This window comes from Kitasatospora sp. NPDC089797 (assembly GCF_040684795.1).
Lineage (GTDB): Bacteria > Actinomycetota > Actinomycetes > Streptomycetales > Streptomycetaceae > Kitasatospora.
The window spans coordinates 17069-74264 of the sequence record NZ_JBFBGS010000022.1 but is presented as its reverse complement, the minus strand read 5'-3'; the positions used below and the strand labels follow the sequence as shown (position 1 = coordinate 74264).

Below are 57196 nucleotides of genomic sequence, written 5' to 3'. Positions count from 1 at the left end.
GCCGGGCCCGTACCGCGGGCTGGTCGCTGCTGGCCGTGGTGCTGCTGGTCGTGCTCACCGGCATCGCCCTCGGCACCGGCCAGGTGAGCATCTCCGCCTGGGACGCACTGCGCGCCCTGTTCGGCCAGGGCTCGCCCGGCGACGTCCTGGTGGTGCAGCAGTTCCGGGCGCCGCGCGTGGTGTCCGCACTGATCGCGGGCGCCGGGCTGGCGATGGCCGGGTCGATGCTGCAGCGGCTGTTCCGCAACCCGCTGGCCGCCCCCGACACCATCGGCATCACCGGTGGCGCGTCCTTCGGCGCGGTGCTGATGCTCGCCACCGGCGCCACGCAGCAGCTGATCCCGCTGGCCGCGGTCGGCGGCGGACTGCTCGCCGCGCTGCTGCTCGGCGGCTTCGCGTGGCGCTCCAGGATGGCCGTCACCCGGCTGGTGCTGGTCGGGCTGGCGGTCCAGCAGGGCCTCGCCGCCGCCGTGAACCTGATGATCGTACGATTCCCGGCCGAGCTGGCCTCCTCCGCGATGCAGTGGACCACCGGCTCGCTGTACGGGCGCAACTGGACCGAGGTGTGGATCGGCGGCACCGCCATCGCGCTGACCGCCGGGGCCGTGGTGCTCTGCCAGCGGCGGGTCGCCGTCCTCGACCTCGGCGACGACTCCGCCGGGGGCCTCGGCCTCAACCCCGCCCGGGACCGGCTCTGGCTGCTGCTGCTCACCATCACCCTCGCCTCGCTGGCCGCCGCCCTCACCGGGCCGGTCGCCTTCGTCGCGCTCGCCGTCCCGCACCTGGTCAGGCTGCTCGCCGGGCCGCCCACCCCCGGCACCCTCGGCCTCACCGCGCTCACCGGCGCCGTGCTGCTGCTCTCCGCCGACCTCCTCGTGCTGCACGTGATCCCCGTCCACGGCCTGCCGGTCGGTGCCGTCACCGCCACCCTCGGCGCGCCCTGGCTCCTGGTGCTGATGATCCGCCAGGGCCGGCTTCCCCAGAGGAGCAGCTGATGACCCCCCGTACCGCCGAGAACCGGCTCGCCGCCCACGGCCTCGGGCTGCGCTACGGAGACCGCGCCATCGTCGACGCGCTCGACCTCGAACTGCCGGGCGGCGCCGTCACCGCGATCGTCGGACCGAACGCCTGCGGCAAGTCGACGCTGCTGCGCGGCCTCGTCCGGCTGCTCGACCCGGCCGCCGGCACCGTCACCCTGGACGGCTCCGACATCCACCGGATGCCCGCCCGCGCCCTGGCCAAGCGGATGGGCCTGCTGCCGCAGCAGCCCGTCACGCCCGAGGCGGTCACCGTCGAGGCGCTGGTGCGGCTCGGCCGCTACCCGCACCAGCGGATGCTCAGCCCGTGGTCCAAGGCCGACCAGGCGGCGGTCGAGGAGGCGCTGGAGCGCACCGGCACCGCCGAGTTGCGCGACCGGCAGGTCGACCGGCTCTCCGGCGGACAGCGCCAGCGGGTCTGGATCGCGCTCGCGCTCGCCCAGGAGACCGAACTGCTGCTGCTCGACGAGCCGACCACCTTCCTCGACCTGCGGCACCAGCTCGACGTGCTGGACCTGGTCGCCGACCTGCACGCGGAGGCCGGGCGCACCGTGGTCATGGTGCTCCACGACCTCGGGCAGGCCGCGCGCTACGCCGACCACCTGGTGGTGCTCAAGGACGGGCGGCTCGCCGCGGCCGGTCCGCCCGGCGAGGTGCTCACGGCCGAGCTGGTGGAGGCCGTGTTCGGCGTGCCGTGCCGGGTGGTGCCGGACCCGGAGACCGGGACGCCACTGGTCGTGCCGCGGGCCCGGGTCCGCGGCCGGGCCGCCGCCGCGTCGTCCCCCACCACCTCCGCGTCCTCCTCCGGCGCCGATGCAGACACCGACACTGCCACCGCCGCCGTCTGACCCCCCTTTCCCCCCTCCCCCGTTCGACCCGATCCAAGGAACTCCGATGAACCGCCGACTCCCCGTCGCCGTCCTCGCCGCCACGCTGTCCGCCACGCTCCTCGCCGCCTGCGGCAGCAACGGGGACGGCGGCAAGTCCGGCGGCGACTCCGCCTCCTCCATCGCCTCGGCGGGCACCGCCGCCGGTTTCCCGCGCAGCGTCAAGCACGCCGCCGGGACGGCCCAGATCAAGTCCCAGCCCAAGCGGGTCGTGGTGCTGGACAGCGGTGAGCTGGACGACGTCACGCTGCTCGGCATCACCCCGGTCGGCGCGGTGTCCCCGCACATGAAGACCGAGGGCGGCTTCCCGAACTACCTCAAGGACAAGATCAAGGACACCAAGGACGTCGGCCCGATGAACGAGCCGAACCTGGAGCTGATCGCCTCCCTCAAGCCCGACCTGATCCTCTCCTCCAAGGTCCGGCACGCCAAGGTGTACGACCAGCTGAACGCCATCGCCCCGACCGTGCTGGCCGAGACCACGGGCTTCCCGTGGAAGGAGAACCTGGCGCTGTACGCCCAGGCGCTCGGCAAGGAGGACGAGGCGAAGAAGGCGCTGGCCGACTACGAGGACCGGGCGCACAAGCTGGGCGAGGAGATCAAGGCGAAGTACAACGGGACGATGCCGACCGCCTCGGTGGTCCGCTTCGTGGCCGGCCCGACCCGGCTGTACGCCAAGGCCTCCTACAGCGGCGTGGTGCTCAAGGACGTCGGTCTGACCCGCCCGGCCGCGCAGGACGTGGACAAGAACATCATCGAGGTCAGCGCCGAGCAGATCAGCCAGGCCGACGCCGACCTGGTCTTCGTCACCACCGCCGACGACCCGACCAAGACCAAGGAGAGCGAGGTCCAGCAGACCCCGGTCTGGCAGGGCCTGAACGCCGTGAAGAACAACAAGGTGTTCACCGTCCCGGACGAGACCTGGATGTCCGGCATCGGCGTCCAGGCCGCGGACGCGATGCTCGTCGACATCGCGAAGGCGGCGGGTGTGGACGCGCCGAAGTAGCCGTCGCCCCACGAACAGCCGACGGCGAACAGATGTCAGACATCAGCTGACAGATGTCAGCCGACAGACAACAGATAACAGATAACAGATAACAGATGACGAACTCTGAACTCTGTCACCTGTTCGCCGTCCTTCGTCCGTCACCACGCCCCCGAGGACACTCCCATGCGGCTCTACCTGCTCGCCCTCAACACCACCGACTCGGTCACCCGTGGCTTCCTGCCCGCCGCCGCCCGGCTCGGACTCGACGTCACGGTCCTCACCGACCACGTCGATGACCATCAACGCGCTTACGCCAAAGCCGGGTTGGCGTGCGAGGTGGTGGAGTGCGACGTCCAGGACTTCCGCGAGGTGATCGGGCTGATATCCCAGCACCACACCCCCGAAGCGGTGTTCAGCAACAGCGACCACCTGCAGACCCAGACCGCCCTGGTCGCCGAGTACTTCGGCCTGGCCGGCAAGGACTGGAAGGCCGCGCTGCGGGCCAAGAACAAGGGCGAACTGCGCCGCCACCTCGCCGAGTCCGGCCTGGACCGGGTGTGGTCCGCCGAACTCGCGCCCGGCCAGGACCCGGCCACCCTCGACCCGCCGTTCCCGTGCATCGTGAAGCCCCGCGAGGGCGTCGCCAGCGAGGACGTCACCCTGGTCGCCGACCCCACCGAACTCGCCCAGCGGGTCAAGGAGATCCAGCACCGCCGCCCCGCCGCCACCCTCGTGGTCGAGGAGTTCCTGGCCGGCGAGCTGTGCACCCTGGAGACCCTCGGCGACGGCCGGACCAGGCACGTCCTCGGCGGCTTCCGGACCCGGCTCTCCCCGCCGCCGGACTTCATCGAGGAGGTGCTGACCTTCACCCCGGCGCACCCCCGGTCGGTCGTCGACCAGGTCACCGCCCAGCTCGACACGCTCGGTGTCGGACTCGGCGCCTGCCACACCGAGTTCGTCCTCCAGCCGGACGGCCGCGCCCGCATCATCGAGGTCAACTACCGCGCCATCGGCGACCAGTGCGACCTGATGCTCACCGAGATCCTCGGCCTCCCCTACTTCGAACTGGTGCTGCGCACCCACCTCGGCGAGAGGCTGCCCGCCGAGCTCGGGGCACGCACCGACCGGCGGGCCCGTCACGAGCGCGTCTGCGCCGACCGGGCCGGCACCCTGACCGCCGCTCCCGAGCCGCACTTCGAGCGACGGGCCGACGGCGTCACGCTCTCCTACCTCCCGGTGCGCGAACTCGGCGCCCACCACGAGATCTACCGCACCAACCGCGACTACCTGGGCATCGTCTGGGCGGTCGGGCCGGACCAGGACGCGGTGGACGCCGCCGTGGCGGAGTACCTCGCCGCCCATCACTGGGAGATCACCTCATGACCCCGGCCGGAACAGCCCAGCCCGACACAGCCCGGCCCGACACAGCCCGGCCCGACACAGCGCAGCCCGACATAACCCGGGCCGACACGGCCCGGACCGACCCCACCCCGGCCGCGACGGCCCAAGCCGACCTGCCCCCCGCCGAGCAGCTCACCCTGCGCGTGCTGTCCGCCCTGCTGCGCGAGGACGTCCTCGGCCTCCGCACCGACGGCGTCCTCGAACAGCGCCCCGACGGCCCCTGGCTGAGCAGCGGCACGCTCGCCCTGCCCGTCGCCCCCGAAGGCTTCCAGGGCGACCACGCCGCCCGGCTGCCGGAGCTGGAACTGGACGGCGTCCGCCTCACCGACCTGGCCACCCTGCTGGCCCAACTGGCGGAGCGCGCCGACCCGCTCGACCGCCCCGGCCACCTGGCCTTCGCCGAGGAGTGCCGGCAGACCCTGGCCACCATGGAGTTGCACGACCGGATCCGGCCCGGGGTGCAGTCAGCACTCGCCGAGCACTACGGCAAGGACGTGGCCGACTGGACCGGCCCGCGCGCCGCGCTCGGCTTCGAGGCCCTCGCCGCCTTCCTGGACCACCCCGTCTACCCGACCGCCCGCGGCCGCTCCGGCCTGACCGGAACCCAACTGCGTTCCTTCGCACCGGAGTTCCACCCCACCTTCGAGCTGCGCTGGCTCGCCGTTCCGGCCGACCGGCTGACCGTCCACGGCACCGGACCGCTGCCCGCCTGGTGGCCGAGCGCCGAACAGCTCGGCGTGCCGGGCGAGTTCCTGACCGTCCCGGTCCACCCGCTCACCGCGGACGAGGACTTCGCCCGGATCGCGCCGGGCTCGGTGCTCGCCCCCGAGCCCTACCTCGCCGTGCTGCCGACGCTGTCCATGCGCACCGTCGCCGTCGCCGCGGACCCGTCCTGCCACCTCAAACTGCCACTCGCCACCGCCACCCTGGGCCTGCGCAACCGGCGCACCATCAAGCCCGTCACCCTGGTCAACGGCGCGGCCGGGCAGCGTCTGGTGGAGGCCGTGGCCGCCCGCGAGCCACGCTTCGCCGGGCGGATCCTGCACGCCGACGAGCAGCGCTACGCCCACGCCGACCACGAACTGCTGGCCGTCCTGCTGCGCCGCTACCCGGACGGCCTGGACGACGCGGTCACCGTGCCGCTGGCCGCCCTGCTCGCGGAGGCGCCCGACGGACGGCTGGTGATCGACCACCTCGCCGACCGCTTCCACCACGGTTCCGTGCCCGCGCTGTACGAGGACCTGCTGCGGCTGCTGATCGACTGGCAGACCACCCTGTTCGGCCACGGCATCGCCCTGGAATCGCACCAGCAGAACACCTCACTCGTCCTCGACGGCACCGGCCTGCGGCTGCTCTACAAGGACAACGACGGCCCGCGCCTCAACACCGCCCGGACCGGCTCCTCTCCGATCGACGAACTGGCAGCACTCACCCGGGAGTTCCGCGACCCGCGAATCCTCGGCGAGCAGGACCGCGCGCTCACCGACCTGTTCACCACGATCACCGGCCACCTGTGCACCGCCTCGCTCGCCTTCGGCCTGGCCGCGCACGGCCGGGTGCCGCTGGAGCGGAGCCTGGAGCTGCTGCGCACCGTCCTCACCGAGGCGGTGGACCGCCTCGGCCCGGCCGGGCAGCCGCTCCGCACCGACCTGCTGGACGCCGAACGGCTGCCGGTCAAGGCCATGGTGAGCGCCGGCACCCTGCTCAGCAAGGAGCGCAGCGGCGCCGCCGACATCAACAAGCACTACACCGACGGTCCCAACTACCTTCTACTGAAGGACCGTTCATGACGACCGCCGAGTCGCTTCCCCGGCCCGCCGACCACACCGGACTGGACCGGCGCCAGGTGCACGCGGTGGCGGCCTGCTACTTCGTCGCCTCCTTCGCCGCCCTCGGCCTGCCGCCCTACCTCACCGAGATCCTCCCCGGCCTCGGCGACCGCAGCGGGCACTGGGCCGGCCTGCTCTACATCGTGCCGACCGTCTTCACCGCCCTCGGCGCACCGCTGTGGGGCCGGCTGGCCGACCGCTTCGGCCAGAAGCGGCTGCTGCTGCGCGCCCAACTCGGCCTCACCGTCTCCTTCCTGCTCGCCGGAGCCGCCGACAGCCTGCCCGCGTTCACCCTCGCTCTGGTGCTCCAGGGCTTCCTCGGCGGCACCTTCTCCGCCACCAACGGCTACCTCGCGGCGGCCCTGGACGGCTCCCAGCTATCCAGGGCGCTGACCCTGATGCAGGGCAGTGCCCGGGCCGCGCTGGTCGCGGCACCGATCCTGGTCGGCGCGCTGTCGCCGTGGATCGACCCGCACCGGCAGTACCTGGTGATGGCGGTGCTGCCGCTGACCGCCGCGGTCCTGCTCAACTTCCTTCCCGAGCCGGACCGTCCGGCCGCCGCCCGCGCGGACCGCACCACTGTCCAGGCCGACCCGCCGAGTTCGCTCAGGCTGCTCTACACCTTCGAGTTCGCCTTCGTCTTCGCCACCATCATCTCCTTCCCGTACCTCATCACCCTGGTCCAGCAACGGCTGCCGGGCGTCAACGGCACGGTCGCCGGGCTGCTGTTCGCCCTGCCGCACCTGGTCTACCTGGTCGGCGCCGGGCGGGTGCACAGCGCCGTCGAGCGGCGCCCCCGGACCGGTCTGGCCCTGGGCTTCGCCCTGGTCGCCCTCGGCCTGGCCGGGCACGCCCCGGCCCACTCACTGCTCACCTTCGCCCTCACCCGGGCGGTGCTCGGGCTCGGCATGACCTTCGGCCTGGTCTGCCTCGCCGTCCTCGCCGCCGACGCCGCCCGCGGCCGCGCGCCGGGCCGGATGTTCGGCACCCGCGAGACCGTCTCCAAGTGCGGCGCCGTCGCCGCCGGACTCGCCGCCGCGCTCGCCAACAGCAGCAGCGGACCGGCCGCCCCCGTCGTCACCGGCACCGTCGCCGCACTGGCCGCCGCCCTGCTCGCCCTCCTGACCCGTAGGAGTCCCCGATGACCGCCCGGCCCACCGTCCTCCCGGCCGCCCAGTCGCCCCGCGGCGCCGACGGAACGCCCGCCAGCAGAATGCCCGCCACCGGAACGTCCGCCACCGGAACGGCCACCGCCGAAGCGCCCGCGGCCGACCTGCGCGCGGCCGAACTTCCCACCGCCGAGCACGCGGTGGCCCACACCCTGCTCAACTGCCTGCTGCGCGAGGTGTCCGCCCCCGAGCACCAGACCGCCGTCGACGACGGCCACCTGCTCCTGCGCCTGCCGCGCCGCGGCGCCCTGCTGCGGGTCGCCCTGCGCCGCACCTCGCTGCTCGGCGCGCACCGCTTCACCGGCCCGGTCTACGAGGAGACCCCGGACGGCTGGCGCGAGTTGGGCTGGCGGGAGCTGGCCGGACACGCCCAGGACGAACTGGAGCTGCGCACCGGCACGGTCAACGAGGAGTTCCTCGACCAGGTGGCGTCCAGCCACCAGGGCGTCGGCGCGGGCCTGACCGGGCGCCCGGCCGCCGGGCCGGACCGCTACCTGGCGTCCGAGCAGGCCCTGCTGTTCGGGCACCGCTTCCACCCGGCCCCCAAGTCCCGTTCCGCGGCCCGCGGCGACTGGCACCACTACGCGCCGGAGTCCCGGGCGGCCTTCCCGCTGCGCCACCTGGCCGTCCGCGCCGACCTGCTGGCCGAGGAGTCGGTGGACGCGGACGCGAGCGCCGTACTGGACGGCCTCGGTGAGGTACCGGCGGGCCACCGACTGCTCCCCGTCCACCCCTGGCAGTACCAACTCATCGGCGACCACCCGCTGTTGCGCGCCGCCCTGGCCCGCGGCGACGTCCTGGACCTCGGCCCGCGCGGCGAGCGCTTCGCCGCCACCGCCTCGGTGCGCACCCTGTACGGCGCCGACGCCTTCCTCAAGTTCAGCCTCAACGTCCGCATCACCAACTGCCTGCGCAAGAACGCCGCTTACGAGCTCACCGGCGCCGTCCAGCTGACCCGGCTGCTCGCCCCCGCGCTCGGCGACCTCGCCCGGCGCTTCCCGGACGCCGTGATGCTGCGCGAGCCCGCCTTCCGCACCCTCGCCCTGCCCGGCGACGACGGCACCCCCGACCGGGCGCTCTACGAGGGCTTCGGCCTGATCCTGCGCGAGGGCTTCGGCGGCCTGCTGTGCCCCGGCGTCACCCCGCTGCTCGCCGCCGCCGTCGCGGACGAGCACCCGACCAGCTCGGCGCACATCTCCCGCCTGCTGGGCGGGGGTTCGGACGGCGCGGCCGCCCTCGACTGGTGGCGCGACTACCTGCGGCTGCTCCTCCCGCCGGTGCTGGCGGCCTACTTCGACCACGGCGTGGTGCTGGAACCGCACCTGCAGAACGTGCTGATCGGCGTCGACGCCGACGGCCGCCCGGCGCAGGTGCTGTTCCGCGACCTGGAGGGCACCAAGCTCGTCCCCGAGCAGAACGGTGCCATCCTGGCCGCCCTGCCGCCCGAGGTGGCCGGCCCGATGACGTACGACGCCGAGCGCGGCTGGGACCGGGTCGTCTACTGCCTGCTGGTCAACCACGTGGCCGAACTGCTCGCCGCCCTCGCCGACCTCCACCCCGGGCTGGAGGGCGCACTCTGGCAGGCCGTCCGGGACGCCCTGGAGGAGTACGCCGCCGCGCACGGCCGCCCGCCCCGCCTGCGGGCCCTGCTGGCCGGCGTCCCGCTGCCCGCCAAGGCCAACCTGCTGACCCGCTGGGAGCGCAAGGCCGACCGCGACGCCGGGTACGTCCGCCTGCCCTCCCCGCTGGCCGGCTCGGTGCTCGCCGAGGCCGCCCGCATGACCACCCACCTTCCCGCCGGGAGCACCGCCCGATGAACAGCAGCCCGATGCACGACGGTCCGATGAACGACGGCTCGACGACGGACGGCCCGACGGCCGACGGCGTGGTCGGCAGTGCCGTCCGGCGGCACGTCGCCGCCCTCGCCCCCGAGCAACTGCCGGCGTTCGTCTACGACCTGGCGGCGCTGCGCGAGCACGCCGCCGCCGTCCGGGCCGCACTGCCCGAGCGGGTCGAGCTGTACTACGCCGCCAAGGCCAACCCGGAGGCACCACTGCTGACCGCGCTGCGCGACGCCGTCGACGGCTACGAGGTCTCCAGCGGCGGGGAGTTGGCGCATGTCCGGGCCGCCGTCCCGGACGCGCCGCTGGCCTTCGGCGGGCCGGGCAAGACCCCGGCCGAGATCGCCGCCGCGGTGGACGCCGGGGTGCACCGCTGGCACGTCGAGAGCGAGCAGGAGCTGCACCGGCTCGCCGCCGTCCTGGCGGAGCGGCCGGCGACGACCGTGGAGGTCCTGCTGCGGGTCAACCTCCCGGTGGTCACCGACGCCCTGGACGCGGTACCGCTGGCGATGGGCGGGCGGCCGACCCCGTTCGGACTCGATCCCGAGCAGGCCGAGGAGTGCGTTCGGCTGCTCACCGACGGCGGACCGCTGGGGCGCCGACTGCGCCTGCGCGGCGTGCACGCCCACCTGGCCAGCGGACTGGCCGCGGTGGAGCAGTTGTCGGTCGCCGAGCAGATCGTCGCCTGGTCGGCCGACCTGGCCGAGCGGCACGGCTTCCCGCTCACCGAGGTCAACGTCGGCGGCGGGATGGCGGTGGACTACGACGACCCGGCGCAGCGCTTCGACTGGACGGCCTTCGGCAAGGGCCTGGCCGGACTCCTCGACGCCCACCCCGGACTGACCCTGCGGATCGAGCCCGGGCGGGCGCTGACCGCCTACTGCGGCTGGTACGCGACCGAGGTGCTGGACGTGAAGCGCAGCCACGGCGAGGACTTCGCGGTGGTCCGGGGCGGCACCCACCACCTGCGCACCCCCGCCACCCGTGGGCATTCCCAGCCCTTCACCGTGCTCCCGGTGGACGCCTGGCCGCACCCCTGGCCGCGCCCCGCCGTCACCACCGGCCGGGCCACCCTGGCCGGGCAGCTGTGCACGCCCAAGGACGTACTGGCCAGAGCGGCGCACGACGCGTCCGGGCTGCGGACGGCGGACCGGGTGCTGTTCGCGATGGCGGGCGCCTACGCGTGGAACATCTCGCACCACGAGTTCCTGATGCACCCCCGCCCCGGGTTCCACTACCTGGGCGACTGACGGCAAACGGCCGGAGGACGACGGGCGGCAGCAGCCGCGAACAGATGACAGCTGACAGATTTCGAAATCTGTCAGCTGTTATCTGTTATCTGTTTGCTGTTATCTGTTCGCTGTCGGCTGTCAGCTGTTCGCCGTCACCCGCCCACGGCCGGTCGTCCGGCCGCCGCCCCACCACCCCACCGGCCCCACCGCCCCACCGCCGACCGGCAAGCGTTCGCGCCCCGGCCACCCGTCCGCCGACACCCCCGCCACCCACTCGTGGGACAGTAGTAACCGGCGAAGGGAGCGCGAACGTGCTGATGGACAAGGTGGCCGAGATACTCGCCGAGGCGTCGGCCGAGGCGGTGGAGCCGCGTTTCCGCGCGCTGAGCGCCGGCGAGGTGATGGAGAAGGCACCCGGCGAGATCGTGACGATCGCCGACCGCGAGGCGGAGGCGATCATCGCCCGCCGTCTGCACGAGCTGCTGCCCGTCCCGGTGGTCGGCGAGGAGGCCGTGGCCGCCGATCCGGCGCTGGCCCGGGCCATCCACGACGAGCCCGCCGTCTGGCTGGTCGACCCGGTGGACGGCACGTCCAACTTCGTCGCGGGCCGCCCCGACTACGCCGTGATGTGCTCGCTGGTCCGCGGTGGCCTGACCGTCGCCTCCTGGATCTGGCAGCCCGCCGCCGCGACCGGCTACCGCGCGGAGCTGGGCGCCGGCGCCTGGCGCGACGGCGAACGCCTCACCCGCACGCCCGCGCCCGCCGACGCCGGAAAGCTGACCGGCATCCTGAAGAGCCGCTTCCTCGCCCCGGCCCAACGCCGCCGGATGGAGGCCGACTGCGCGGCCTTCGGCACGATCGACCCCGGCCGGAGCGCCGCCGGGATCGAGTACCCGGAGGTCGTCGAGGGCCGGGTCGACTTCATCTTCTACTGGCGCACCCTCCCCTGGGACCACGCCCCGGGCTCGCTCCTGCTCACCGAGGCCGGCGGCGTCGCGGCCCGCCTGGACGGCAGCCCGTACCGCCCGGAGGCCCCGGGCTGCGAGGACGGCCTGCTGGTCGCCGCCGACCCCGACACCTGGGAGCTCACCCGCGGCATCCTGCTGCCCGCCTGAGCACCCGGCCCGAACCCCGGACCCGAACCCCAGCCCCGTACGCCCCACCACCCTTACACCCGTACGCGCGTAGGCCCGTACACCCGAGCGCCGACCCCCGGCCGGCGCCACCCGCCCGTTCCAGGCGCTACCCCGCCCGCTCCCCGGCGACCTTGCGCCCCGCCCCGACCACCTCCCGCAGCAGCGCTCCCACTTCCCCCACCGTGGTGTGCGGGTTCAGCAGCGTGAGTTTCAGCCGCACCCGCCCCGGCCCCTGCCCCGGCAGTTCGGTGCGCCCGACCACCGCCCGCCCGCTGCGCAGCAGCAGGCGGCGCAGCTGTCCGTTCAGCTCGTCCAGGGCCGCCTCATCGGTCAGCCCGGGCGGCCGGTAGCGGAACAGCAGCGCGGTGAGGACCGGTTCGGCGTGCAGGTCGAGCGCGGGTTCGGCGCGGACGGCGGCCGCGGCCGCCAGGGCCAGGTCGTGGCAGGCGTCGACGAGTCGGCCGAGCCCCTCGCGCCCGAGGGTGCGCAGGGTGACGGCGAGTTTGAAGGCGTCGGCCCGCCGGGTGGTGCGCAGGGAGCGCCCGAGCAGGCTGGGGTATCCGGCCTGCTCGTCGTCGACCGGGTTGAGGTACTCGGCCCGACGGGCCAGCGAGACGTAGGTCTCCGCCCGCCGGACCAGGAACACTCCGGCGGCGGCCGGTTGCCAGCCGAGCTTGTGCCAGTCGAGCGAGACCGAGTCGGCGCGGGCGATGCCGTCGAGCAGCGGGGCGAGCCGGTCGGAGAGCAGCGCACCGCCGCCGTACGCGGCGTCGACGTGCAGCCAGGCGCCGTGGCGTCCGGCCAGCTCGGCGGCGGCGTCCAGCGGATCGATCGCGCCGGTGTCGGTGGTGCCGGCGGTGGCGACGACGGCGATCGGGGTCCGGCCGGCCCAGCCGGCCTCGGCCAGCACCCGTTCCAACTCGGCCGGGCGCATCCGGAGTTCGCGGTCGACCGGGACGGTGAGGACGGCCCGCTCGCCGAGGCCGAGCAGGGCGGCCGCGCGCTGGACGGAGAAGTGCGCGGCCTCGGAGGCCACGATGCAGGGCCGGACTCCGGCCGGGATGCCGTCCAACTCGACGATGCCGTCGAGTTTCTGGTCCCGGGCCAGCATCAGTCCCATCAGGTTGGACTCGGTGCCGCCGGAGGTGAACACCCCGGCGGCGCGGGCCGGGGCGTAGCCGACCAGTGCGGCGAGTTCGGCGAGCAGCGCGGTCTCCAGGGCCGTCGCGGCGGGCGCCTGGTCCCAGGAGTCCTGCGAGGGGTTGAGCACGCTGACCGCGAGGTCGGCGGCGGCCGCGACGGCGAGCGGCGGGCAGTGCAGGTGGCCGGCGCAGGCCGGGTCGGCCGGGTCGGCGGCGCCGTAGGCGAGCAGTTCGGTGAGCCGGCCCAGGGCGCCGCGGCCGCCGGCGGCGGTCAGGCCGTCCGCGACCAGCGCGGCGACCTCGGCCGGGCTGCCCGCGGGCAGCGGTCCGGAGCGCAGTGCGGTGCCGGTGTCCAGGGCGTCGAGGACGGTGGCCAGCAGCGGAGCGAGCGCGCCGGGCCCGCCCGCACCCCCGGCGAGGGCGTCCAACGCGCCTCCGCCGCCGCCCAGTTCGGGCACGCCCCCGGAGTGGGCCGTCACACCCCACCCCGGACGTCCGCGGCCGACGCCGCTGCGGGCGGTTCCGCCGAAGCCACCGCGATCGCCTCCGCCAGCCGTTCCAGCACCGCCGCGATCTGCTCGTCGGTGATGGTGAGCGGCGGCAGCAGCCGCAGCACCGCGTCGTGCCGCCCGCCGAGTTCGACGATCAGTCCGCGCGCCAGGCACGCCTCCCGGACCCGCACGGCGAGCGCCGGAGCGGCGGGGCGGGCCCCGCAGGCGTCGGGCCCGGCGGTCGGGTCGACCAGCTCGACGCCGATCATCAGCCCGCGACCGCGCACGTCGCCGATCGCCGGGAGTTCGGCGGCGAGTTCGCGCAGCCGGGCGGTGATCCGCGCGCCGGCGACGGCCGCCCGCTCGGCCAGGCCGTGCGCGGCGACGTACCGCAGGGTCGCGGCGCCGGCGGCCATGGCGAGGGTGTTGCCGCGGAAGGTGCCGGTGTGGGCGCCGGGCCGCCAACCGTCGTAGTCCTCGCGGTAGACGACCACCGCGAGCGGCAGGCTGCCGCCGATGGCCTTGGACAGCACCATGGCGTCCGGGACGATGCCGCTGTGCTCGACGGCCCACATCGCGCCGGTGCGCCCGACCCCGGTCTGCACCTCGTCCACGATCAGCGGGATGCCGCGCTCGGCGGTGATCCGGCGCATCGCGCGCAGCCAGCCGTCGGGCGCGGGCACCACCCCTCCCTCGCCCTGGACGGCCTCGAGGATCATCGCGGCGGGCGGCACCACCCCGCCCGAGGGGTCGTCCAGCAGCCGTTCCACGAACGTCACCCCGAGTTCGGCGCCCGCCTCGCCGCCGACCCCGAACGGGCAGCGGTAGTCGAACGGGTAGGGCAGCCGGACCACCTCGCCGCCGCCGGGCAGCGGCTCCTTGACGGCGACGTTGCCGGTGAGCGCGAGGGCGCCGGCGGTCATGCCGTGGTAGGCGCCGGTGAAGGCGAGCGCCCCGGCGCGCCCGGTGGCGGTCTGCATCAGTTTGAGCGCGGCCTCGACGGCGTCCGTCCCGGCCGGGCCGCAGAAGTGCACCCGGGCGCGGGCCGCGAACTCGGCGGGCAGGCTGTCGAACAGCGCGCTGGTGAAGTCGTCCTTCTCGGCGGTGGCGAGGTCGAGCAGGTGCAGCGGGGCGCCGCTGTCGAGGGTGCGGCGGATCGCCTCCAGGACGACGGGGTGGTTGTGCCCGAGCGCGAGCGTCCCGGCGCCGGAGAGGCAGTCCAGGTAGCGGCGCCCGTCGGCCCCTTCGACCGTCATGCCGTGGGCCCGGACCGGGACGATCGGGAAGGAGCGGGCGTACGTCCGGGCGGCGGACTCGCGGACGCGCTGGCGGCGGAGCACGGCCTCACCGGGGGACGGCGCCCCGGCGGCGGTGGCCCCGAAGGCGGCCTGGGCGGGTACGGCGGCGAGCGACAAGGCAACCCCCAGAAGAAGTTAGGTAAGCCTAACCTTATCGGTCGCGACCTGGCGGAATGCCTCGGGGGCACCCAGAACCACCCGAGCGGGTGAACCTCTCCCCGAACCTCCCCCGCGACCGCCCGCACCGCCCCCGGGCAGCCCAACGAGCGACGCGCCGGAAAGTCACGGGCGAGCCGGGCCGGGACGTCACGGGCCGGGACGCCACGGGCCGGCCGCCGCGAGCAGACGGCGCGCCGCCCGCACGGACCGGCGCACCCCCGGCCGGGGTGTCACCGCCCCTTCCACCGGTAGCAGAGCTCCGGCCGCCCGACGCTCCCGTACTGCGGCTCGCGCACCGCCCGTCCGGTGTCCACCAGGTGCTCGAGGTACCGCCGCGCGGTGATCCGGGACACCCCGGCCGCGGCGCCGGCGGCGGCCGCCGACAGCCCGGTGGCGGCCTCCCGCAGCACCGTGGCGACGGTGTCCAGGGTGGGCGCGCTCAGCCCCTTGGGCAGCGAACTGCGCTCGGGGGTGCGGAGCAGGGCGAACGCCTGGTCGACCTCGTCCTGACCGGTGGCCTCTCCGGTGCGCCCGAGGCTGTCGCGGTAGCGGGCGTAGCGCTCCAGCCGGTCGTGCAGGGCGGCCGCGCTGAACGGTTTCAGCAGGTACTGCACCACGCCCGCCGAGACCGCCTGCCGGACCATCGCGAGGTCGCGGGCCGAGGTGACCGCGATGACGTCCGTGCCGTGCCCGGCCGCGCGCAGCGTGCGGCACAGCTGGAGGCCGTGGCCGTCCGGCAGGTAGAGGTCGAGCAGGGTGAGGTCGACGGGCGTTCCGGCGGTGCGCGCCCGCTCCAGGAAGCGCAGCGCGTCGGCGCAGCTGTGGACGGTGCCGACGGCCCGGAAGCCGGGCTCGCGCTCCACGTACAGGGTGTGCGCGGCAGCGGCCACCGGGTCGTCCTCCACGACCAGGACGGAGATCAGGCTCCGGCCGTCCTCCGCCGCCGTCACGCCGGTGCCGCCGTCTGCTCCCGGGCCGCCCGACCGGCCAGCGGCAGTCGAACGGTGAGCACCGCCCCGCGCTCGCGGCCGACCTCGACGGTGCCGCCGTTGCGCCGGGCGGCCTGGGCGACCAGCGCCAGGCCGAGACCGTGCCCGTGGCCGTCCTGCTTGGTGCTCCAGCCGCGCCGGAACACGTCCTCGACGGCGGCCGGGTCGATGCCCGCCCCGGTGTCGGCGACCCGCAGCAGCAGCCAGCCGTCCTCCTCGGCGCCGTCACCATCGACGCCGACGGAACCACCGGAACCACCGTCACCACTGGAACCAGCAGCACCACCGTCACCAGCAGCACCAGCGGCACCGCCGCCACCGCACGGGGCGCCGTCGTCGATCCGCGCGGTGACGGTCACCTCCGGCGGGCCCGGGTGCTGCGCGGCCCCGGCGATCGCGGCGTCCACCGCGTTGTCGATCAGGTTGCCGAGAACGGTGATCAGGTCCCGGGCGGAGAGCCCGGGCGGCAGCACCCCGTCGTCGATCCGGCTATCCTCGGTGAGGGTCAACTCCACGCCGCGCTCGGCCGCTTGGGCCGCCTTGCCGAGCAGCAGCGCGGCCAGCACCGGTTCGCCGACCGCCGCGACCACCCGGTCGGTGAGCTGCTGGGCGAGCTCGAGTTCGGCGGTGGCGAACTCCACCGCCTGTTCGTGGCAGCCGAGTTCGATCAGCGAGACGACCGCGTGCAGCCGGTTGGCGGCTTCGTGGGCCTGCGCCCCGAGCGCCTCGGTGAAGCCGCGGACGGAGTCCAACTCTCCGCTGAGCGACTGCAGTTCGGTGTGGTCCCGGAGGGTCACCACCCGCCCCAGACCGGTGCCGATGGTGGAGGTGTTGAGCACCACGACCCGCTCGGCGGTCAGGTGCACCTCGTCCCGCACCGGCTCCTCGGCGAGCACCGCCGCCACCAGGGCCTCCGGCAGCCCCAGGTCCGCCACCGGCAGTCCGTCCAACTCGCCTTCCAGTCCGAGCAGTTCGCGGGCCGCATCGTTGCATAGCACGACCCGGTGCGCGCGGTCGAGCAGGATCAGCCCCTCGCGCACCGAGCGCAGGGTCGCCTGGTGGTACTCGTAGAGGTGACTGAGCTCGGCCGGGCCCATGCCGTGGGTGTGCCGCCGCAGCCGGGAGTTGGCGAGGTAGGTGCCCGCACCGCCGAGTGCGAGCGCGGCCACCGCGACCCCGACCAGGGCGAGCAACGGTCCGCTCAGCTGCGCGGAGATCGACTCCAGTGTCAGCCCCACGCTGACCAGCGCGACCACCTGGTGCCGGTCGTCCAACACCGGGGTGACCACCCGCACGGACGGGCCGAGCGTGCCGGTGTAGGTCTCGCTGCGGGTCTGGCCGGCCAGCGCCCAGTCGATGTGCCCGAGGTAGCGCTTGCCGATCTGCTCGGGCAGCGGGTGGGTCCAGCGCACCCCGTCGGTGTCCATGACGGTGATGAAGGAGACGCCGGTGTCCTGGCGCACCTGCTCGACGTACGGCTGGAGCGCCGCGGTCGGGTCGGGCCCGGCCACGGCGGACGCCACGGCCGGCGAGTCGGCGACGGCGTGGGCGACCATGGTGACCTCGCGGCGGGCCGCGTCCTCGGTGCGCCCGGCGGTGAACAGGTACGCGAGCACCGCGCCGCCCGCGACCACGGCGGCGACGATGACCACCTGGACGACGAACAGCTGCCCGGCCAGGCTGCGGACCAGCCGGCGTGACAGGGGGAACCATCGGCGACGCGAGCGGGTGGGGGCGGTGCTCACGGACATGCCTGCCAGTGTGCACCACGGCTCCGGACGGCCCGACGGTCGATCCGCCCGCATCCGCCCGGGGCCGCACGCATCCGCCCGGAGACGCCCGGGGACGCCCGGGGCCACCCCGGAAGGCGACCGGGCCGGCGACCGAGCCGGCCCGGTCGCGCCGACCGTGAACTCTATGAACGCAAACGTGACCTCCGTCACGCCCGACCCCCATAGTCGGAGCGGCCCACCACCCGGGGCCGCCAGGACTGCAGGGCGAAGGAGCCGCAGATGTCGACCACCGAGACCGCCACGGCGGGGGGACCCAGACGCAAGGACCGGACCCACTACCTCTACCTCGCCGTGATCGTCGCGGTCATCGCGGGCGTGGTGGTCGGACTGGCCGCCCCCGGGTTCGCCGTGGAGCTGAAGCCGGTCGGCACCGGGTTCGTCAACCTGATCAAGATGATGATCAGCCCGGTGATCTTCTGCACCATCGTGCTGGGCATCGGCTCGGTCACCAAGGCCGCGAAGGTCGGCAAGGTCGGCGGCCTCGCCATCGGCTACTTCCTCGCCATGTCGACCGTCGCCCTGGCCATCGGCATGGTGGTCGGCAACCTGCTGGAGCCCGGCGACGGCCTGCACCTGACCGCCGCGCTCGCCAAGGCCGGCCACGCCCAGGCGGCCGCCGGCGGCGCCCAGTCGACCACCGACTTCCTGCTCGGGATGATCCCCGACACCCTGTTCTCGGCCCTCACCCAGGGCAAGGTGCTGCAGACCCTGCTGATCGCCCTGCTGGCCGGCTTCGCCCTCCAGGCGATGGGATCGGCGGGCGCCCCGGTGCTGCGCGGGATCGAGCACCTGCAGCGGCTGGTCTTCCGGATCATGTCGATGATCATGTGGGTCGCGCCGATCGGCGCCTTCGGGGCGATGGCGGCGGTGGTCGGGGCGACGGGTACGGCCGCGCTGAAGAGCCTCGCCGTGATCATGGTCGGTTTCTACCTGACCTGCGCATTGTTCGTCGTCGTGGTGCTCGGCGCGCTGCTCCGCCTGGTCGCCGGGGTCAATGTGTTCGCGCTGCTCAAGTACCTCGGGCGCGAGTTCCTGCTGATCCTCTCGACCTCCTCCTCCGAGAGCGCGCTGCCCCGCCTGATCGCCAAGATGGAGCACCTGGGCGTCAGCCGCCCGGTCGTCGGCATCACCGTGCCGACCGGCTACAGCTTCAACCTGGACGGCACCGCGATCTACCTGACCATGGCCTCGATCTTCATCTCCGAGGCGATGGACAAGCCGATGTCGATCGGCGAGCAGCTCTCACTGCTGGTGTTCATGGTGATCGCGAGCAAGGGGGCCGCCGGGGTCACCGGCGCCGGACTGGCCACCCTCGCGGGCGGACTCCAGTCGCACAAGCCCGCGCTGGTGGACGGGGTCGGCCTGATCGTCGGCATCGACCGGTTCATGTCGGAGGCCCGGGCGCTCACCAACTTCGCCGGGAACGCCGTGGCGACCGTCCTGATCGGCCACTGGACCGGCGAGCTGGACGCCGAACGCGCCCGCCGGGTGCTGGGCGGCGAACTCCCCTTCGACGAACTCACCCTGGTCGACAGCCACGGCGGGGCGGGCGCCTCCGGCGCCACGGACGCCCCCGGCACCGCGGCCCCCGCCCCGGCCACGGCACCCGCCGCGACTCCGGTCACCACCTGAGCCGTCCCCGCACTCCCCCGGTCCGGCGCCACCCCCTCCCCCGGAAACGGCGCCGGACCGGGGGTCCCCCTTTCCCCCGTCAGAAATCCTGCGAACCGCTGACCGCCCAGGCCACCCCACTGGCCGGGTCCTCCAGGGCGACGTGCAGATGGCGCAGCCCGGCGGACGGCTCCTGCCAGGTGAAGCAGCGCATCCGGGCCACCAGGGCGTCCACCTCGACCCGGTCCGACCCGTCCGCACCGGCCAGCACGCCCAGCGCCCGCCACAGCCGCAGCCGTCCGTGGGCGCAGCCGTGCGTCCGGCCCACCGCGGCGGCCTGCACCAGCGCCGGATAGACCAGCGCGAACGGCAGGAACCCGCCGACCACCCGCCGGCCCCGCGCCAGCACGGCGGCCGCCTGCGGGGCCGGGCCGCGGACGCAGACCACCTCCGCCCAGGGGACCAGCGCCGCCAGTTCCGCCAGCCCCCGCGTCACCCGCTGCCCGCCCGGCCGGGCGCCCGACTGCGGGAGGTCGACCCCGCCCAACCCCTCCCGGCTGGCCGGCAGGGTCAGCACCGCGCTGCGCGCGCCCCCGCCGGGCAGGTACTCGCGCACCCGGGAGGCCTCGTCCCAGCCCGCCTTCTCCCAGGGCTCCAGTCGCAGCGGGACGCCGTCCGGATCGGGCTCGGCCCCGTAGGAGAGGTCCTCGCCGAGCAGGACCCGGGTGTGTGCGACCAGCCGGCGCACCGGGGCCGGGCCGAGCAGCGGGGCCAGCCGCAGCCAGGAGTGGCGGGTCGCCAGCACCTCCCAGAGCGGGCCCGCGTCGTGGTCGGCCACCCCGGCGGCCGTGCCCGCACCGCCGTCCGCGTCGAACAGCCGGACGGCCAGTTCGGGCGGCGCCGTGTAGGCGATCAGATGGCCGAGCGGCGCGGTCAGGGCCACCGCGGCCTGCTCCCCGGCCTGCACGACGGCGGCCGCCCGGCCCTGCCGGTAGGCCGCGAGCAGCTCGGGCCAGCGGCCGTCCTCGGCCAGGGCGCGGACGCTGTCGTCCTCGTACGTGATCACGATTTTCAGCGTACGGGCCGGGGTGGCGCATCAGCCGACTTGCCGTCGGCTCGGTGCGTCGGGGCGCACCCGCCCCGGCGCGCGCCGGACCGCCGTGCACCGACCCGGCGCGGTGCCCCCTCCGGCCCGGGCCCGGAGCACCGGCTCCCCGCCCGGAGCGCCGCCGCCCCGGAGCGGTTCCTCAGGACTCGCGCCGGCGCTCGTGCTCCAGCACGGCGCGCAGCCGGCCGTGGGCGCGGCGACGGGTGACGGCCAGGGTGCTGCGGTGCAGACCGAGCAGTTCGGCGGCCTCGTCGACGGAGTAGCCGTCCAGGTCGACCAGCACCACGACGCGGGCCTGCTTGGCGGTCAGGAAGCCGAGCAGGCGCACCACCTCCCAGTGGGCCTGCAGTTCGGCCGTCCCGCCCGGCGGTCGGTCGAGCACGGAACGCGCGTGCTCCACCGCCTCGGCCAGGTCCGCCTCCTCGGGCAGCGCCACCCGGCGGCGGTCCCGGCGCCACTGGTCGCGCAGGATGTTGGCCATCGTGGTGAAGGCGTAGGCGTACGGCTGCGGATGGCTGAGGAACCGCTCCGGGCGGCGGGCGATCCGCAGGTACGCGTCGTGGACGACGTCCCCGGCGGCGAGCGGGCTCCCGGTGAGCATCGCGGCCGCGTGCTGGAGTCTGGGCAGGAGGTCGGTGAACACCTGGTTGAAGTCCTCGGACCGGCGCTCCGTCGGGTGCGGACCGAAGTCCTTCCGCCCTCCGCCCGCGCGCCGCCCACTGCATTCCGCCATGCCGCTCTCCCCGGAAATCGGCATCCCGAACGCCCGATCGGGGCCGACTCCAGCCCCACCGAGCACGCTGTGACACAGCTCACATCATTAGACGTCCTCCCACCCTGCGCAGTCAATCGTGTGCAATTCGTCATCGACCGGACAGGGCGCGGGAGTTCATCCCATCCGCGACCGCACCGGCCGGACACTCCGCCCGTTGGATCCATGGAGCGAGGAGAACCGCCATGCGAGGCTGCATCGCCAGGAAGATCGCCACGTTCGGGATGGCCGCGACGGCCGCCCTGGGCGCGCTCGGGACCGCCACCACGCCGGCCGCCGCGGTGGCGGCCGGAAGCGACCAGAGCATCACGCCCGAGGTCGCCGCGGCCATGCCGCACATCGAGGCCACCGGCTACCACTGCGTCATCACCGCCAACTACGGCTGGCACTGGGAGGGGTACTGCAACGTCTACTCCGGCCAGTTGCGCACCATCACCTACTGCGCCAACGGCACCTCCTCCACCGGCCTGTGGATCGGCGCCCGCCCGGAGGCCTGGGACGTCTGGGGCGACTGTCCGGGGTCGACCTGGACCAGGGTCGTGTTCCAGTGGCACAGCTGAGCGGGTAACCGCTGCGGGGGGAGCGACTGACAGCTGACAGATTTCATCATCTGTCAGCTGTCATCTGTTATCTGTCGGTTGTCATCTGTCAGTCGTCGTCCGTCCGCTACCCGTCACGGTCACGACCACCCTCACGGGATCGGCGACACCTCCGCGAGCAACCGGGCCGCGTGCACCCGGCCGGCGTGCTCGACCAGGTTGATCAGCACCTCCTTGCCGGAGGCGCGCCGCCGGGCGTCGCAGAGCAGCACCGGCGTACCGGAGTCGAGGTCCAGAGCACGAGCGACCTCCTCCGGACCGTACGCACGCGTCCCGGCGAAGCGGTTCACCGCGACGACGAACGGGATGCCACGGTGCTCGAAGAAGTCGACGGCCGGGAAGCAGTCGGTCAGCCGACGGGTGTCGGCGAGCACCACGGCGCCGAGCGCCCCCTGCGCCAACTCGTCCCAGAGGAACCAGAACCGGTCCTGCCCCGGGGTGCCGAACAGGTAGACGGCCAGCCCCTCCCGGATGGTGATCCGCCCGAAGTCCATCGCCACCGTGGTCGTGCTCTTGCGCTCGACCCCGCCCAGGTCGTCCACCCCGCGCCCGGCCTCGGTCAGCCGCTCCTCGGTGCGCAGCGGACGGATCTCGCTGACGGCGCCGACCAGCGTCGTCTTGCCGACCCCGAATCCCCCCGCCACCAGGATCTTGAGCGCGAGGACGCTGTCGACCGGATCCAACGGGTCGAGCGGGCCCGCCGGGCCGGGCGCTCCGGGCGATCCGGACGGCCCGGCCGGCCCGGAGGACCCGGACGGTCGGCGATCGGACGGGTGGTCAGAGTGCGCGGAGCCCATGGATGACCTCCTGGAGGATGCGCTCGTCGGGGAGCAGGGCGGGTGGGACGGGCCGGCGGACCCGGATGAGCCCGGCCGTCAGGAGGTCGCCGAGCAGCACCCGCACGACGCCCGCCGGCAGGTCGAGGTCGGCGGCGAGTTCGGCCACGGACAGCGGCGTGCCCCGGCACAGGCCGAGGATGCGCGCCTGCTCCGGACCGACCGGCGGCTCCGGCACGTCCGGGGCGAGCGCCGGGTCCGGCAGCTCGGACACCACCACGGCGATCAGGTCGAACTGCTGCTCGCCGGCTCCGGTCCGGCCCCTGGTCATGGCGTACGGGCGGACCAGCGGCCCGGCCTCCTCGTCGTACCAACGGGCCCGGTGGGCGGCGGCGAGCGGGTTCCGGGGCGGCCGGTCGGGGTCGGCCCGCGGCTGCTCCGGATGTCGCTGGTGGTACGGGTGGAACGCGGGCACCGCCTGGTACGGGCGGTCCGGGTGGGGCACCGCACTCACCCGCCGTACCCCGCGCGGGGCGGGGCGCTCAGATGCTCGCCGACCCGACGGACCAGTCTCGCCATCTCGTAGGCGACCAGGCCGAGATCGGCCCGGGCGGTGGCGAAGACGGCCAGGCAGGTTCCCTCCCCGGCGGCGGCGACCAGCAGGTAGCCACCCTCCAACTCGACCATGGTCTGCCGGACTTCGCCCGCACCGAAGTGCCGCCCGGCCCCCTTGGCGAGGCTGTGGAAGCCGGAGGCGACAGCGGCCAGGTGGTCGCCGTCCTCGCGGGGCAGCCCGGCCGAGGTGCCCATCGCCAGGCCGTCGGCGGAGAGCATCACGGTGAACCGGACCTCGGGAGCGCGCTGGACCAACTCGTCGAGGAGCCAGTTCAGTTCCCCCGTGCGATGGGTGGTGCCGATCACGGCCGGTCTCCTTCGGGTCGGGTGGCGAGTCGCTCGCCGGATCGGGGGGCGGACGGATGGTGGCGCGGCGGCTGCGGCCGAACGGCGCCCGCCCCGAGGCCTGTTCCTGCGCCGGTTCCTGCGCCCGTGCCGGTGCCGGTTCCTGCGCCCGTGCCGGTGCCGGTGCCGGTTCCTGCGCCGGTGCCGGTGCCGGTGCGTGCGGGTGAGTCCGTGCCTGCGCCGCCGGGATCGCGGCCGGGACGACGACCGGCATCGGAGCCGCCCGCGGGCCCGTCCGGCCGCCGGTCGTAGCCCAGACCGCGGGCCCAGCCGCTCTGGAAGGCCGACATCGCCGCCCGGGCCTCCTCCGGGCTCCGGGGCACGGGCCCCGGGTCGGCCGCAGCGGTAGAGCTGCGGCGGCCGGCCGGGGCAGCACCGGACGGCGCCTCCCGGAGCTGCGGAACGAGGCTCGCCTGCCGCACCCGGCGCGGCAACTCCTCGACCGCCCGCACTGGTTGATCCGGCTCGGGGCGGGGTTCGACAACCGCGCCGTACGGCTGCGGCGGACCGGGCTGCGGACGGGAGGCCGCACCCGGGCCCCCGTCCGCAGCCGGTCCGGCCGTCCGGGCGCCGGGCGCCCGGAACGGGGTGCCGCGCATCGGCCCGGGCTCGTCGCCCCGGATGCCGAAGGACAGCAACTCCCCGCCCTCCGGCAGCGGCCCACCCGCCGCCGGAAGCTCGATCTCCGTCGGCCCGCCGTCCGGAGAGGCCGGTTCCGGCACGCGCCGGTCCGGAACCGCTACGGCGTCCGACTGCGGCACGGCCGCGTACTCCGGCACGGCCCCGCGCTCCGGCACGGCCCCGTGCACCGGTGCGGTCCCGAAGTCCGGCACAGCCTCGAAGTCCCTTACGGCCCCGACGTCCTGGCCGTGCTCCTCCCGCCCGTCCGCCAGCAGCCCGGTCGGCAGCAGGACCACCGCCGTCGTGCCGCCGTACGCGGAGGTCACCAGCGAGACCCTGACGTCGTGCCGCCGGGCGAGCCGACTGACCACGAAGAGGCCGAGCCGGTCGCTGTCGAACAGGTCGGTCTGTTCGACCGCGGCGATCCGCCGGTTGGCGGCGGCCAGTGCGGTCGGGCCCATGCCGAGGCCGCGGTCCTCGATCTCCACCGCGTAACCGTTGCCGACCTGTTCACCGCGGATGTGCACCCTGGTGTGCGGCGGGGAGAAACCGGTGGCGTTCTCGACCAGTTCGGCCACCAGGTGGGTGAGGTCGGCGACGGCATGGCCGACCACCGCGACGCGCGGCAGCGGGTGCACCTCGACCCGGGCGTACTCCTCGACCTCCGAGACGGCCGCCCGTACCACGTCCACCAGGGGGACGGGCCGCCGCCAGGCCCGGCCGGGGGCGGCACCGGAGAGGATGATCAGGCCCTCCGCGTGGCGGCGCATCCGGGTGGTGAGGTGGTCCAGCCGGAACAGGTCCGCCAGCTCGGACGGGTCCTCGGTGCGCCGCTCCATGGCGTCCAGCAGGGTGAGTTGGCGGTGCACCAGGACCTGGCTGCGGCGCGCCAGGTTGACGAACACCCCGGACACCCCGGACAGCACCTCGGCCCGTTCCACCGCCGCGGTGACGGCCGCCCGCTGCACACTACCGAGCGCCCGGTGCACCTGGCCGATCTCGTCGTCGCGGCCGGTCGGCCGGGGCGCCTCGGTCTCGATGTCCACCTCCTCCCCCGCACGCAACTTCCGCATCGTGGACGGGAGTTTGCGACCGGCGAGGTCAAGTGCCGAGTTCCGCAGGCCGGTCAACTCGGTGACCAGTCCACGGCCGATCTGCACCGAGACCACCAGCGAGGCGACCACTCCGAGCAGGCCGAACAGCACCGCGAGCCCGGCCGGGGTGAACAGGCCCGAGGCGTAGGGGTTCTGGCGCTCGGCGGCGATCCGGCCGGCCCGGTCCGCGACGCCGCGCAACGCGTCGGCGACGTTTCCGGCCGCCACCGCCCACCGGTCCGCCGGCACCGCGGCGACGGCGGCCCGGCCGTCGGCGGCGGTACGGACCCGCTCCTCGTAGTCGACCAGCTCCCGGTGGTCCGACCCGCCGGCCACGGCGAGCAGCGCCTCCCGGTCGGCGGGGCCCAGGTCGGCGGCCGCGCCCTGCTCGACCTCGCGCCGGGCGAAGGCCGTGCCGGAGAACTCGCGCAGCTGGTCGTCGCCGAGCCCGCCGGTGAGCTGGGCCGAGCGCAGCAACGCGTCCTCGCGGGAGAGGAGTTCACGGGAGCGGTCCAGCTCCGACAGCACCCGCGCGTCGGCACCGGCCCGGGCGCCCTGCGGCGGGGCGACGGCGCCGGACACCGCCAATGCCCGGTCCACGGCCGTGCCGTACGCGGCGTACGCCTCGGACCAGCCGACGCTCCGGGCCGACACCCTGTCGCGCAGGTCGGGCAGGGCGGCGAGCGAGGTGCCGAGGGCGTCCAGTCGGGCGGCGGCATCGGCGCCGAGGCCCTGGGCGTCCGCGCGGTTGTAGCCCTGACCGGGGTGGTGGGGGTCCGGGAAGAGCGGGGCGAACGCCCGGTCGGTCGCGGCGGCCGCCGCACGCAGGGCGCTCCCCCGGGCAGCGGCGGGCACCGTCCCCGGCACGAGCCCCGGCCCGGCCAACAGCTGTCCGGCGGCGGCGCGTTCGGCCTGCAGACCGGCGATCGTGTCGGCCACGGGCGTGAGCAGGCCGCGCTGGGCGTCACGCAGCCGCAGCTGGCCCCAGACGCCCTGGGCGGTGGTCACGGTGGCGAAGCCCCAGAGGGCGATCACGGAGACGACCGGGACCATCAGCAGGGCGATGATCCGGGCACGGACGCTCCGCGGCCGCAGCCCGCGCAGCCAGGCGACGGGGCGCGGCGGACGGGCGGGCGGTCCGGCATGGGCACCCCGGCGGGCGCCGGGGGCGGTACCGCGGTCTTCTCGCATGGGTGTGGGGCCTTTCGGGCGGCAGGGCGGGCACGGGGCCGGGGCAACGGGGCGCGGGGGATCGACAACTCGGGGGCGCAGCAGCACAGCAGGCGCAGCGGCGCGGCGGGCGCAGCGGCACAGCGGGCACGGCGGCCCGCGGGGCCGGACGGCTCAGGCCGCGCGACCGTGGCCGTACGGACCGCTGTCGTACCGGTCACCGTCGTACCCGGTCCGGTCGTACCGCTCCGTGCGTGCGGGGTGCGTCGGCGCATCCGCCGGACCGGCGGCCGGGCCGGGGAACTCCTCGACGGCCAGTTCCCCGGCCACCAGGCTCCCGTCCCGCTCCTGGGCGGTCGGGGAGAGCGCGACGAAGGCGGAGGCGAGGAACAGGAACGAGCCGAGGCCGACGGCGAGCGGGAAGACGAACTCCATCGGGCTGGCCCCGCCCAACCCGGTGCGGGCGGGCTCCAACCGGACGTGGACGGCGGCCATGCCGAGGTAGTGCATGCAGCTGACCGCCAGGCCCATGCCCAGCGCGGCGGCGGCCGCCGCGTACACGTTGCGGATGGTGACGGCGGCCCAGAGCGCGGCGGTGGCGGCGCCGACCGCGACCAGGACGGACAGCGCGACCGTGCCGGCGTCGTAGTGCAGCCCGCCGTGCATCCGGACGGCGGCCATGCCGAGGTAGTGCATCGCGGCGACGCCGACGCCGGTGGTGCAGCCGCCGCCCAGCAGGGCGAGGCCGCGGTGCCGGCCGTAGCAGACCACGGTCAGGCCGAGGCCGGTGACCACCACCGCGACCAGCAGGCTGAGCACGGTCAGCGGGACGCTGTAGCGCAGTTCGGTGCCGTCGACGGCGAAGCCGAACATGGCGACGAAGTGCATGGTCCAGATGCCGGAACCGATCGCGGCGGCGGCGGTGAGCAGCCAGTTCCGGCGGGTGGTGCCCGTGGCGGCCAGGCCGCGCAGGGTGCAGCGCAGCCCGAGGGCGGCGCCGGCGCAGGCCATCGCGTACGACAGGACGGGCGTCAGCCAGCCGAAGCTGAAGTTGTCGAGAGTGCCCATGGGACCTCCGGTCGAACGGTCGGGCCCGGGGCGGCAGGCGGTGCCCCCGGGCACCCCGGCCGGGCGGACTGCATCTGCTTGGGCATATGCCAAGCACATGTGCGCTTTCGGCTGGGGGTGCGAGGGACGCTATCGAGTGGCCGGAATCGGTCACGCGAAGATCTGAAAAGCTGCACGCGCGGCGGGAGCGGTGTGTTCGAATGCTCCGGTCCTGTGCCCGGCGGCCCGCGCGGGCCGTCGAGAGCCACCGGCCGCCACCCACCACCAGCCACCACCAGCCACCACCAGCCAGCGAACAACAAACAGCGAACAGATAACAGATTTCGAAATCTGTTATCTGTTCGCTGAAAGTTGAACTCTGAAATCTGTCAGCCGAAACCCCCGTCGAGCGCCGTCAGCCGACCGCCATCAGTCGACCGCCTCAGTCGACCGCCGTCACCCGCACCCGCATCGCACTCGCCGCCCGGAGCGTGATGCCCTGCGCCAGCGCCACCCGGCGGTCCACCACCTCCACGTCGAAGTCCCGCAGCAGCACCCCGAGGGCCAGCACCGACTCCAGCATCGAGAAGTGCTGACCGATGCACGCCCTCGGCCCGCCACCGAACGGGAACCAGGCGTACCGGTGCCGCGCCTTCTCCTCCTCCGGCAGGAAACGGTCCGGGGCGAAGCGCTCCGGCTCCGCCCAGTGCCCCGGATGCCGCTGGGTGACCAGCGGTGCGACCACGAGTTGCGCCCCCGCCGGTATGACGTGCCCGTCGATGACGGTCTCCTCGACCGCCCGCCGCCCGATCAGCGCCGCCGCCGGGAAGAGCCGCATCGCTTCCTTGAGCACCCGGGTGAGGTACGGCAGCCGCTCCAGGTCCGCCGCCGTCGGCGCCCGCCCGGCCAGAACGGTCCGCGCCTCCTCCCGGGCGAGCTTGCGCTGCTCCGGGTGCTTGGCCAGCAGGTGCAGCGCGAAAGCCAGCGAGGTGGCCGTGGTCTCGTGCCCGGCGAGGAGGAACACCAGGACCTGGTCCCGGAGTTCGGCCGCGTCCAGCTGCTCGCCGTGCTCGCCTCGCGCCCGCCCGAGCAGGGTCAGCAGGTCGTCCGCGTCCTCGTCGGCACCGCCCCGCGCGGCCCGCTCGGCGATGATCCGGTCGCAGACCTCGTACAGCGACCGCTGCGCCTCGGCGCCGCGCCGGTTGCCGGGCGTCGGCCAGGTGCGCGGCAGCCGGACCGGCGCGAAACCGCGCTCCATGACGTACTCGCCGAGTGCCGGGAAGCTGCGGTTGACCACCTCCACCGCCTCCTCCACGTCCGCGCCGAAGAGGATCCGGGCGACCGCGCGCAGGGCGAACCGGGACATCTCCTCCGACGCGTCCACCACTCCGCCCGGCACCGCCCGCCAGCGATCGGCGAGCGCCTGCGCCTCCTGCGCGAGCGCGTCCGCGTAGCCGTCCACCCGGCGCCGGGTGAACAGCGGCTGGATCAGCCGGCGTTGGCGCTGGTAGTCGGCGTCCTGGCTGGTCAGCAGTCCGTTGCCGACGCTGGTCCGCAGCTCGTCGTAGAAGTTGTTCTCCTTGCGGAAGTTCGCCGCCTCGCTGCCCAGCACCTGATGGACGCCCTCGGGCGAGAACACCCCGTAGAACTCCATCCGCAGGCCCGGCGGCCCGACCACGAAGCGGACCACGTCGCCGTGGTCGCGCCGGGCCTCGAGGTAGGTGCGCAGCGGGCGGCGGGTGAGGTCGAAGAGCGATCCGACCAGGGGGTTCCCGACCGGTCCGGGTATGGCGGCTGCGGTGGCCATCGGCACTCCTTCTGGACTTCCCCGGCGCTGGCTGCGCTTGGCGACCCTTCAACCTTACTGACGGGTATTCAGCCGAGGAAGCGTCGGGAGGGAGCCACTGTCACCGGCCACCCGGCCCCACCGGCGGCTCACTCGTACTCGGTGCCGCCCTTGCGGGTCAGGTACGCGTCGCCGACCACCTTGGCGATCGCCCGCCCGCCCAGCACCGGGCTCCATCGCTCGACCACCGGCCGGACCACCACGCCCTCGCGCACGTGGAGTTCGCGCCCGGAGTGGCTCTCCTTCCCCTGCGCGTGGGCCAGTACCGTCTCGGCGTCGAACGGCCCGCGCCACACTTCCGGCACCAACGGCAGTTCACCGTGCAGCAGTTCGGCAGCCGAAAGCCAGTTCAGCCGTCCGGCCGTCACGGCCGAGACGTCGAAGGCGGCGTAGCCGGGGTGCCCGGTACGCGCGGAGGCCCCGTACGTGAGGTCCTGCACGCCCTCGCCGAACACCTCGCCGAAGATCCCGACCCGCTCGGCGCCCAGCCGTTCGGCCAGCCGGGCCGCCACCGCCGGGATGCCGTACGCGCGCACGGCCCGCCAGTACAGGTTGCGCTCGTCCTCGACCAGCGCCAGCCCCTGGGCGCCGATCCCCTTGGAGGAGACCTGCACCTCACCGGTGGCCGCGATGTAGGTGACCAGGCAGCAACTGCCGTGCAGCTTCTCGGTCAGCACCACGGGCTCGCCCGGCGCGAAGACGTCGGGACGGCGCTTGAGGTTCTCGATGTCCACCCAGGGCAGCAGGTCCGGCGCGCCGATCACCTCCCCGCTCATCGACGTCGGCACCGGCGGCTGCCACTTGACGATCCCGAGCAGTTCGGCGAAGTCCTCGCCCCGGTCGGCGGCACCGGCCAGGTCGGCACCGGCCAGCGCGCCGGGCCGGCAGACGATGCCCTGCGACAGCTCGCCGCGCAGCCGGACCGCCTTCACCCGGTTCGCCCGGGCGCCGGCCAGCTTTCCGGTCAGGCCGAGCTCGCCGATCAACTCCTCCGGCAGAACGGCCTGTTCGGGGATGTAGACGGCGTGGTCGCCGGTCCGGTACGCCCCCTTCGCGACCACCGCCCGGTACAGGCCGACTTGAGCCAGCTCCAGGGCATCGGCGTTCGGGTGCTCCAGGATGACCAACCGCTCGGCGGTGACGCGCAGTGTGGACATGGACGGACTCCTCCCCCGTGGATCCGCTCGGATCGACTGTCGGGCCCGGGCGGCCGACCCTCGGCCGCACCTGCGGGCTGCGCCCACTCTGACCGCTCCACCGGCCGGAACGCGACGGGTTTTCCCCGCACCCCCACCTCCGCCCGACCCCTTCCGAAGAGCCTCTCCCCGACCCCTCTCCGCCCCCGCCTCTCCGCCCCCGCCCGGGCGACCCGGTACGGACGACCCGATACGACCCCGCGACGGCCCCATGTGCCCCGCGCGTCCCCGAACGTCCCCGCACGCCCCACGCGGCCCCGTGCACCCCGTGCACCCCGTGCACCCCGTGCACCCCGCCCAACGGTCCGTGCACGTTTGAGCCTTCGCACAGCAGCCCCACGGCCCCCGCCCCGCCCCCGCTGTGCGATGTGACAGGGGATTTATCGGTCGCATCTGCGGCACTATGATCGCCGTAATGGCCGCACCTGCGGCTACACCCCCGCGCCCCTTCCGGCGCGAACCCTGGAGGGGAAGCCCCGATGAGCACCCGCACCACCGCCTCCCGCAGACTCGCCGTCGCCACCGCCGCGGTGCTCGTCCTCGGCCTCGGGGCCGCCGCCTGCGGCAGCGACGGCGGCACGTCGTCCGGCTCCTCCCCGGCCACCACCGCCGCGGGCAGCCCGGGTGCCGACACCGGCACCGCCCCCAAGGCCAAGGGCACCGTCACCGTGTTCGCCGCCGCCTCGCTCAAGGAGACCTTCACCGAGCTCGGCAAGAAGTTCGAGGCCGCCAACCCGGGCGCCAAGGTCACGTTCAACTTCGGCGGCAGCTCCGCCCTCGCCACCAGCATCAACTCCGGTGCCCCGGCGGACGTCTTCGCCGCCGCGAGCCCGGCCACCATGAAGACGGTCACCGACGCGGGCGGCGCGAGCGGCCAGCCCAGCACCTTCGTCAAGAACACCCTCACCATCGCGGTGCCGAAGGGGAACCCCAAGCACATCGCGGGCCTGAAGGACCTCACCGGCTCCGGCGTGAAGGTCGCGCTGTGCGCGAAGGAGGTGCCCTGCGGCGCCGCCGCCCTGACCGCTCTGAAGGCCGCCGACCTCAACCTCACCCCGGTCACCCTGGAGCAGGACGTCAAGGGCGCGCTCACCAAGGTCGAGCTCGGCGAGGTCGACGCCTCCCTGGTGTACAAGACCGATGTGCAGGCCGATTCCGGCAAGATCGACGGCGTGGACTTCCCCGAGGCCGCCAAGGCCGTGAACGACTACCCGATCGCCGCGCTCGCCAAGGCGCCGAACAAGGACGGTGCCGCCGCCTTCGTCGCGTACGTCCAGTCGCCCGAGGCCAAGCAGGTGCTGACCGCGGCGGGCTTCCAGACGCCGTGACGGACCGCACCACCGGGCCCGGCAGCGGGCCCGACCGGAAACCCGACAGCGGGCCGTCGACGCCCGGGAGGTCAGCCTCCGGGCCGTCGACCCCCGGACCGGCGCGCCCGACCGCACGCCTCCGCCCGACCGCACGGCGCCGCCCGGGTGCGCCTCGTGTCCCGGTGACGCTGCTGCTCCCGGCGCTGCTCGGCCTGGCGTTCCTGATCCTCCCGCTGGTCGGGCTGCTGGTCCGGGCACCGTGGAGCGGCCTGTCCGAGCAGCTCACCAGCACCGCCGTCTGGGACGCCCTGCGGCTGTCGCTGGTCTGCGCGACGGCCGCCACGGCGGTCTCGCTGGTCCTCGGCGTCCCGCTGGCCTGGCTGCTCGCCCGCACCGAGCTGCCCGGCCGGCGGGTGATCCGGGCGCTGGTCACCCTGCCGCTGGTGCTGCCGCCGGTGGTGGGCGGCGTGGCGCTGCTGCTGGTGCTCGGGCGGCGCGGGATCGTCGGCTCCTGGCTGGACTCGGCCTTCGGCATCACGCTGCCCTTCACCACCACCGGCGTGGTGATCGCCGAGGCCTTCGTGGCGATGCCGTTCCTGGTGATCAGCGTCGAGGGCGCGCTGCGGGCCGCCGACCCGCGCTACGAGGAGGCGGCCGCGACCCTCGGCGCCTCCCGGCTGACGGCGTTCCGCCGGGTCACCCTGCCGTTGATCGCCCCGGGGATCGCGGCCGGCGCCGTGCTGGCCTGGGCCCGGGCGCTCGGCGAGTTCGGCGCGACGATCACCTTCGCGGGCAACTTCCCGGGCCGCACCCAGACCATGCCGCTGGCCGTGTACCTCGCCATGGAGTCCGACCCGGAGGCGGCGATCGCGCTGTCGCTGGTGCTGCTGGTGGTCTCCGTCGCCGTCCTCGTCGGGCTGCGCGACCGCTGGATGTCGACCCCGTGACGGGGGGCGCCGCCCCGGAGGAGTCCGGGCCCTCGACCAGGACCGGTTCCCCGGCGCCCGGGCCCGTCACCGGGAGCAGCCCCCCGGCCCCCGGGCGCACGACCGGGGGCCGTTCCCCGGAACGCGCCCCCGCGACCGGGAGCACCGCTCCAGACCACCGGCCCGTGACCGAGGACGCCGAACCGATGACCCCCCCGACCACGCCGACGGCCGCCCGCCCCGACCGCGACGCCCGCCCCGCGCTCGACGCCCGCCTACGGGTCGACCGGGCCGCCTTCACCCTCGACCTCGCCCTCACCGCCGCCCCCGGCGAGGTGGTCGCACTGCTCGGCCCGAACGGCGCCGGCAAGTCCACCGCCCTGCGCGCCCTGGCCGGCCTGCTCCCGCTCACCGGCGGCCACCTGCGCCTGGACGGCGACGTCCTGGAGGACCCGGCCCGGCGACTGCACACCCCTGCCGAACAGCGGCCGGTCGGCGTGGTGTTCCAGGACTACCTGCTGTTCCCGCACCTCAGCGCGCTCGACAACGTCGCCTTCGGTCCGCGCTGCCAGGGCCGCCCCAAGCGCGAGGCCAGGGCCGAGGCGGCGGCCTGGCTGGAGCGGATGGGGCTGGCCGGACACGCCGCGGTGCGCCCGGGCCGGCTCTCCGGGGGCCAGGCCCAGCGGGTGGCCCTCGCCCGGGCCCTGGCGGTCCGCCCCCGGCTGCTGCTGCTGGACGAGCCGCTGGCCGCCCTGGACGCCCGCACCCGGCTCGACGTACGGTCCCAACTGCGGCGCCACCTGGCCGAGTTCGAGGCCGTCGCGGTCCTGGTGACGCACGACCCACTGGACGCGATGGTGCTGGCCGACCGGCTGGTGGTGATCGAGGACGGCCAGGAGGTGCAGTCCGGCAGCCCGGCCGAGGTCGCCCGCCGTCCGCGCACCGACTACATCGCCCGCCTCGTCGGCCTGAACCTCTACCAGGGCCGGGCCGAGGGCACCCGGGTCGTCCTCCCGGACGGCACCGTCCTGACCACCGCCGAGGACCTCTCCGGGCCGGCCTTCGTGGCCTTCCCGCCCTCGGCCGTCACCCTGTACCGGGAGCGGCCGCAGGCCAGCGCCCGCAACCTGTGGCAGGTCGAGGTCACCGGCCTGGACCTGCACGGCGACCAGGTCCGGGCCGAACTCGCCGGCCCGCTGCCGATGGCCGCCGACCTCACCCCCGCGGCCGTCGCCGAACTCGAACTGGCCCCGGGCGCGGCGGTCTGGGCCTCGGTCAAGGCCGCCCAGACCCACGCCTACCCGGCCTGAACCACCCGCCGCCCCTGCCGCCCCCGCTGCTCCCCGCAGCCCGGCTCCCGGCTCCCGGCTCCCGCCGCAGTTACTCCGACGGCTCCACGAACCCGGACTCGTACGCCGCGATCACCGCCTGGGTGCGGTCCCGCGCCCCCAGCTTCGCCAGCACGCCGCTGACGTGCGTCTTCACCGTCTGCACCCCGAGGACCAGGTGCTCCGCGATCTCCCCGTTGCTGAGCCCGCGCGCCATCAGCCGCAGCACCTCGGCCTCACGCCCGGTCAGCGCCGCCCGGTCCATCGCCGCACGGGCGGCGGGGTTGCCGTGGGTGGCGGCCAGGCGGCGGATCGCGGCCGGGAAGAGCAGCGACCCTCCGGCTGCCGCCAGGCGTACCGCGTGGACGATCTCGGCCGGGCGGGAACGCTTGAGCAGGAAGCCGTCGGCACCCGCGCGCAGCGCCTGGTAGACGTAGTCGTCGTTCTCGAACGTGGTGATGACCAGGATCTTCGGCGGCCGTTCCCCGGGGGCGCCCGGGCGCAGCAGTTCGCGGGTGGCCGCCAAGCCGTCCAGGACGGGCATCCGGACGTCCATCAGCACCACGTGCGGGCGCAGCGCCCGGGCCAGGGCGACCGCCTCCGCCCCGTCGGCCGCCTCGCCGACCACCCGCAGATCGCCCTGGGCCTCCAGGACGGCCCGCAGTCCGGCCCGGACCAGCTCCTCGTCGTCGGCGAGCAGGAGGTCGGTCATGCCGGAGGCGGCACCGGCCCGGGCCCGACCCCGGGCCTCAACCTGGCCCTCGTCCCGCCCCTCGCCCCGACCCTCGTCCGCAAGATCGTTCGTCACGAGCCCAAGCGTAGGGGCAGTCGCACGTCGAGCACCCACTGCGCACTCCCGTCGGCGGCCGCCCCGGCCGTGGCCTCGCCACCGAGCAGCGCGGCGCGTTCCCGGATGCCGCGCAGGCCCTTGCCGCCCTTGCGCGAGCCGGCCCGACCGGAGCCGCCCCGCCCCGACCCCGCCCCCAGCCGGTTGGTGCAGCGGAGCTCCAAGTACCCACCCCGGACGGCGATCCGGATGTCGACCGGTTCGCCGGGCGCGTACTTGAGGGCGTTGGTGACGCCCTCCTGGACGATCCGGTAGGACTCACGGGAGAGCACCCCGGGCAGCACCCCGGCCGGTACCTCGATCCTCGCCTCGACCGGGCTGCCCGCGGCCCGGGCGGTCTCGAACAGGGCGGACAGCTGGCCGATCCCGGGCTGCTCGGTGGCCGCCCCGCCCCCGTGCGCCCCGCTCCCGCTCGCCCCGATCCCGCTCCCGCCCCCGTTCGCCCCGATCCCGCTCCCGCTCCCGCTCCCGTTCACCCCGCCCTCCTCGCGCAGCAGCACCAGGGTGCGTTCGAGGTCCTCCATCGCCCGCCGACCGGTCTCCTCGATGACCTCGAGCGCCCTGGCGACGAAAGCCGGATCCCCGACCTCGCGCGCGGCACCCGCCTGAAGGACCGTCACCGTCAGTGCGTGGCCGATGGAGTCGTGCAGCTCACGGGCCAACCGGTTGCGTTCCAGCAGCCGTTCCGCCCGCAGTTCGGCCTCCGCCAGCCGGTCCGCCGGGGACGGGCCCAACAGCCTTCCGGCCATCGCGAGTTGGAGGCGTCCGGCACCGACGATCAGCCAGCCGTAGCCGACCGCGACGAGCGGCGCGAACAGGAGGTGGCGCACGGCGTCCGGACCGGACAGCAGGTCGTAGGCCCGGGTCAGCCCGACGACCGTCGCGAAGCCGACCGCCGAACCGAGTGCCACCCGCCCGATCAACCAGCCGGCCATCCGCCGCCGGTCCGCCCAGGTCCGGGAGGGTTCGACGCCGATGTCCTCCTCCCGCTCGGGCACCAGCAGCAGCCGGGCCTGCACACCCTCGGCCCGTCGCGCCGCCGGGACGAGCGCGATCAGCGCCAGCAGCACGACGTCCAACCAGACGGCCCCGAGCAGGATCTCGCCCAGGCTCTTGTGGTACGTCCCCGGATAGACCAGCAGGACGACGCCCGCGAAGATCCACCCCACCAGCAGGTGCAGCAGCCGGGCGTAGGTGACGCCGGCCACCAGCGGGGCGAGGACCCTGGTCGCTCCGTCCCCGATCCGGGACGCGGTCATTCGTGGCACCCGACCATCCTGCCAGCTCAGCGGTGGTTCCCGGCTCCCCCGCCGGGCTGTCCCCGGCTCCCTCCCGGGAGGGAGGCGGATCCACGCCACGGCGGGATCCGCCCGACCGGGCCGGGACGGTCGAATGGAACCGCCGCCCGGAGCACGGGCGGCGACCACCTGCGAGGAGGGAGGCGGCCGTGATCGAGATCCAGGGCCTGACCAAGGAGTACGACGGCCGACGGGTCGTCGACGACCTGTCCTTCGAGGTCCGGCCCGGCGTGGTGACCGGCTTCCTCGGCCCGAACGGCGCCGGGAAGAGCACCACCATGCGGCTCGTCCTCGGCCTGGACCGCCCGACCGCCGGTCGCGCCCTGGTCGGCGGCCGCCCGTACACCGAACTCACCCAGCCGCTGCGCCAGGTGGGCGCACTGCTGGACGCCCAGGCCCTGCACGGCGGCCGCACCGCCCGGGGCCACCTGCGCTGGCTCGCCGCGAGCAACGGGCTGCCGGAGCGCCGGGTCGACGAGGTGCTCGCCCAGGTCGGGCTGGCGGAGGCGGCCGGGCGGCGGATCCGGGGCTTCTCCCTCGGGATGCGCCAACGCCTCGGCGTGGCCGCCGCATTGCTCGGCGACCCGCCGGTGCTGCTCCTGGACGAACCGGTCAACGGACTGGACCCGGAGGGCATCCGCTGGATCCGCACCCTGCTGCGCGAACTGGCGGCGGAGGGCCGGGCGGTGCTGGTCTCCTCCCACCTGATGACCGAAATGGCGATCACCGCCGACCACTTGGTGGTGATCGGCCGCGGCCGGCTGCTCGCCGACGCCGCCACCGCCGAGTTCATCGAGCGGCACGGCCGGAGCCGGATCCGGGTCCGGGCCGTCGATCCGAGCAAGCTCGCCGCACTGCTCGGCGGCGCGGACCACGACCTCGATGCCACCGAAGTCGACGGCGGGGCTTGGGAGTTGTCCGGGGCCGAGCCCGAGCGGATCGCCGCACTGGCCGCCGCCAACGGCGTGGTGCTGTACGAGATCGCGGTCCACCAGGACTCGCTGGAGGAGGCCTTCATGCGGATGACCGCCGACAGCGTCGAGTACCGCGCGGAGAGCAGCGCATGAGCCTCGCCGCCCTCCGTGCCGAACGGATCAAACTCACCACCCTCCGCTCGCTCTGGCTCCCGCCGCTGATCGCGGCCCTGCTCACCGGCGGCGTCACCACGGCCGTCGGGGCGGCACTCGGCGGCACCGACCGCACCATCACCGACGACCCGGGCGCCGGCGTCTTCTACGGGCTCAACTTCGGCCAGGCGGCGCTGGTCGCCTTCGCGGTCCTGCTGATCGGGCAGGAGTTCAACACCCGGATGATCGACGTCTCGCTCGCCGCCGTGCCCCGACGCGGCCGACTGTACGGCGCCAAGCTGGCGTTGGGCGCCTTGGTCGGACTCGGCACGGGCGCGGTCGGCACCGCGAGCGCCTTCGCCGGGTACGCGGCCACCGTCCCCGGCGACTGGCGGGGCCCCGGCCTCCTCCGGGCGGCCACCGCCGGAGTGCTCTACCCGGCCCTGCTGGTGGTGCTCTGCCTCGGGGTGACCGCGCTGCTCGGCAACCTCACGGCCGCCATGGGGCTGCTGACCCCGACCGTCTTCCTGCTCTCCCCGCTGCTGGCCGGCGTTCCCGGGGCCCGGGAGGCGGTCCAGTTCCTGCCCGACCGGGCCGGCCAGTACGCACTGCACTACACCGACGACCCGCACACCCGCTACGGACACTGGACCGGGCTGCTGATCATGACCCTCTGGACGGCCCTGGCGGCGTACGGCGGCCTGCGGGCGATGCAGCGCGCCCGGTGGAACCGGTAGCGCCCCGAGCACCCCTGAACGAAGGAGAGACGGCGATGGCCTTCGGCAACGCCCTGCGCGCCGAACGGATCAAGTTCACCACCCTGCCCTCGCAGTGGGCGGCCCCGCTGGCCGCCCTGGCACTGACCGTCGGCATCACCGCCGCCGTCGGCGCCGCCGAGGGAGCCCCGGCACCGGGCTCGGGCAAGGACCCGGCCAACATGATCTACTACGGGCTGCTGTTCGGCCACGTCGCCGTGGCCTGCCTCGGAATCCTGCTGATCGGGCAGGAGTTCAACACCCGGATGATCGGCACCTCACTCACCGCCGTGCCCGGGCGCGGCCGACTGTACGGCGCCAAGGTCGCACTGGGCGCCGGACTGGGCCTGCTGCTGGGCCTGGCCTCGACCGCCGGCTGCTTCCTCGCCGTCCACGCCACCGCGGACCTCGACCTCTCCACCCCCGGCCTGACGCGCAGCTTCGTCGCCGGGGTGCTCTACCACCCGATGATGGTGCTGCTGTGCCTCGGACTGACCGCGATGCTGGGCAACTTCAGCGCCGCCCTCGGCCTGCTCACCCCGATGGTCTTCCTCGGCACCACCTGGCTGGGCGCCATCCCCGGCGTACGCGAAGCCGGCCAGTTCCTCCCCGATCGCGCCGGCCTCTACGCGATGCGCACCCGAACCGAGCCGGGCATCCACTACGGACACTGGACCGGCCTGCTGATCATGGCCCTCTGGACAGCCGCCGCCGTCCACGGCGGCCACCGGGCGATGCACCGCTTCCAGGCCTCGGGCGGATGACCGGACGGCCGACGTCGACGAACAACTGACAGCCGACGGACGACAGCGAACAGATGACAACTTTCGAAATCTGTCATCTGTCTACTGTCATCTGTTTGCTGTCGGCTGTTCGCTGTCATCCGTGCCCGTTCCCACTCCCCGTCACCGCAGCCCCCGGGGCCCGGTCACCCGGCTTCGCGCAGCGCGGCCGACGGGCGCTGACGAAGGGCGATGCGCGTGATGGAGACCCCCGTCGCAAGAGCCAGGACGCCCGCGCCACCCAGGATGAGGGCCAACGTGGCGCCTCCCAGGCGCGGGTAGGACGAGCCGGGCATAGAAGCCCGGCCCCAGCCACACTCGAGATCGATCAATTCGCATCCGGAAAAGAGAAGTTGATCGACCATCAATAGAGCGCGGCGATGACCTGCTCCTCGCCGGCGGTCCTGGCGCGGTCAGTGCCGCGAGAGGTCGCGGCGGACGCACGAGACGTACTGGTGGAGGCTGTCGGGGCGGTAGCACTCCTGGGTGTGGTTCGCGTACCAGGCGATGAAGGCAGCGGCCAGCACGGACACCGCGATTGCGGCGAGCGAGAGCAGCAGGCCGACGAGCGCGCGGCCCCGGCCGGTGCCGACGCGTCGGGACACCCGCAGGGACACGGCGCCCGTGACCAGACCGGCGGCGCCGAACAGGCCGCCGACGACGGCGAAAGAGGTGAACAGGCCGAGCGCGCCCAGCACCACGGCCGCCGTCGCCTGGGTGTTGCGTGCTGCCGCAGGCCGGGCGGCCGCCATTCCAGGGGTGTACATCCGCTGTCCTCCCATGATCGGCCCGGCTTCTCCGGGCCCGACCGATCCTGGAACACAGCGCCCACGCGCACCTCCCGGACAGGAGGGAAACCGCGCTCCCCCGATCGAGGGAGGGGAACCGAGGGTGCGGGACGTCATATCCCAACAGATGACAGCCGACGGACGACAGCGAACAGAGGACAACTTTCGAAATCTGTCATCTGTTTGCTGTCATCTGTTCGTGCTCCCCCGTCACCGCAGCCCCGGGTGCTCCGCGATCACCGTGCAGCTTCCCGGGGCGGTCTCGGCGCGGGCGCCGCGCGGCACGCAGCCCATCCCGCTACCCATGGCGTACTGCCCGGGTCGGCGCCGTCGACGCCTCCCCCGCCCAGAACGCCATGGCCTGCGACCTCTACAGCCATCTCGCACCCCGTCCGTGCCTGGTGCACGCCGAGGTGGCCTAATACCTGGACGGTTGCGCGGGTGAGTACGACATCGTCCACTCGGCTTTCGGGGCCGTCGACTTCACCGACCCCCACCTGCTGCTGGCGGCCGCCGCTCGCGCACTGCATCCCGGCGGGCTGACTGGCGGACCGGCAGGCTCCGTCTCGGATTTCGTCACCGCGCACGCGTCGATCCTCGCCGACGAGGCATTGTCCTGAACAGTCGTCAGGATGCCTTCAGGGCCTGCCTCCGGCGGCGGGCTGCCCGGACCGGCGCGATGACGGCGTAGCCGAGCGCCGGACCGAGCAGCAGCGCGACGACGGCCGGCCAGTACGACAACAGGTCGATCGACTCCCTGGAGGCTTCCGCCTGGCTGCCGATCACCACGGTCGCCAGCAGCCCGGGCAGGCTGAGCGGAGCCCACCACGGGTACCGTCCGCGCGGGGCCCGCCGGACGGCGATGCACCAAGCCGCGAACAGCACCGTTGCGGTGAGCGCCCAGATCAGCGCTGCCTGGTCCTCGGCGGCCGAGGAACCACTCGGCCCGGTGCGGACATCGAGCGCCCCGACCGCCGCGGGCACCGCAAGCAAGGCGCCGAGGCCCGCGAGGATGCCGGGCAACACGCCACGCAGTCGCCGCAAGAGCCGCTCTGGCGTCGGCGGTCCGAGGCGGAAGGACTCGTCGTCCTGCCGCTCCCAGCGGGCCCGGATCTGGGCAAGCTTCGACTCGAAGTGCGGATCGGGATAGACGAAGCTCTTGTTGATGCCGGGCAGGGTCCGCCGCCGGCCGTCCGTCAGGGTGATCCGCACGGAGGTGGTGCCGCCTTGGAGGTGGTGCTGTGCCGCCATCCAGCGGATCTTCCGCCACGGGTAGCTGCGGACCCGTCCCAGCCCCCAGGAGACCCGGATCCCGTCGTCTCCCACCACGGTCCAGCCCCGCCTGAGCAGGGCGATCACGGTCGGCAGCAGCACGGCCGACGCACCGATCATCCACACGCCTTGACCCCAGCCCGCGTGCATCACGAGGGCTGCGAGCTGGATCGTGAATATGGTCAGTGACACCAGCAGGCGGCGCCGGTCGGCCTTGACGTCCCCACCCCTAAAACGAAGTTCGTTCACCGTGGCAGCGTACGCAGAAGGTCCTACCGGACCGAGGACGGTGCCATCAGTCCTCGGTCCGCGCGGCCGGAGTCGCGCGGACCCGGCAGGCCGGGGCCGCCGCGCGCAGACGACAGGATCCGGATTCGCCTGCGGCCGTCTGCGCCGTGGCGGCGGGTCTCATCGCCCTGCCGGTGCGAGTGGATGAGCACCCGTCGGCCTGTACATCAGGAGCGCCTTCCGCGCATCAGGGTCGGCGGTCCCACCGCTGGAGGCATGCGACTGCCGGGGGCACACGCGCCTGACCTGCTACGTTGCCGTGCTGGGAGCAGAGTGGCGCGTCACGGGCGCCGAAGGCGCGGGATGGGGCAGTAGCGCGTGCCGCCTTCGACCGCAACAGTTGGCCCCGGGGCGATCTCCGTGAAGCCGGCGTCCTGGACCACCGGCAGGCCGCTGCGGACCAGTTCCTTCCAGGCCTCCGGCGTCGCCGTCCGGACGGCGAGGGCGAAGCCCGACTCCGCCCACTCCTTGCGCTGCGCCTCGTCCAGCCGCCACCAGGCGAGCTGCGCCGCGTGGCCGGTCTGGGCCATCGTCTTGCCCGCGCTCATCTCCAGTTCGGGGTTGAGCCAGAGCACCGGCACCCCGGCTCCGGGGGCTTCGACCTCGGTGGTCTCCTCCAGGTCCGTCCCGGAGACCTGGAGCTTGGCGAGCTCCTTGGGCCAGCCGTCCAGCGGGACCGGCGGGAAGACCCGCACCTCGGCCTCGCGACCCTGCACGGTGATGCCCGGCAGCTCGCCCGCCCGGCGCCACTCCCCGCCCCGGGCCCGCCGGACCACCTTGCGGATCCGGGCGTCCTCCCAGGCCGCGACCCGCTCCGCCCACTCGCCGTCCACCTCGGTCACCCGGGGATCGGCGAGCAGGGTCAGCACGGCCCGGGCCGAGGTCTCCAGCGCGTCGGTCCGTCCGGGCGGTGTGGCCCGCTCCAGCCGGACGACCAGCGGCAGCACGTACTGCGGCCGCGCGTCGCGGTCCTCGGGACCGGGAACGTCGTCAGGGTCGGAAACGGGGGCCGGGGCGTCGAACGGAGAAGTCACCCGTCCAGCATGCCAGCCGCACCCGCCGCGTCCCGGCCCGGCCCGGCCCCGGGCCCGCCCCGCCTCGCCGGTCGGGCTCAGCGCAGCCGCTGCCGCAGTTCGTCCACCGCCGCCCGGATCCCCGCGCTGTACGCGTCCTCCGGCAGCTCGTCCAGGCTCCGCACCGCCCGTTCGAGCTGCTCGCGGGCGAGGTCGGGCTCGCCGAGCTTGAGGTGGTCGGAGGCCAGATTGAGGTGCAGCGAGGGGTAGAAGGCCCGCACCTGGAGGGCCGACTCATAGGTCTCGGCGCGTTCGGCGGTCAGCGAGTCGGCCGCCGCGAGGGCCCTCCGGTCCCACTCCAGTTCGGCCCGGGGGTCGTCCTGGAGGTCGGCCAGATAGTGCGCCAGGACGCAGCGGTGGAAGACGTCCCGCTCCCCCAGCTCCTCCCACAGGGTCTCGAAGCTGGACCGCGCCTCGGCGGTCCGCCCGCGCTGCGCCGCCCGCACGCCGTCCAGCCCGAGCGCGATCCGCCCCAGCGCCGACTCGTCCGACCCCGGGTCCGGGTGCGACCCGGACCCCGAATCCGACTCCGAACCCGACTCCGAACCCGGATCCCCCGAGGGCACACCTCGCACACCAGACACATCGGACATGTCGGCAGCGTAGCCGCCCCTCCCCGGCCGACGCCCGCTCAGCGCCGGTACCCGCGCTGCGGGTCCCGCTCCTCCGCGTCCTCGTACATCAGGAACCAGCCCTCCGGATGCGTGGCGGCCAGCAGCAGTTCGGTGCGCTGCTCGGCGGCGAGTTCCGGGTCGCCGTCGTCCGGCCCGTACACGCCGAAGAGCTCGTCGTGGCAGCCGTCCCAGTCGTAGTCGTACAAGTCGGCCGGCAGGTCGCCCATCATGTCGGCGACCGACTCGGGCTGGGACCCCAGCAGGGCCCGGGCGTCCACCAGGGCCATCCGGAGCGCGATCTCCTCGGCCAGGCAGCGGGGCAGCGGCCACTCGCCGAGCGCCAGGTCGTCGGCCAGGTCGTCGAAGGCGCGGGCCATGGTGCGCCGCCAGCCGCGGTGCAGCCGCCAGGTGCGCTGGGGAAGCCGGGCGAAGACCGTCCAGTCCACGTCCTCGCCGTCGACCACCGGGTCGTCGCCGTGCTCGTCGAGGTCGTCGTAGCCGGCGTCGGCGAGGCCGAGCAGCTGGGCGTGCAGCAGGCACGCGGTGCGCGGGGTGAGGGTCCAGTCCGTGCCCGCGCCGCCGTCCTCGTCCTCGCCGTCCAGCGGGAACAGTTCGCCGAAGTCCGGGGTGAAGTCCTCGGTGACGCTGATCTCCAGCGTGCCGCCGAGCGCCTCGACCCCGGGGATCGCGGCCACCAGCCGGTCCGGGTGGAGCAGCGCACCGAGCGCCGCGTTGGCGTCCTCGGCCACCTCGCGCAGCAGTTCGCGGCGCTGGCCGGCCGGGTCGACGCCGTCGAAGTCCAGTTCCTCGACGGCCCTGATCGCGGCCGCGCGCAGCGCCGGCCAGTCGGTGATCCGCAGGCCCAGCACCACCGTCGCCTCGATCTCCGGCGCGCCGGAGTACTCCGCCGCGCCCGGCCCCTGCGGATGATCGCTTCGCTCGCCCATGGGGCTACGGTACGGCCTTTCCGCCGCCCGATCACCGGTCTGGACCAGCTTCCGGAGAGCTTCTCGGCCACCGCCCGGCCGCGCCTCTGTCACTCGGACGTACGACACCGGCAGGATGGGGCCCATGGCTGACATCAACGAGTACGGCGGCGGGCAGGGCCCGAACGCCGACGTCATGGTCGTGACCACCAACGACATCCCCGGTTACCGGGTCGACCACGTGATCGGCGAGGTCTTCGGGCTGACCGTGCGCAGCCGTCACATCGGCAGCCAGATCGGCGCCGGACTGAAGTCGCTGATCGGCGGCGAGCTGCGGGGTCTGACGAAGACCCTGGTCGAGAGCCGCAACGAGGCGATGCAGCGGCTGATCGAGCAGACCAAGGCGCGCGGCGGCAACGCGGTCCTGATGATGCGCTTCGACGTGACGGAGGCGGCGGACGTCGGCACCGAGGTCTGCGCGTACGGCACCGCCGCGGTGATCTCCCGCGTCGGCTGACGCGCCGCCCGACACCTCTCCCGGCGCCCACCCCGTACTCACCCGGCGCCCACCCCGGCGACCGCCCCGGTGCGGGAACAGGCACCGGCCCCCCCGATGTTTCACGTGCGTGACTGTTTACGGTGCAACCAACACGGCCGGTCAGCGACGCGCGGACGTCCTGGTGGACGTCCTGGTGGTGGGCGCCGGACAGGCAGGACTGTCCGCCGCCTACCACCTCCGCCGCCGCGGCTTCGCCCCCTACCGGGAGGGCCGGGACGGCGGCTTCGTGGTGCTCGACGCCGACGCCGGTCCCGGCGGTGCCTGGGCGCACCGCTCGCCGTCCCTGCGGATGGCCACCGTGCACGGTTTCCACGACCTGCCGGACGCCGAGCTCCCGGCGGTCGACCCCGAGGCCCGCGCGCGCGAGGTGGTGCCGGGGTACTTCGCGGCGTACGAGGCCCGGCACGCGCTCCCGGTCGTGCGCCCGGTCGCGGTCCGCGCCGTGCGCGCCGAGTCCGAGCGCCCCGATTCCCGGCTGCTGGTCGAGACCGACCGCGGCACCTGGTCCACCCGCGCGCTGATCAACGCCACCGGTACCTGGACCCGCCCCTTCCTCCCCCACTACCCCGGCCGCTTCGGCGGCCGCCAGCTGCACTACGCCGAGTACCGCGGCCCCGAGGAGTTCGCGGGCAAGCGCGTCCTGGTGGTCGGTGGCGGCGCCTCGGCGATCCAGGTGCTGTCGGAGGTGGCCGCGGTCGGCGAGACGGTCTGGGCCACCCGCTCCGAACCCGTCTACCACGAGGGCCCGTTCACCCCCGAGTTCGGGCGCGCGGTGGTGGCCAAGGTCGAGGAGCGGGTGCGCCAGGGCCTGCCGGTGCGCAGCGTGGTGAGCGTGACCGGCCTCGGCCCGTCCGTCGCCTACCGCCGCGCGGAGGAGTTGGGCGCGCTGCGCCGGCGGCCGATGTTCGACCGGCTCACCGAGCGCGGAGCGGTCTGGGGCGACGAGGAGCTGCCGGTGGACGCGATCGTCTGGGCGACCGGCTTCCGCCCCGAGGTCGGCCACCTCGCCCCGCTCGGCCTGCGCTCCCCCGGCGGCGGGATCGCGCTCACCGGTACCCGCGCCACCGCCGACCCGCGCGTCCACCTGGTCGGCTACGGCCCGTCCGCCAGCACCGTCGGCGCCAACCGGGCCGGCCGCGCCGCCGTCAACGACCTGGTCGAACTGCTCGGGGACCCGGCGACGCGCCGGACGGACGAGACGAACGCGGCGGACGGGACGCGCCGGACGGACGCGGCAAACACGGTGGACGGGACGGACGGGACGGACGCGGCGACGGGCTCAACGGACAGGCCGACCCCGGCACGGGAACCGGCCACGGTCTGAGCGGGCGGCGGGTCGGCCGTTCAGCGGTCGTAGTCGACGGTGACCCGCTCGGTGACCGGGCGGGCCTGGCAGGTGAGCACGTAGCCCGCCGCCAGCTCCTTCTCCTCCAGCGCGAAGTTGCGCCGCATCTCCACCTCCCCCTCCGTGACCAGGGCCCGGCAGGTGCCGCAGACCCCGCCCTTGCAGGCGAACGGCAGGTCCGGGCGGGAGCGCTGGGCACCGTCCAGGATCGAGCGGTCGCGCGGGAGGGTGAGGGTGCTGCCGCGCCCGTCCAGGACGACGGTGACCTCGCTGCGCTCACCGGGTGCGCGCCCGGCGGCGGCGTCCGCGCCGTCCCGGTCCTCGTCGCGCTCGGCGAGCGGCTCGTCCTCGGCGTGGAAGAGCTCCTGGTGCACCCGCTCGCCCGGCACCTCCAGTTCGGCGAGCAGTTCCTTCGCCCCGGCGACCATGCCGAACGGGCCGCACAGCCACCAGTGCCCGACGCCGCCGACGTCCACCAGCGCCGCCAGCAGCGCCCGGACCCGCTCCGGGTCCAGCCGTCCGCTGAGCAGCTCGGCGTCCCTGGTCTCCCGGGACAGCACGTGGACCAGTTGGAAGCGGCCCAGGTAGCGGTCCTTCAGGTCGGCCAGCTCGTCCGCGAACATGACGGTGTCGCTGCGCCGGTTGCCGTAGAGCAGGGTGACGGTGGAGCGGCGGTCGGCGGCCAGCACGGAGGCGGCGATCGACAGCATCGGGGTGATGCCGGAGCCGGCCGCGAGCAGCACGTGGTCGGCGGGGACGCCCAGTTCGGGGGTGAACAGGCCGGACGGGGTCAGCACCTCGACCTCGTCGCCGGGCCGCGCCTCGCGCACCAGCCACCGGGAGAACAGCCCGCCGGGCACCTCCCGGACCGCGATCCGCAGCGGCCCGCCGACGGGGGCGCAGATCGAGTACGAGCGGCGCTCGTCGACGCCGTCCACCACCTTGCGCAGGGTCAGGGTCTGCCCGGGCCGGAACGCGTAGGCGGCCGCCAAGCCGTCCGGTACCGCGAAGGTCACCGCCACGGCGTCCTCGCAGAGCCGCTCCACCCGGTCGATCGGCAGCCGGTGGAAGGCCGGGCGGCGGGCGGGGCGGACGGCATCCGGGTCCGTCACAGGGGTCGCGGCGGGCATTCAGATCTCCTTGACGCGTTCGAACGGCTCGCGGCAGGCGCGGCAGCGCCAGAGCGCCTTGCAGGCGGTGGAGCCGAAACGGGACAGCTCCTCCGTGTCGGTGCCGCCGCACTGCGGGCAGGCCACGGGGGCCGCGGCGCCGGTACGGGTGGGTCCGAGGGTGAGCGCGACCGGGCCGGGCCCGGGGGCGACGGCCGAGGTCGGGCGTGGCCGGGCGACGGCCGAGGTCGGGCGCGGCGGGGCGACGGCCGAGGTCGGGCGCGGCGGGGCGATGCCCGCCCCGGCGAGCTTGCGACGGCCCTCGGCGGTGATCAGGTCGGTGGACCACGGCGGGTCCAGCCGCAGCCGCACCCGGACGTCCGGGTAGCCGGCGGCGCGCAGCCGGCGGTCGACGTCGGCGGCCATCTCCGCGACGGCCGGGCAGCCCGAGTAGGTCGGGGTCAGCCAGGCGGTCACGGTGCCGCCGGCCGCGTCCACCTCGACCTCCGCCAGCACGCCCAGGTCGGCCAGGGTGAGCATGGGCAGTTCCGGGTCCGGGACGGCCGCGGCGACCTCCCAGGCCCGATCGCGGAGGGTGCCCGCGGTGCCGGTCACCACGTCGCCCCCGGGTGGGCGCGGGCCACCACCTGGAGCTCGGCGAGCAGCGGGCCGAGCGCCTCGGTGTGCACGCCGTCGCGGCCCGCCCGGCCCAGCACGGTGGCCAGCGGCGGGACGTCCGGCACGGTCAGCCCGGCCTCGGCGATGACGGCGGCGAGCTCGCGCAGCACCGGTTCGCGCAGCGGCGCCGGGTCGATCCCGACCCGCAGCTCGACCGGGTGGCCGGTGAACAGCTCGTCCAGCAGCGGCCAGACCGCGTCCAGCCCCGCCTGCATCCGCTCCGCCGAGTACGGCGTGCCGTCGCCGAGCCGCAGCGTCCAGGCGGTGGCGTACTCGCGGTGGTAGGCCAGCTCCTTGACGCCCCGGATGGCGACCGCGGCCAGCACCGGGTCCGGGTGCGCGGCCAGCGCCTCGTACAGCGCGCCGCGGGCGGTGGCGAACAGCAGCAGCCGGGCGACCGCGTGGGCGAAGTCCCCGTTCGGGGTCTCCACCAGCCGGACGTTGCGGAACTCGTGGTCCTCCCGCCAGTACGCCAGGTCGTCCTCGGTGCGGCCGGAGCCGTCCGCCTGACCGGCCCGGGTGAGCAGCAGCCGGGCCTGGCCGAGCAGGTCGAGGCCGAGGTTGGCGAGCGCGACCTCCTCCTCCAGCTCGGGCGCCCGGGTGCACCACTCGATCAGCCGCTGGGAGAGCACCAGGGCGTCGTCGCCGAGCATCTGGCAGTAGGCGGCGAGGTCGGCGCCGTCCAGGCCCGCGGGCAGCGTGGTGTCCACGCCGAGCAGCGGGTCGGCGAAGCCGGTGCCGTACGCCCAGCGGCCCTCGCCCTCCGGGCCGGGGGTGGCTCCGGCGAGGCTGAGGTAGACGTGGTCGTCCTCGGCCGCGGATCCGGCGGATCCGGCGGATCCGGCAGGCGCAGTGGAAGCGGCGGACGCGGCGGGCGTGGTGTGGTCGGGCACGGTGGTTCCCCCGTCAGATGTGCGGGACATCCTCGGGGATGTCGTAGAAGGTCGGGTGGCGGTAGACCTTGTCGCCGCTGGGCTCGAAGAACGGGTCGCGCTCGTCCGGGGTGGAGGCGGTGATCGCGTCCGAGCGGACCACCCAGAGGCTGACGCCCTCGTTGCGGCGGGTGTACAGGTCCCGGGCGGCGAGCAGCGCCATCCGGTCGTCGGCGGCGTGCAGGGAGCCGACGTGGACGTGGTTCAGGCCGCGCCGGGGGCGCACGAACACCTCGTACAGCGGCCAGCCGGCCCTGGACCCCTGAGCGGACTGGGACTGGGGGCGGGGCTGGGGGCGGGACTGCGCCTGCGGCTGGGACCCGGGGACGTGCTCGGTCACTTTCCGTTCTCCTGTTCCTCGGCTTCTTCGGCGGCGCGCTTGGCGGCGTAGGCGACGGCCGCCTCGCGCACCCAGGCGCCGTCCTCGTGAGCCGCCCGGCGGCGGTCGATCCGCTGGGTGTTGCACGGGCCCCGGCCCTGGATGACCCTGGTCAGCTCGGACCAGTCCGGCTCGCCGAAGTCCCAGCCGCCGCGCTCCTCGTTCCAGCGCAGTGCGGGATCGGGGAGGGTGACGCCCAGGTGCTCGGCCTGCGGGACGGTCATGTCGACGAAGCGCTGCCGGAGCTCGTCGTTGGTGTGGCGCTTGATCCGCCAGGCCATCGAGCGGGCGGTGTTCGGGGAGTCCGCGTCCGGCGGGCCGAACATCATCAGCGACGGCCACCACCAGCGGTCGACGGCGTCCTGGACCATCCGGCGCTGGCCTTCGGTGCCGCGCATCAGCGTCATCAGGAGTTCGTAGCCCTGGCGCTGGTGGAAGGACTCCTCCTTGCAGATCCGCACCATCGCGCGGGCGTACGGACCGTAGCTGCACCGGCAGAGCGGGACCTGGTTGCAGATCGCGGCGCCGTCCACCAGCCAGCCGATCACACCGACGTCGGCGAAGGTGAGGGTCGGGTAGTTGAAGATCGAGGAGTACTTCTGGCGGCCGCTGATCAGCTTCTCGGTGAGCTCGGCGCGGTCGACGCCGAGGGTCTCGGCAGCCGCGTACAGGTAGAGGCCGTGGCCCGCCTCGTCCTGGGCCTTGGCCAGCAGGATGGCCTTGCGGCGCAGCGACGGGGCCCGGGTCAGCCAGTTGCCCTCGGGCTGCATGCCGATGATCTCGGAGTGGGCGTGCTGGGCGATCTGGCGGATCAGGGTGGCCCGGTAGGCGTCCGGCATCCAGTCCCTGGGCTCGATCCGCTGCTCGGCGGCGATCACCGCGTCGAACCGGTCCTCGGGCGGCTGCACCGGGACCGCCTCGGCCACCTCTGCTGTCACCGCGGTCCCCTTTCACGCCTTCGCTACCGACTGACCGTTCGGTCGGTACCATTCTGCGCGGCGAGGCGGAGGGATGGCAAGGGATGGCCGGCGCGCGGGCCCGACGCCGGAGAACAAAAAACAGATAACAGCTGACAGAATCTGAAATCTGTCAGCTGTTATCTGTTACCTGTTATCTGTCAGCCGTCGCCCGTCTTCCGTCAGCCGTTACCCGTCAGCTGCCGACACGGCTCCTCGCCCGCCCCGGCTCACCCCTCACCACGATCCCGCAGCCGCGGCAGCGGCACGGCGAGCAGCGCCGCCAGCAGGGCGATCCGCGGTGCGAGCTGATCCAGCCGGATGTACTCGTGCCGGGCGTGGGCCCCGGCTCCCACCGCGCCGAAGCCGTCCAGCGTCGGCAGCCCGCGCGAGCCCGGCAGGTTGGTGTCCCCGGCGCCGCCCGCCGGGGCGCCGTCCAGCTGCTGCCCGAGCACCGCGGCGAGCGAACGCACGTGCCGCAGCAGGGGGTTGCCGGTCCGCTCGGGCCAGGCCGGGCGGCTGGACAGCACCTCCGTCCGCACCCGTGCCCCCGGTCGCAACGCGGTCAGCCGGGCCAGGTTGTCGAGCGTACGGCGCTGCGCCTCGGCGGTGGAGAAGCGCAGGCCGAGCTCCGCCTCGGCCCGTCCGGCGATCACGTTCGCCCGCGAACCCCCGCTGATCCGACCGGCGTTGAGCTCGGTGCCGGGCTGACCGGCGAGGCCGCGGACCAGCACCAGCTGATCGACCAGCTCGTCCACCGCCGACACCCCGTCGTGGGCGTCGTTGCCCGCGTGAGCCTCCCGCCCGGTGACGGTGAGCCGCACCCGGGTGCTGCCGCGCCGCGCGGTCTTCAGTCGCCCGTCCGGATGCGGCGGTTCCAACCCCAGCACCGCCGCCGCACCGCGCAGTTGGCGCTCGACCAGGCTCCGCCCGTCCGGGCTGCCGACCTCCTCGTCGGAGACCACCACCAGCCGCACGGTGCGGTGCGGCCGCTGCCCCAGATCCGCGAGCAGCGCCAACGCGCCCTCCAGGATCGCGAGTCCCCCCTTCATGTCGACGACGCCGGGCCCGGTGAGCCGCCCGTCCTGCTCGGTCACCGGCCAGTCCGCCAGGGTGCCGACCGGCCAGACGGTGTCGTGGTGGCCGACGATCAGCAGGTGCGGCAGGGTCTCGTCCCGCCCCTCCCACTCCAGCACCAGGTGGTCGCCGGCCGGCCCGGGTTCACGGCGGGCGGTGGCCCCGGTGGCCCGGAAGCCGGCCGCCAACTCCTCCGCGAGCGCGTCGAGTCTGGGGGCGTCGCCGCTCGGCGACTCGATCCCGGCCAGTTCCGTGCAGCGCCGCCGGACGGCACCGGCCAGGGTGCGGGCCCGGGTGCTGAGCGCCTGCGGCAGTCCGGGCAGGGCCGCGGTGGTAGCGGAGGCGGTCACCGCGGCGGCGGGCGAACCGGCGGTCGAACCCACGGCCGGGCCGACGGTCGGACCCGCACTCGCGGCAGCGGTCGAACCCGCGGTCGCGGTGGTGGAGCGGGCCGCAGCGGTGGAGCGGGCCGCAGCAGCGGTGGAGTTGACGCGCGCGGCCTTGGAGCCGGCGGTCGGGTCGACCGGAGCGGTGACGCCCCTGGCAGACGCACCGGTGACAGCCGTGGTGGCGGTCGCGGCGGCAGCCGTGGCGGCAGGGGCAGCGGCAGGAACGGGAGCGGGCGAACCGACGGCGGCCGGACCGCCGGCAGCGCCCGGGGCCACGCCCAGGGCCGCACCGTCCACGGCGGCGGGAACGGTCACCGGCACCCGTCCGGGCTCCGCAGCGGCACCCGGCGCGGCCGGCGCCCCGACGATCTGGGGACTCAACGCTCGCCTCCGCGGCCGCAGCCGATATTCAGCGGCCGGACCGGCCGACCGCCCCCGCCCGGGGACCAGACCCGGCCGGACCGCACCGGTCGGCCGGGATGGTCGACGGCCCGTCGGAACGGCCCGTCTGGCCCAAGTGCGGTGGAACGGCTGGGCGGCGTGCTTGGCATTGCGTCCTCCTCGCTCGATCCGGTGGCCCCGGTCCGCCCGGAGCCCCGTGGACGGCGGCCTCCTCGTGACGGGCGCAGTGGCCGGACCGTCGCAGGGAAGCCGAGATGTGAGCCTAGAAGAACCGTTCGGTTTCCTGCGAGGTGGCCCTGTTCCCAGCGTGCCGGTACGGGCCCCGGTTTCGGGCGGCCGTCGGCGGAAGCGGCGGACGCCCGACGGGCCGGGCCCGGATCGACGCGCGGGCGCGGTCGCCGGATCGCACCCATCTCCACCATGGACCCGCCGCCCGCGTTCGGCAGCGCAAGTCGCCAAGGCACGGCATTTCCACGCCGGATGGGTGACAACGGCTCAGCGGGCGGTACGAACCGGAGGCACGCGACGGCTCAGGGAAGCCCGCGGCCCGGCCCGAACCGACGGCCGGGGAACATCCGTATGAACACCGTCCGACGGTGCGCCCCGCCCTGCCCTCCCGAGCGCCCACCGTCAGGCGCCGTCCCCGACCAGCCCCGCATCCCGTGCGAGCAGGGCCGCCTGGACCCGGTTGGCCACTCCGAGGGAGGTCAGGATCCGGCTGACGTGCGCCTTGACGGTGCTCTCCCGCATCCCCAGCACGCCCGCGATCTCGGCGTTGGACAGCCCGTCGGCGACCTCGCGCAGCACGTCGGTCTCCCGCGGGGTGAGCCCGGCGATCCGGCTGCGGGCGGCGACCGCCCGGGGCGCACCGACCTGGTGGTACCGGTCGATCAGCCGCCGGGCGGCGGCGGGGTGCAGCATCCCCTGACCGGCCGCGACCACGTGGACGGCCCGGGCGATCTCGGCGGGCGGGGTGTCCTTGAGCAGGAAGCCGTCGGCCCCGGCGGCGAGCGCCTGGTACACGTACTCGTCCAGGTCGAAGGTGGTGAGCGCGATGACCCGCGGGGCGTCGGGGAGTTGGCGCAGCCGCCGGGTGGCGGCGATCCCGTCGAGCCGGGGCATCCGGATGTCCATCAGCGCGACGTCGATCCGTCGGCCCCGGGCGAGCTCGACGGCCTGCAGTCCGTCGGCGGCCTCGGCGACCACGGTCAGCGCCGGGTCCTGGGCGAGGAGGTCGACCAGGCCGAGGCGCACCAGTGCGTCGTCGTCGACCACCATCGTGCGGATCATGCGGCGTCCTTCGGCTGCGGGGGCTGGTGCTTCGGATCAGGGCGCCTGGGATCGACGCCCGTCGGATCGGGGTCCTTCGGCTGCGAACTCAAGTCGTCGGCGGCGGTGGGGACAAGGGCGGCGGCCGACGCGGCCCCCGGCGGCGGCACCGTCTGCGGTGGCCGGTCCGGCGTGGGCAACCGGGCCGAGACCCGGAAGCCGCCGGCGCCGTCCGGCCCCGCGTCCAGGTGCCCGCCGAGCGCACCGACCCGTTCACGGAGCCCCACCAGCCCGTACCCACCGCCTCCGCCCTGCCCGTACCCGCCACCGCCACCGCCACCGCCACCGCCCTGCCCGTACTCGCCACCGCCGCCTCCTTCGGAACCGTTCGGCGAGGCCGGGCCGGACCCGTTGCGGATCTCGACGGTGGTCGCCGGGCCGCCGTAACCGACCCGGACGGTGACGGGCGCGGCGGTCGCGTGCTTGCGGGCGTTGGTCAACGCCTCCTGGACGACCCGGTGCACGGCGAGCCGGTGGGTGGTCGGCACGGCCTCCGGGTCGCCGGAGAGGGAGAGTTCGACCTGCTGTCCGGCCTGGCGGGCCTCGTCGACGAGTTCGGTGAGGTCGCGCAGCGCGGGTGCCGGGACGCGCGCCGGGCCGAGCGGTCCGGGCGGTTCCGGTGGCCGGGACGGCGCGGGCAGCCGGGCCTCGACGGCGGCCGACCCTGCCGCCCGCGGCACCCCCGATGCGCCCGGCAGCCCCACCGCGACGGGCGACTCCGACGGGTCGGCGCGCAGGGCGCCCAGGACGTCCCGGAGGTCGTCGAGCGAGCGGGCGGCGGTGGTGCGCAGGAGTTCGAGCCGGTGGGTGAGCCGCTCCGGGTCGGCGGCGACGGTCCCGGCCAGGGCCTGGTCACGCAGCACCCCGGCGTGCAGCACCAGCAGGCTCAGCCGGTGGGCGAGCACGTCGTGCATCTCCCGTGCGATCCGGGCCCGTTCGGCGGAGCGGGCCTGTTCGGCGCGCAACTCCCGCTCCCGGCGCAGGGTTTCGACCTGGGCGTGCAGCGTGCGGATCAGCATCCGGCGACCGTGCAGCCACAGCCCGAAGGACAGCGCGGCGGCCTGGACGAGGAGTTGGGAGCCGGTGCTGCCGGCCCAGCCGACCAGCGAATCCGCCCTGGTCGCGCTCACCACGGCGATCACCGCACCACCGACCGCCGCCGGGCCGGTCCGGCCGAGGAACGCGAGGTGGAAGACGCTGAACAGGCCGGGGAAGGCCCGGTTGAACAGGCCGCCGGTGAGCACCGGCAGGACGGCCGAGACGACGGGATGGCGGCGGATGAACAGCAGGGACAGGGCCGCGAGCGCCGCCACCGCCGTCCGGGGCCAGCGCAGCGGACCGTCGATGTGCAGCCACTGGAAGAGGCCCTCCTCAGCAGCGAGGGCGAGGATGCCGAGCAGCAACAGGGTGTCGGCCCACGGCCGGTGCTCCGGCCCGTACCATCCGAGCAGACCTGTGCGCATCGGGCTCCTCCCGTCCGGCCCCGCCCAACTCCCGCCCAACTCCCGCCCGGCTCCTGCCCGACCGGCTCATGCCCGGCTGCGACCCGGCCGCTCAGGTCGCGTCCGCCCCGGCACCTCGCCGCCGTCCGCCGCCGTCCGCCCGATGCTACGGGCGGGCGGCGGCCCGCACCCCCTCCTCCCGGACAGCCGCACCCTCGACTTTGGTCGGGGGTCGGCGCCGCTCACCGGCCGATCCCGTGCGTCCGTCGACTCCCTAGCATCGACGGCATGACGACCGAACAGCTGCACCTCCGCCCGGATCACCTCCCACAGCACGGCAGTTCGCACGGTTCACCGCACGGTGGGGACCGCCTGCTGTTCCTCGCCGAGGCGCTGCGCACCTTCCACGACACCGGTGCGCTGGCGCCGAGCGGGCCGGATCTGGTGAGCGCACTGGTGGTCCCGGTCACCAGTCGGCCGAACCGGCCGATCTCGGTGCTGGAGGTCGGCGCCGGGACGGGGGTGGTGACCCGTCGCCTGGCCCGGGTGCTGCGCCCGGGCGACCGGCTGCACGTGGTCGAGGCGAACCCGCGGTTCGCCGACCGGCTGCGGGAGGACCCGGTGCTGGCCGCGCGCCCCGCGGGGGTGGGACTGCGGCTGTCGGCCTGCCGGGTGGAGGAACTGCCGGAGGCGGCCGGGACAACGGACACCGGACAGCACGACGACACCGGAAAGGAGGCCGGCACCGGCCAGGGGGCCGACGGCGAGCGGTACGACGTGATCGTCTCCGGGCTGCCGTTCACCAACTTCGAGCCGGCCCGGGTCCGCGCCATCCTCGACCTCTACCTCCGCCTGCTGACCCCCGGGGGCGAGCTGACCTACTTCGGCTACCTCGGCACGACGACGGCCCGCACCCTCGTCTCGGGCCCCCGCCGGGGCGCCCGCCACCGTGCGGTGGTGCGACTGCTGCGGCGCTTCGAGGCCACGTACGGACTGGGCGAGCGCACGGTGTGGCGCAACCTGCCGCCCGCTCGGGCCCACCTGCTGCGCCTGCCGGGGCCGTACTCCTAGGCGGGCGACCAGAGCCCCCGGGGCTCCCACCCACAGCCCCCGGGGCCCGACGTCCACCGCCGGCGGCGCACCTCCGGGACCGCCGCGAACAGATGACAAAAGACAGCGAACAGATTTTGAATTCTGTTCGCTGTCGTGCCATAGTGAGACCCGGGTCACACTGCCCCCGCCATCCGGCACGGCACCCGTCCCTGGAGCACCCCCATGACCTCGCCCGCCCGCCCCGCCCAGCGCACCCTCGGCACCTCGGGACCGCTCACCTCCACCGTCGGTCTCGGCTGCATGGGCATGTCCGACCTCTACGGCCCGGCCGACGAGGCCGAGAGCATCGCCACCGTTCACGCCGCCCTGGACGCCGGGATCACCCTCCTCGACACCGGCGACTTCTACGGAATGGGCCACAACGAGCTGTTGATCCACGAGGCCCTGCGCGGCCGCGACCGCGAGAGCGTCCAGATCAGCGTGAAGTTCGGCGCCCAGCGCGACCCGGCCGGCCAGTGGCTCGGCTACACCACCACCCCGGCCGCCACCAAGACCGCGCTCGCCTACACCCTGCGCCGTCTGCGCACCGACCACATCGACGTCTACCGTCCGGCCCGCCTCGACCCGGCCGTCCCGATCGAGGAGACCGTCGGCGCCATCGCGGACCTGGTCAAGGCCGGCTACGTCCGCCACATCGGCCTGTCCGAGGTCGGCGCCGACACGCTCCGCCGCGCCGCCGCCGTCCACCCGATCAGTGACCTGCAGATCGAGTACTCGCTGCTCACCCGATCGATCGAGGCCGCCGTCCTGCCCGCCGCCCGGGAGCTCGGCATCGGCATCACCGCCTACGGCGTGCTCTCCCGCGGCCTGCTCAGCGGCCACTGGAGCCCGGACCGCCCGCTCGCCGACACCGACTTCCGCGGCGCCAGCCCGCGCTTCCAGGGCGAGAACCTGGCCCACAACCTCGCCCTGGTCGAGGCCCTGCGCACGGTCGCCGACGCGAAGGGGGCGAGCGTCGCCCAGGTCGCCATCGCCTGGGTGGCCTCCCGCGGCGAGGACATCGTCCCGCTGATCGGTGCCCGCCGCCGGGACCGCCTGACCGAGGCCCTCGGCGCCCTGGACGTGACGCTCACCCCGGCCGACCTCACCGCCATCGAGGCCGCCGTCCCCGCCGGCGCCGCGGCGGGCGACCGGTACGCTGCCGCCCAGATGGCGCGCCTGGACAGCGAGCGCTGACCGAATCGACGCTGACCAGCGGAAACCCTCCGCAGCACCCTGACCCCACGACCCTAAGGACGACCCCGTGACCACGGACACCGCACTCACCGCCGAGCAGATCCTGAGCACGGCGGAGGAAGTCCTCCGGCGGTTCGGCCCGGCCAAGGCCACGGTCGTGGACGTCGCCCGGGAGATCGGCGTCAGCCACAGCAGCGTCTACCGCCACTTCCCCAGCAAGGCGGCCCTGCGCGAGGCGGTCACCCAGCGCTGGCTCGACCAGGCCCACCACGACCTGACGGCCGTCAAGAACGAGCCCGGCAACGCCACCGAGCGCCTCGAGAAGTGGCTGACCAAGCTGTTCGCGGCCAAGCGGAAGAAGGCGCTGGACGACCCGGAGCTGTTCGCCACCTACCTGGTGCTGGCCGAGGAGAACAGCACCGTCGTGGACGCGCACATCGAGACCCTGGTCCAGCAGATCGGCGAGATCTTCCAGGACGGGGTGGAGCGCAAGGAGTTCAAGCCCGCGCACATCCTCACCACCGCGCGCGCCGTCTTCGACGCCACCGCCCCCTTCCACGACCCGGCCTTCGCGGCCACCTGGTCCGAGCCGGCCGCGGACGCGCGCTTCGCCGCGGTCTGGAAGCTCGTCCTCGGCGGCCTGCGGGCCAAGGCCTGACCCCGGGCGCCGCCCCCGCCCCGGGACCCCGCACCGCGAACCCGGTAGTGCGAGCCCGGTAGTGCGAGCCCGGTAGTGCGAACCGCACGGCGGGACCCGTGGGACGAGCGAGCCCGTACGACGCGGCGGGGGGGGGCCGGGGCCCAACACCCGAGGCCCCCCCCCCCCCCCGGGGGGGCGGAGACC

Annotated in this window: 50 protein-coding genes; 22 read left to right on the top strand and 28 right to left on the bottom strand. The window is 74.5% G+C overall.

Annotation, left to right across the window (positions count from 1 at the left end):
* The first annotated feature begins 26 nt into the window (after window positions 1-26).
* From AB0O91_RS19425 to AB0O91_RS19385, 9 genes are all read left to right on the top strand, one after another.
* Window positions 27-995 carry an iron ABC transporter permease gene (locus tag AB0O91_RS19425; protein WP_363434635.1) on the top strand — a complete coding sequence of 323 codons (969 nt, stop codon included), beginning with the start codon at window positions 27-29 and terminating at the stop codon, window positions 993-995.
* Window positions 995-1885, top strand: a complete 891-nt coding sequence (locus AB0O91_RS19420) for an ABC transporter ATP-binding protein (RefSeq protein ID WP_363434445.1) — start codon at window positions 995-997, stop codon at window positions 1883-1885. Before AB0O91_RS19425 ends, AB0O91_RS19420 begins: the two co-directional genes overlap by 1 nt.
* 46 nt (window positions 1886-1931) lie before the next feature.
* Complete coding sequence (locus AB0O91_RS19415) at window positions 1932-2930, top strand: iron-siderophore ABC transporter substrate-binding protein (protein WP_363434442.1); 999 nt, start codon at window positions 1932-1934, stop codon at window positions 2928-2930.
* Between the two features lie 165 nt (window positions 2931-3095).
* Window positions 3096-4295, top strand: coding sequence for an ATP-grasp domain-containing protein (locus tag AB0O91_RS19410; RefSeq protein ID WP_363434439.1), 1200 nt, complete (start codon window positions 3096-3098; stop codon window positions 4293-4295).
* On the top strand, window positions 4292-6103 hold the full coding sequence (locus tag AB0O91_RS19405; protein ID WP_363434436.1) for an IucA/IucC family protein: 1812 nt from the start codon (window positions 4292-4294) through the stop codon (window positions 6101-6103). The genes AB0O91_RS19410 and AB0O91_RS19405 overlap by 4 nt, the downstream gene beginning before the upstream one ends.
* Window positions 6100-7287, top strand: coding sequence for an MFS transporter (locus AB0O91_RS19400; RefSeq protein ID WP_363434433.1), 1188 nt, complete (start codon window positions 6100-6102; stop codon window positions 7285-7287). The genes AB0O91_RS19405 and AB0O91_RS19400 overlap by 4 nt, the downstream gene beginning before the upstream one ends.
* A gap of 68 nt (window positions 7288-7355) precedes the next feature.
* Window positions 7356-9128 carry an IucA/IucC family protein gene (locus AB0O91_RS19395; RefSeq protein ID WP_363434632.1) on the top strand — a complete coding sequence of 591 codons (1773 nt, stop codon included), beginning with the start codon at window positions 7356-7358 and terminating at the stop codon, window positions 9126-9128.
* Window positions 9129-9154: 26 nt separating this feature from the next.
* On the top strand, window positions 9155-10402 hold the full coding sequence (locus tag AB0O91_RS19390) for a type III PLP-dependent enzyme (RefSeq protein WP_363434629.1): 1248 nt from the start codon (window positions 9155-9157) through the stop codon (window positions 10400-10402).
* A gap of 299 nt (window positions 10403-10701) precedes the next feature.
* Window positions 10702-11499, top strand: coding sequence for an inositol monophosphatase (locus AB0O91_RS19385; protein ID WP_363434626.1), 798 nt, complete (start codon window positions 10702-10704; stop codon window positions 11497-11499).
* Window positions 11500-11626: 127 nt separating this feature from the next.
* Here the strand turns inward: AB0O91_RS19385 and AB0O91_RS19380 are convergent, their stop codons facing one another.
* From AB0O91_RS19380 to AB0O91_RS19365, 4 genes are all read right to left on the bottom strand, one after another.
* Window positions 11627-13141 (bottom strand): pyridoxal-dependent decarboxylase, encoded by a 1515-nt coding sequence (locus AB0O91_RS19380; RefSeq protein ID WP_363434430.1) that lies wholly within the window; start codon window positions 13139-13141, stop codon window positions 11627-11629.
* Window positions 13138-14493, bottom strand: a complete 1356-nt coding sequence (locus tag AB0O91_RS19375) for a diaminobutyrate--2-oxoglutarate transaminase family protein (protein WP_363434623.1) — start codon at window positions 14491-14493, stop codon at window positions 13138-13140. Before AB0O91_RS19375 ends, AB0O91_RS19380 begins: the two co-directional genes overlap by 4 nt.
* Window positions 14494-14840: 347 nt before the next feature.
* On the bottom strand, window positions 14841-15533 hold the full coding sequence (locus AB0O91_RS19370) for a response regulator (protein ID WP_363434620.1): 693 nt from the start codon (window positions 15531-15533) through the stop codon (window positions 14841-14843).
* Between the two features lie 23 nt (window positions 15534-15556).
* Complete coding sequence (locus tag AB0O91_RS19365) at window positions 15557-17350, bottom strand: ATP-binding protein (protein WP_363434427.1); 1794 nt, start codon at window positions 17348-17350, stop codon at window positions 15557-15559.
* 261 nt (window positions 17351-17611) lie between these two features.
* Here AB0O91_RS19365 and AB0O91_RS19360 point away from each other — a divergent pair, with 261 nt between their 5' ends.
* A complete protein-coding gene (locus AB0O91_RS19360; protein WP_363434424.1) occupies window positions 17612-19024 on the top strand; it encodes a cation:dicarboxylase symporter family transporter in 1413 nt (470 codons plus the stop codon).
* Window positions 19025-19103: 79 nt separating this feature from the next.
* Here the strand turns inward: AB0O91_RS19360 and AB0O91_RS19355 are convergent, their stop codons facing one another.
* Window positions 19104-20069 (bottom strand): hypothetical protein, encoded by a 966-nt coding sequence (locus AB0O91_RS19355; RefSeq protein ID WP_363434421.1) that lies wholly within the window; start codon window positions 20067-20069, stop codon window positions 19104-19106.
* Between the two features lie 181 nt (window positions 20070-20250).
* Window positions 20251-20844: an RNA polymerase sigma factor gene (locus AB0O91_RS19350; RefSeq protein ID WP_363434419.1), complete on the bottom strand. Its 594-nt coding sequence runs from the start codon at window positions 20842-20844 to the stop codon at window positions 20251-20253.
* Window positions 20845-21068: 224 nt separating this feature from the next.
* Here AB0O91_RS19350 and AB0O91_RS19345 point away from each other — a divergent pair, with 224 nt between their 5' ends.
* On the top strand, window positions 21069-21443 hold the full coding sequence (locus tag AB0O91_RS19345; RefSeq protein ID WP_363434416.1) for a hypothetical protein: 375 nt from the start codon (window positions 21069-21071) through the stop codon (window positions 21441-21443).
* A gap of 131 nt (window positions 21444-21574) precedes the next feature.
* Here the strand turns inward: AB0O91_RS19345 and AB0O91_RS19340 are convergent, their stop codons facing one another.
* The 7 genes from AB0O91_RS19340 to AB0O91_RS19310 all read right to left on the bottom strand — a co-directional run bounded on the left by AB0O91_RS19340 (window position 21575) and on the right by AB0O91_RS19310 (window position 30153).
* Window positions 21575-22165 (bottom strand): ATP/GTP-binding protein, encoded by a 591-nt coding sequence (locus tag AB0O91_RS19340; protein WP_363434413.1) that lies wholly within the window; start codon window positions 22163-22165, stop codon window positions 21575-21577.
* Between the two features lie 94 nt (window positions 22166-22259).
* Window positions 22260-22607: a DUF742 domain-containing protein gene (locus AB0O91_RS19335; protein WP_363434617.1), complete on the bottom strand. Its 348-nt coding sequence runs from the start codon at window positions 22605-22607 to the stop codon at window positions 22260-22262.
* Window positions 22608-22768: 161 nt separating this feature from the next.
* A complete protein-coding gene (locus AB0O91_RS19330) occupies window positions 22769-23179 on the bottom strand; it encodes a roadblock/LC7 domain-containing protein (RefSeq protein WP_363434410.1) in 411 nt (136 codons plus the stop codon).
* Window positions 23176-26124 (bottom strand): nitrate- and nitrite sensing domain-containing protein, encoded by a 2949-nt coding sequence (locus AB0O91_RS19325; protein ID WP_363434407.1) that lies wholly within the window; start codon window positions 26122-26124, stop codon window positions 23176-23178. The genes AB0O91_RS19330 and AB0O91_RS19325 overlap by 4 nt, the downstream gene beginning before the upstream one ends.
* Before the next feature lie 153 nt (window positions 26125-26277).
* Window positions 26278-27171, bottom strand: a complete 894-nt coding sequence (locus AB0O91_RS19320) for an MHYT domain-containing protein (protein WP_363434406.1) — start codon at window positions 27169-27171, stop codon at window positions 26278-26280.
* Between the two features lie 421 nt (window positions 27172-27592).
* On the bottom strand, window positions 27593-28957 hold the full coding sequence (locus AB0O91_RS19315; RefSeq protein WP_363434403.1) for a cytochrome P450: 1365 nt from the start codon (window positions 28955-28957) through the stop codon (window positions 27593-27595).
* Between the two features lie 128 nt (window positions 28958-29085).
* Window positions 29086-30153 carry an RNA ligase (ATP) gene (locus AB0O91_RS19310; RefSeq protein ID WP_363434400.1) on the bottom strand — a complete coding sequence of 356 codons (1068 nt, stop codon included), beginning with the start codon at window positions 30151-30153 and terminating at the stop codon, window positions 29086-29088.
* 518 nt (window positions 30154-30671) lie between these two features.
* Here AB0O91_RS19310 and modA point away from each other — a divergent pair.
* From modA to AB0O91_RS19295, 3 genes are all read left to right on the top strand, one after another.
* Window positions 30672-31520 (top strand): molybdate ABC transporter substrate-binding protein, encoded by an 849-nt coding sequence (gene modA / locus AB0O91_RS19305; RefSeq protein ID WP_363434397.1) that lies wholly within the window; start codon window positions 30672-30674, stop codon window positions 31518-31520.
* Window positions 31517-32449: an ABC transporter permease gene (locus tag AB0O91_RS19300; RefSeq protein ID WP_363434394.1), complete on the top strand. Its 933-nt coding sequence runs from the start codon at window positions 31517-31519 to the stop codon at window positions 32447-32449. Before modA ends, AB0O91_RS19300 begins: the two co-directional genes overlap by 4 nt.
* 185 nt (window positions 32450-32634) lie before the next feature.
* On the top strand, window positions 32635-33738 hold the full coding sequence (locus tag AB0O91_RS19295) for an ABC transporter ATP-binding protein (RefSeq protein ID WP_363434391.1): 1104 nt from the start codon (window positions 32635-32637) through the stop codon (window positions 33736-33738).
* Between the two features lie 70 nt (window positions 33739-33808).
* Here the strand turns inward: AB0O91_RS19295 and AB0O91_RS19290 are convergent, their stop codons facing one another.
* Window positions 33809-34468 (bottom strand): response regulator transcription factor, encoded by a 660-nt coding sequence (locus tag AB0O91_RS19290; protein ID WP_363434614.1) that lies wholly within the window; start codon window positions 34466-34468, stop codon window positions 33809-33811.
* A 92-nt stretch (window positions 34469-34560) separates the two neighbouring features.
* A complete protein-coding gene (locus AB0O91_RS19285; RefSeq protein ID WP_363434611.1) occupies window positions 34561-35862 on the bottom strand; it encodes a histidine kinase in 1302 nt (433 codons plus the stop codon).
* Between the two features lie 188 nt (window positions 35863-36050).
* Here AB0O91_RS19285 and AB0O91_RS19280 point away from each other — a divergent pair, with 188 nt between their 5' ends.
* The 3 genes from AB0O91_RS19280 to AB0O91_RS19270 are packed head-to-tail and all read left to right on the top strand — an operon-like array spanning window position 36051 to window position 38487.
* On the top strand, window positions 36051-36968 hold the full coding sequence (locus tag AB0O91_RS19280; protein ID WP_363434388.1) for an ABC transporter ATP-binding protein: 918 nt from the start codon (window positions 36051-36053) through the stop codon (window positions 36966-36968).
* Window positions 36965-37705 (top strand): ABC transporter permease, encoded by a 741-nt coding sequence (locus AB0O91_RS19275; protein ID WP_363434385.1) that lies wholly within the window; start codon window positions 36965-36967, stop codon window positions 37703-37705. Before AB0O91_RS19280 ends, AB0O91_RS19275 begins: the two co-directional genes overlap by 4 nt.
* A 35-nt stretch (window positions 37706-37740) precedes the next feature.
* Window positions 37741-38487, top strand: coding sequence for a hypothetical protein (locus AB0O91_RS19270; RefSeq protein WP_363434382.1), 747 nt, complete (start codon window positions 37741-37743; stop codon window positions 38485-38487).
* Window positions 38488-38918: 431 nt separating this feature from the next.
* Here AB0O91_RS19270 and AB0O91_RS19265 read toward each other — a convergent pair whose 3' ends face one another.
* The 5 genes from AB0O91_RS19265 to AB0O91_RS19245 all read right to left on the bottom strand — a co-directional run bounded on the left by AB0O91_RS19265 (window position 38919) and on the right by AB0O91_RS19245 (window position 43487).
* A complete protein-coding gene (locus AB0O91_RS19265; RefSeq protein ID WP_363434379.1) occupies window positions 38919-39272 on the bottom strand; it encodes a DUF4190 domain-containing protein in 354 nt (117 codons plus the stop codon).
* Between the two features lie 648 nt (window positions 39273-39920).
* Entirely contained in the window at window positions 39921-40814 is an 894-nt protein-coding gene (locus AB0O91_RS19260) for a hypothetical protein (RefSeq protein ID WP_363434376.1), read from the bottom strand.
* 320 nt (window positions 40815-41134) lie between these two features.
* Complete coding sequence (locus AB0O91_RS19255) at window positions 41135-41887, bottom strand: peptidyl-tRNA hydrolase (RefSeq protein WP_363434374.1); 753 nt, start codon at window positions 41885-41887, stop codon at window positions 41135-41137.
* Between the two features lie 77 nt (window positions 41888-41964).
* Window positions 41965-42519, bottom strand: a complete 555-nt coding sequence (locus AB0O91_RS19250; RefSeq protein ID WP_363434371.1) for a hypothetical protein — start codon at window positions 42517-42519, stop codon at window positions 41965-41967.
* A gap of 38 nt (window positions 42520-42557) precedes the next feature.
* Window positions 42558-43487 carry a hypothetical protein gene (locus AB0O91_RS19245; RefSeq protein WP_363434368.1) on the bottom strand — a complete coding sequence of 310 codons (930 nt, stop codon included), beginning with the start codon at window positions 43485-43487 and terminating at the stop codon, window positions 42558-42560.
* Between the two features lie 124 nt (window positions 43488-43611).
* On the opposite strand from AB0O91_RS19245, the gene AB0O91_RS19240 reads away from it, so the two are divergent.
* Together AB0O91_RS19240 and AB0O91_RS19235 are read left to right on the top strand one after the other, a co-directional pair.
* Window positions 43612-43983 (top strand): YbjQ family protein, encoded by a 372-nt coding sequence (locus AB0O91_RS19240; protein WP_363434366.1) that lies wholly within the window; start codon window positions 43612-43614, stop codon window positions 43981-43983.
* A gap of 109 nt (window positions 43984-44092) precedes the next feature.
* A complete protein-coding gene (locus AB0O91_RS19235) occupies window positions 44093-45349 on the top strand; it encodes an NAD(P)-binding domain-containing protein (protein ID WP_363434363.1) in 1257 nt (418 codons plus the stop codon).
* 20 nt (window positions 45350-45369) lie between these two features.
* On the opposite strand, the gene paaE is transcribed toward AB0O91_RS19235, so the two are convergent.
* The 8 genes from paaE to AB0O91_RS19195 all read right to left on the bottom strand — a co-directional run bounded on the left by paaE (window position 45370) and on the right by AB0O91_RS19195 (window position 54084).
* Entirely contained in the window at window positions 45370-46500 is a 1131-nt protein-coding gene (gene paaE / locus AB0O91_RS19230) for a 1,2-phenylacetyl-CoA epoxidase subunit PaaE (protein ID WP_363434360.1), read from the bottom strand.
* Window positions 46501-47094: a 1,2-phenylacetyl-CoA epoxidase subunit PaaD gene (gene paaD, locus AB0O91_RS19225; protein ID WP_363434357.1), complete on the bottom strand. Its 594-nt coding sequence runs from the start codon at window positions 47092-47094 to the stop codon at window positions 46501-46503. It abuts the gene before it with no gap.
* Window positions 47091-48050 (bottom strand): 1,2-phenylacetyl-CoA epoxidase subunit PaaC, encoded by a 960-nt coding sequence (gene paaC, locus AB0O91_RS19220; protein ID WP_363434354.1) that lies wholly within the window; start codon window positions 48048-48050, stop codon window positions 47091-47093. Before paaC ends, paaD begins: the two co-directional genes overlap by 4 nt.
* 13 nt (window positions 48051-48063) lie before the next feature.
* A complete protein-coding gene (gene paaB / locus AB0O91_RS19215; protein ID WP_220450137.1) occupies window positions 48064-48330 on the bottom strand; it encodes a 1,2-phenylacetyl-CoA epoxidase subunit PaaB in 267 nt (88 codons plus the stop codon).
* A gap of 95 nt (window positions 48331-48425) precedes the next feature.
* Entirely contained in the window at window positions 48426-49406 is a 981-nt protein-coding gene (gene paaA, locus AB0O91_RS19210; protein ID WP_363434351.1) for a 1,2-phenylacetyl-CoA epoxidase subunit PaaA, read from the bottom strand.
* A gap of 248 nt (window positions 49407-49654) precedes the next feature.
* A complete protein-coding gene (locus AB0O91_RS19205; RefSeq protein ID WP_363434348.1) occupies window positions 49655-51271 on the bottom strand; it encodes a M20 family metallopeptidase in 1617 nt (538 codons plus the stop codon).
* Between the two features lie 651 nt (window positions 51272-51922).
* Window positions 51923-52582, bottom strand: a complete 660-nt coding sequence (locus tag AB0O91_RS19200; protein ID WP_363434345.1) for a response regulator transcription factor — start codon at window positions 52580-52582, stop codon at window positions 51923-51925.
* Window positions 52579-54084, bottom strand: a complete 1506-nt coding sequence (locus tag AB0O91_RS19195) for a histidine kinase (RefSeq protein WP_363434342.1) — start codon at window positions 54082-54084, stop codon at window positions 52579-52581. Before AB0O91_RS19195 ends, AB0O91_RS19200 begins: the two co-directional genes overlap by 4 nt.
* Before the next feature lie 267 nt (window positions 54085-54351).
* Here AB0O91_RS19195 and AB0O91_RS19190 point away from each other — a divergent pair, with 267 nt between their 5' ends.
* The 3 genes from AB0O91_RS19190 (at window position 54352) to AB0O91_RS19180 (ending at window position 57010) form a co-directional block, all read left to right on the top strand.
* Window positions 54352-55134 (top strand): hypothetical protein, encoded by a 783-nt coding sequence (locus AB0O91_RS19190; protein WP_363434339.1) that lies wholly within the window; start codon window positions 54352-54354, stop codon window positions 55132-55134.
* A 204-nt stretch (window positions 55135-55338) separates the two neighbouring features.
* Window positions 55339-56352, top strand: a complete 1014-nt coding sequence (locus AB0O91_RS19185) for an aldo/keto reductase (protein ID WP_363434336.1) — start codon at window positions 55339-55341, stop codon at window positions 56350-56352.
* Between the two features lie 67 nt (window positions 56353-56419).
* Complete coding sequence (locus AB0O91_RS19180) at window positions 56420-57010, top strand: TetR family transcriptional regulator (protein ID WP_363434333.1); 591 nt, start codon at window positions 56420-56422, stop codon at window positions 57008-57010.
* Window positions 57011-57196 lie beyond the last annotated feature (186 nt).

Bases quoted from the DNA above. Each gene is read 5' to 3' on its own strand.
- AB0O91_RS19420 (WP_363434445.1), top strand. From the start codon at position 995: ATGACCCCCCGTACCGCCGAGAACCGGCTCGCCGCCCACGGCCTCGGG.
- AB0O91_RS19415 (WP_363434442.1), top strand. From the start codon at position 1,932: ATGAACCGCCGACTCCCCGTCGCCGTCCTCGCCGCCACGCTGTCCGCC.
- AB0O91_RS19410 (WP_363434439.1), top strand. From the start codon at position 3,096: ATGCGGCTCTACCTGCTCGCCCTCAACACCACCGACTCGGTCACCCGT.
- AB0O91_RS19405 (WP_363434436.1), top strand. From the start codon at position 4,292: ATGACCCCGGCCGGAACAGCCCAGCCCGACACAGCCCGGCCCGACACA.
- AB0O91_RS19400 (WP_363434433.1), top strand. From the start codon at position 6,100: ATGACGACCGCCGAGTCGCTTCCCCGGCCCGCCGACCACACCGGACTG.
- AB0O91_RS19395 (WP_363434632.1), top strand. From the start codon at position 7,356: ATGCCCGCCACCGGAACGTCCGCCACCGGAACGGCCACCGCCGAAGCG.
- AB0O91_RS19390 (WP_363434629.1), top strand. From the start codon at position 9,155: ATGAACGACGGCTCGACGACGGACGGCCCGACGGCCGACGGCGTGGTC.
- AB0O91_RS19385 (WP_363434626.1), top strand. From the start codon at position 10,702: ATGGACAAGGTGGCCGAGATACTCGCCGAGGCGTCGGCCGAGGCGGTG.
- AB0O91_RS19365 (WP_363434427.1), bottom strand. From the start codon at position 17,350: ATGTCCGTGAGCACCGCCCCCACCCGCTCGCGTCGCCGATGGTTCCCC.
- AB0O91_RS19360 (WP_363434424.1), top strand. From the start codon at position 17,612: ATGTCGACCACCGAGACCGCCACGGCGGGGGGACCCAGACGCAAGGAC.
- AB0O91_RS19350 (WP_363434419.1), bottom strand. From the start codon at position 20,844: ATGGCGGAATGCAGTGGGCGGCGCGCGGGCGGAGGGCGGAAGGACTTC.
- AB0O91_RS19345 (WP_363434416.1), top strand. From the start codon at position 21,069: ATGCGAGGCTGCATCGCCAGGAAGATCGCCACGTTCGGGATGGCCGCG.
- AB0O91_RS19325 (WP_363434407.1), bottom strand. From the start codon at position 26,124: ATGCGAGAAGACCGCGGTACCGCCCCCGGCGCCCGCCGGGGTGCCCAT.
- AB0O91_RS19320 (WP_363434406.1), bottom strand. From the start codon at position 27,171: ATGGGCACTCTCGACAACTTCAGCTTCGGCTGGCTGACGCCCGTCCTG.
- AB0O91_RS19315 (WP_363434403.1), bottom strand. From the start codon at position 28,957: ATGGCCACCGCAGCCGCCATACCCGGACCGGTCGGGAACCCCCTGGTC.
- AB0O91_RS19310 (WP_363434400.1), bottom strand. From the start codon at position 30,153: ATGTCCACACTGCGCGTCACCGCCGAGCGGTTGGTCATCCTGGAGCAC.
- modA (WP_363434397.1), top strand. From the start codon at position 30,672: ATGAGCACCCGCACCACCGCCTCCCGCAGACTCGCCGTCGCCACCGCC.
- AB0O91_RS19295 (WP_363434391.1), top strand. From the start codon at position 32,635: ATGACCCCCCCGACCACGCCGACGGCCGCCCGCCCCGACCGCGACGCC.
- AB0O91_RS19290 (WP_363434614.1), bottom strand. From the start codon at position 34,468: ATGACCGACCTCCTGCTCGCCGACGACGAGGAGCTGGTCCGGGCCGGA.
- AB0O91_RS19285 (WP_363434611.1), bottom strand. From the start codon at position 35,862: ATGACCGCGTCCCGGATCGGGGACGGAGCGACCAGGGTCCTCGCCCCG.
- AB0O91_RS19275 (WP_363434385.1), top strand. From the start codon at position 36,965: ATGAGCCTCGCCGCCCTCCGTGCCGAACGGATCAAACTCACCACCCTC.
- AB0O91_RS19270 (WP_363434382.1), top strand. From the start codon at position 37,741: ATGGCCTTCGGCAACGCCCTGCGCGCCGAACGGATCAAGTTCACCACC.
- AB0O91_RS19265 (WP_363434379.1), bottom strand. From the start codon at position 39,272: ATGTACACCCCTGGAATGGCGGCCGCCCGGCCTGCGGCAGCACGCAAC.
- AB0O91_RS19250 (WP_363434371.1), bottom strand. From the start codon at position 42,519: ATGTCCGATGTGTCTGGTGTGCGAGGTGTGCCCTCGGGGGATCCGGGT.
- AB0O91_RS19245 (WP_363434368.1), bottom strand. From the start codon at position 43,487: ATGGGCGAGCGAAGCGATCATCCGCAGGGGCCGGGCGCGGCGGAGTAC.
- AB0O91_RS19240 (WP_363434366.1), top strand. From the start codon at position 43,612: ATGGCTGACATCAACGAGTACGGCGGCGGGCAGGGCCCGAACGCCGAC.
- paaE (WP_363434360.1), bottom strand. From the start codon at position 46,500: ATGCCCGCCGCGACCCCTGTGACGGACCCGGATGCCGTCCGCCCCGCC.
- AB0O91_RS19200 (WP_363434345.1), bottom strand. From the start codon at position 52,582: ATGATCCGCACGATGGTGGTCGACGACGACGCACTGGTGCGCCTCGGC.
- AB0O91_RS19195 (WP_363434342.1), bottom strand. From the start codon at position 54,084: ATGCGCACAGGTCTGCTCGGATGGTACGGGCCGGAGCACCGGCCGTGG.
- AB0O91_RS19190 (WP_363434339.1), top strand. From the start codon at position 54,352: ATGACGACCGAACAGCTGCACCTCCGCCCGGATCACCTCCCACAGCAC.
- AB0O91_RS19185 (WP_363434336.1), top strand. From the start codon at position 55,339: ATGACCTCGCCCGCCCGCCCCGCCCAGCGCACCCTCGGCACCTCGGGA.